Origin of the sequence: Anaerocolumna sp. (genome assembly GCF_032079385.1) — a bacterium.
In the GTDB taxonomy this organism is placed as follows: domain Bacteria; phylum Bacillota; class Clostridia; order Lachnospirales; family Lachnospiraceae; genus Anaerocolumna.
The window spans coordinates 1-57,671 of sequence record NZ_DAMAUC010000005.1 but is presented as its reverse complement, the minus strand read 5'-3'; the positions used below and the strand labels follow the sequence as shown (position 1 = coordinate 57,671).

The 57,671-nt window shown below is 33.0% G+C and carries 50 protein-coding genes and 1 pseudogene (1 of these 51 running past the window's edge); 43 read left to right on the top strand and 8 right to left on the bottom strand.

What is annotated here, in order from left to right:
- The 24 genes from RT261_RS05930 to RT261_RS05820 all read left to right on the top strand — a co-directional run.
- Window positions 1–347, top strand: the final stretch of a protein-coding gene (locus RT261_RS05930) for a LytR/AlgR family response regulator transcription factor (RefSeq protein WP_313130609.1). Its footprint begins 352 nt before the window's first position; the window shows 347 of its 699 coding nt (coding positions 353–699); its start codon lies off the left edge, out of view; the stop codon is at window positions 345–347.
- 92 nt (window positions 348–439) lie between these two features.
- Window positions 440–1,759, top strand: coding sequence for a sensor histidine kinase (locus RT261_RS05925; protein WP_313130607.1), 1,320 nt, complete (start codon window positions 440–442; stop codon window positions 1,757–1,759).
- A gap of 427 nt (window positions 1,760–2,186) precedes the next feature.
- Window positions 2,187–2,426, top strand: coding sequence for a Blp family class II bacteriocin (locus RT261_RS05920; RefSeq protein WP_313130605.1), 240 nt, complete (start codon window positions 2,187–2,189; stop codon window positions 2,424–2,426).
- A gap of 19 nt (window positions 2,427–2,445) precedes the next feature.
- Window positions 2,446–2,667 carry a hypothetical protein gene (locus RT261_RS05915; RefSeq protein WP_313130603.1) on the top strand — a complete coding sequence of 74 codons (222 nt, stop codon included), beginning with the start codon at window positions 2,446–2,448 and terminating at the stop codon, window positions 2,665–2,667.
- 82 nt (window positions 2,668–2,749) lie between these two features.
- Window positions 2,750–3,001 carry a hypothetical protein gene (locus RT261_RS05910; RefSeq protein ID WP_313130601.1) on the top strand — a complete coding sequence of 84 codons (252 nt, stop codon included), beginning with the start codon at window positions 2,750–2,752 and terminating at the stop codon, window positions 2,999–3,001.
- The gene (locus tag RT261_RS05905; RefSeq protein WP_313130600.1) at window positions 2,998–5,181 is read left to right on the top strand and encodes a peptidase domain-containing ABC transporter; all 2,184 of its coding nucleotides are present in this window, start codon (window positions 2,998–3,000) and stop codon (window positions 5,179–5,181) included. Before RT261_RS05910 ends, RT261_RS05905 begins: the two co-directional genes overlap by 4 nt.
- A 548-nt stretch (window positions 5,182–5,729) precedes the next feature.
- Window positions 5,730–6,008, top strand: a complete 279-nt coding sequence (locus RT261_RS05900) for a hypothetical protein (RefSeq protein WP_313130598.1) — start codon at window positions 5,730–5,732, stop codon at window positions 6,006–6,008.
- A gap of 457 nt (window positions 6,009–6,465) precedes the next feature.
- Window positions 6,466–7,311 carry a CPBP family intramembrane glutamic endopeptidase gene (locus RT261_RS05895; RefSeq protein ID WP_313130596.1) on the top strand — a complete coding sequence of 282 codons (846 nt, stop codon included), beginning with the start codon at window positions 6,466–6,468 and terminating at the stop codon, window positions 7,309–7,311.
- 147 nt (window positions 7,312–7,458) lie between these two features.
- The gene (locus RT261_RS05890) at window positions 7,459–9,336 is read left to right on the top strand and encodes an HlyD family efflux transporter periplasmic adaptor subunit (RefSeq protein ID WP_313130594.1); all 1,878 of its coding nucleotides are present in this window, start codon (window positions 7,459–7,461) and stop codon (window positions 9,334–9,336) included.
- A gap of 10 nt (window positions 9,337–9,346) precedes the next feature.
- Window positions 9,347–10,690, top strand: a complete 1,344-nt coding sequence (locus tag RT261_RS05885) for a hypothetical protein (RefSeq protein ID WP_313130590.1) — start codon at window positions 9,347–9,349, stop codon at window positions 10,688–10,690.
- 669 nt (window positions 10,691–11,359) lie between these two features.
- Window positions 11,360–12,223: a hypothetical protein gene (locus RT261_RS05880; protein WP_313130587.1), complete on the top strand. Its 864-nt coding sequence runs from the start codon at window positions 11,360–11,362 to the stop codon at window positions 12,221–12,223.
- Between the two features lie 33 nt (window positions 12,224–12,256).
- Complete coding sequence (locus RT261_RS05875; RefSeq protein ID WP_313130899.1) at window positions 12,257–12,724, top strand: M48 family metalloprotease; 468 nt, start codon at window positions 12,257–12,259, stop codon at window positions 12,722–12,724.
- Window positions 12,721–13,395, top strand: a complete 675-nt coding sequence (locus tag RT261_RS05870; protein ID WP_313130585.1) for a hypothetical protein — start codon at window positions 12,721–12,723, stop codon at window positions 13,393–13,395. Before RT261_RS05875 ends, RT261_RS05870 begins: the two co-directional genes overlap by 4 nt.
- A gap of 339 nt (window positions 13,396–13,734) precedes the next feature.
- Window positions 13,735–14,250, top strand: a complete 516-nt coding sequence (locus RT261_RS21115; RefSeq protein ID WP_442871763.1) for a lysostaphin resistance A-like protein — start codon at window positions 13,735–13,737, stop codon at window positions 14,248–14,250.
- 261 nt (window positions 14,251–14,511) lie between these two features.
- The gene (locus RT261_RS05865) at window positions 14,512–14,658 is read left to right on the top strand and encodes a hypothetical protein (RefSeq protein ID WP_313130583.1); all 147 of its coding nucleotides are present in this window, start codon (window positions 14,512–14,514) and stop codon (window positions 14,656–14,658) included.
- A 244-nt stretch (window positions 14,659–14,902) separates the two neighbouring features.
- Entirely contained in the window at window positions 14,903–15,169 is a 267-nt protein-coding gene (locus RT261_RS05860; protein WP_313130581.1) for a hypothetical protein, read from the top strand.
- Between the two features lie 54 nt (window positions 15,170–15,223).
- Entirely contained in the window at window positions 15,224–15,805 is a 582-nt protein-coding gene (locus tag RT261_RS05855) for a hypothetical protein (RefSeq protein ID WP_313130579.1), read from the top strand.
- 130 nt (window positions 15,806–15,935) lie between these two features.
- The gene (locus tag RT261_RS05850; RefSeq protein ID WP_313130575.1) at window positions 15,936–16,691 is read left to right on the top strand and encodes an ABC transporter ATP-binding protein; all 756 of its coding nucleotides are present in this window, start codon (window positions 15,936–15,938) and stop codon (window positions 16,689–16,691) included.
- 101 nt (window positions 16,692–16,792) lie between these two features.
- Window positions 16,793–19,111, top strand: a complete 2,319-nt coding sequence (locus RT261_RS05845) for an FtsX-like permease family protein (RefSeq protein WP_313130572.1) — start codon at window positions 16,793–16,795, stop codon at window positions 19,109–19,111.
- Between the two features lie 465 nt (window positions 19,112–19,576).
- A complete protein-coding gene (locus RT261_RS05840; protein WP_313130569.1) occupies window positions 19,577–20,710 on the top strand; it encodes an extracellular solute-binding protein in 1,134 nt (377 codons plus the stop codon).
- A 74-nt stretch (window positions 20,711–20,784) separates the two neighbouring features.
- Window positions 20,785–21,882, top strand: a complete 1,098-nt coding sequence (locus RT261_RS05835; RefSeq protein WP_313130567.1) for an ABC transporter ATP-binding protein — start codon at window positions 20,785–20,787, stop codon at window positions 21,880–21,882.
- Entirely contained in the window at window positions 21,869–23,590 is a 1,722-nt protein-coding gene (locus RT261_RS05830; RefSeq protein ID WP_313130564.1) for an ABC transporter permease, read from the top strand. Before RT261_RS05835 ends, RT261_RS05830 begins: the two co-directional genes overlap by 14 nt.
- 106 nt (window positions 23,591–23,696) lie before the next feature.
- The gene (gene argH / locus RT261_RS05825; RefSeq protein WP_313130562.1) at window positions 23,697–25,223 is read left to right on the top strand and encodes an argininosuccinate lyase; all 1,527 of its coding nucleotides are present in this window, start codon (window positions 23,697–23,699) and stop codon (window positions 25,221–25,223) included.
- Between the two features lie 68 nt (window positions 25,224–25,291).
- Window positions 25,292–26,215 carry a BadF/BadG/BcrA/BcrD ATPase family protein gene (locus tag RT261_RS05820; RefSeq protein ID WP_313130560.1) on the top strand — a complete coding sequence of 308 codons (924 nt, stop codon included), beginning with the start codon at window positions 25,292–25,294 and terminating at the stop codon, window positions 26,213–26,215.
- A 183-nt stretch (window positions 26,216–26,398) separates the two neighbouring features.
- Here the strand turns inward: RT261_RS05820 and RT261_RS05815 are convergent, their stop codons facing one another.
- The 4 genes from RT261_RS05815 to aroF form a co-directional block, all read right to left on the bottom strand.
- Complete coding sequence (locus RT261_RS05815) at window positions 26,399–27,577, bottom strand: ROK family protein (RefSeq protein WP_313130558.1); 1,179 nt, start codon at window positions 27,575–27,577, stop codon at window positions 26,399–26,401.
- A 127-nt stretch (window positions 27,578–27,704) separates the two neighbouring features.
- On the bottom strand, window positions 27,705–28,994 hold the full coding sequence (aroA, locus tag RT261_RS05810) for a 3-phosphoshikimate 1-carboxyvinyltransferase (protein ID WP_313130555.1): 1,290 nt from the start codon (window positions 28,992–28,994) through the stop codon (window positions 27,705–27,707).
- 30 nt (window positions 28,995–29,024) lie between these two features.
- Entirely contained in the window at window positions 29,025–30,134 is a 1,110-nt protein-coding gene (locus tag RT261_RS05805; protein ID WP_313130897.1) for a prephenate dehydrogenase, read from the bottom strand.
- A gap of 286 nt (window positions 30,135–30,420) precedes the next feature.
- Entirely contained in the window at window positions 30,421–31,434 is a 1,014-nt protein-coding gene (gene aroF, locus RT261_RS05800; RefSeq protein ID WP_313130553.1) for a 3-deoxy-7-phosphoheptulonate synthase, read from the bottom strand.
- A gap of 373 nt (window positions 31,435–31,807) precedes the next feature.
- Between aroF and RT261_RS05795 the strand changes: the two genes are divergently transcribed.
- Window positions 31,808–33,898: an elongation factor G gene (locus RT261_RS05795; RefSeq protein WP_313130550.1), complete on the top strand. Its 2,091-nt coding sequence runs from the start codon at window positions 31,808–31,810 to the stop codon at window positions 33,896–33,898.
- A 93-nt stretch (window positions 33,899–33,991) separates the two neighbouring features.
- On the opposite strand, the gene RT261_RS05790 is transcribed toward RT261_RS05795, so the two are convergent.
- Complete coding sequence (locus tag RT261_RS05790) at window positions 33,992–35,011, bottom strand: D-alanine--D-alanine ligase family protein (RefSeq protein WP_313130549.1); 1,020 nt, start codon at window positions 35,009–35,011, stop codon at window positions 33,992–33,994.
- A gap of 322 nt (window positions 35,012–35,333) precedes the next feature.
- Between RT261_RS05790 and RT261_RS05785 the strand changes: the two genes are divergently transcribed.
- The 6 genes and pseudogenes from RT261_RS05785 (at window position 35,334) to RT261_RS05760 (ending at window position 41,128) form a co-directional block, all read left to right on the top strand.
- Window positions 35,334–36,221 carry a tocopherol cyclase family protein gene (locus RT261_RS05785; RefSeq protein ID WP_313130547.1) on the top strand — a complete coding sequence of 296 codons (888 nt, stop codon included), beginning with the start codon at window positions 35,334–35,336 and terminating at the stop codon, window positions 36,219–36,221.
- Window positions 36,222–36,242: 21 nt separating this feature from the next.
- A pseudogene (locus RT261_RS05780) lies at window positions 36,243–36,611 on the top strand (methylated DNA-protein cysteine methyltransferase); the annotation flags it as partial.
- A 212-nt stretch (window positions 36,612–36,823) separates the two neighbouring features.
- A complete protein-coding gene (locus RT261_RS05775) occupies window positions 36,824–37,033 on the top strand; it encodes a hypothetical protein (RefSeq protein WP_313130546.1) in 210 nt (69 codons plus the stop codon).
- A gap of 111 nt (window positions 37,034–37,144) precedes the next feature.
- Window positions 37,145–37,678 carry a GNAT family N-acetyltransferase gene (locus RT261_RS05770; protein ID WP_313130544.1) on the top strand — a complete coding sequence of 178 codons (534 nt, stop codon included), beginning with the start codon at window positions 37,145–37,147 and terminating at the stop codon, window positions 37,676–37,678.
- A 203-nt stretch (window positions 37,679–37,881) separates the two neighbouring features.
- Window positions 37,882–39,918, top strand: coding sequence for a YgiQ family radical SAM protein (locus tag RT261_RS05765; RefSeq protein ID WP_313130543.1), 2,037 nt, complete (start codon window positions 37,882–37,884; stop codon window positions 39,916–39,918).
- A gap of 136 nt (window positions 39,919–40,054) precedes the next feature.
- On the top strand, window positions 40,055–41,128 hold the full coding sequence (locus tag RT261_RS05760) for an aldose epimerase family protein (protein WP_313130542.1): 1,074 nt from the start codon (window positions 40,055–40,057) through the stop codon (window positions 41,126–41,128).
- 249 nt (window positions 41,129–41,377) lie between these two features.
- Here the strand turns inward: RT261_RS05760 and RT261_RS05755 are convergent, their stop codons facing one another.
- A complete protein-coding gene (locus tag RT261_RS05755; protein WP_313130539.1) occupies window positions 41,378–42,088 on the bottom strand; it encodes a gamma-glutamyl-gamma-aminobutyrate hydrolase family protein in 711 nt (236 codons plus the stop codon).
- A gap of 510 nt (window positions 42,089–42,598) precedes the next feature.
- Here RT261_RS05755 and RT261_RS05750 point away from each other — a divergent pair.
- From RT261_RS05750 to RT261_RS05695, 12 genes are all read left to right on the top strand, one after another.
- A complete protein-coding gene (locus RT261_RS05750) occupies window positions 42,599–43,126 on the top strand; it encodes a hypothetical protein (protein ID WP_313130537.1) in 528 nt (175 codons plus the stop codon).
- A complete protein-coding gene (locus tag RT261_RS05745; RefSeq protein ID WP_313130534.1) occupies window positions 43,123–43,707 on the top strand; it encodes a DUF2087 domain-containing protein in 585 nt (194 codons plus the stop codon). Before RT261_RS05750 ends, RT261_RS05745 begins: the two co-directional genes overlap by 4 nt.
- 294 nt (window positions 43,708–44,001) lie before the next feature.
- On the top strand, window positions 44,002–44,511 hold the full coding sequence (locus RT261_RS05740) for a YqeG family HAD IIIA-type phosphatase (protein WP_313130532.1): 510 nt from the start codon (window positions 44,002–44,004) through the stop codon (window positions 44,509–44,511).
- A gap of 40 nt (window positions 44,512–44,551) precedes the next feature.
- Window positions 44,552–45,061: a shikimate kinase gene (locus RT261_RS05735; protein WP_313130529.1), complete on the top strand. Its 510-nt coding sequence runs from the start codon at window positions 44,552–44,554 to the stop codon at window positions 45,059–45,061.
- Between the two features lie 121 nt (window positions 45,062–45,182).
- Window positions 45,183–45,623, top strand: a complete 441-nt coding sequence (gene aroQ / locus RT261_RS05730; RefSeq protein ID WP_313130527.1) for a type II 3-dehydroquinate dehydratase — start codon at window positions 45,183–45,185, stop codon at window positions 45,621–45,623.
- A gap of 212 nt (window positions 45,624–45,835) precedes the next feature.
- The gene (gene efp / locus RT261_RS05725; RefSeq protein WP_313130525.1) at window positions 45,836–46,393 is read left to right on the top strand and encodes an elongation factor P; all 558 of its coding nucleotides are present in this window, start codon (window positions 45,836–45,838) and stop codon (window positions 46,391–46,393) included.
- 139 nt (window positions 46,394–46,532) lie between these two features.
- Window positions 46,533–47,756, top strand: coding sequence for a peptidase T (pepT, locus tag RT261_RS05720; protein ID WP_313130523.1), 1,224 nt, complete (start codon window positions 46,533–46,535; stop codon window positions 47,754–47,756).
- A 668-nt stretch (window positions 47,757–48,424) separates the two neighbouring features.
- Entirely contained in the window at window positions 48,425–50,098 is a 1,674-nt protein-coding gene (gene ilvD, locus RT261_RS05715) for a dihydroxy-acid dehydratase (RefSeq protein ID WP_313130520.1), read from the top strand.
- A gap of 107 nt (window positions 50,099–50,205) precedes the next feature.
- Window positions 50,206–51,906, top strand: a complete 1,701-nt coding sequence (ilvB, locus tag RT261_RS05710) for a biosynthetic-type acetolactate synthase large subunit (RefSeq protein WP_313130518.1) — start codon at window positions 50,206–50,208, stop codon at window positions 51,904–51,906.
- A 472-nt stretch (window positions 51,907–52,378) separates the two neighbouring features.
- Window positions 52,379–53,464, top strand: coding sequence for a 3-phosphoserine/phosphohydroxythreonine transaminase (serC, locus tag RT261_RS05705; protein WP_313130515.1), 1,086 nt, complete (start codon window positions 52,379–52,381; stop codon window positions 53,462–53,464).
- A gap of 64 nt (window positions 53,465–53,528) precedes the next feature.
- Complete coding sequence (locus RT261_RS05700; RefSeq protein WP_313130513.1) at window positions 53,529–54,689, top strand: phosphoglycerate dehydrogenase; 1,161 nt, start codon at window positions 53,529–53,531, stop codon at window positions 54,687–54,689.
- 207 nt (window positions 54,690–54,896) lie between these two features.
- Window positions 54,897–56,132, top strand: a complete 1,236-nt coding sequence (locus RT261_RS05695) for a DUF1015 domain-containing protein (protein WP_313130511.1) — start codon at window positions 54,897–54,899, stop codon at window positions 56,130–56,132.
- A gap of 164 nt (window positions 56,133–56,296) precedes the next feature.
- Here RT261_RS05695 and RT261_RS05690 read toward each other — a convergent pair whose 3' ends face one another.
- On the bottom strand, window positions 56,297–56,632 hold the full coding sequence (locus RT261_RS05690; protein WP_313130508.1) for a branched-chain amino acid transporter permease: 336 nt from the start codon (window positions 56,630–56,632) through the stop codon (window positions 56,297–56,299).
- Window positions 56,629–57,327, bottom strand: a complete 699-nt coding sequence (locus RT261_RS05685; RefSeq protein ID WP_313130507.1) for an AzlC family ABC transporter permease — start codon at window positions 57,325–57,327, stop codon at window positions 56,629–56,631. Before RT261_RS05685 ends, RT261_RS05690 begins: the two co-directional genes overlap by 4 nt.
- Window positions 57,328–57,671 lie beyond the last annotated feature (344 nt).

Below are 57,671 nucleotides of genomic sequence, written 5' to 3'. Positions count from 1 at the left end.
TAAAAGAATTGTCTAGTAAGACTAAAATAATATTAGAACATAAAAATGGACAAGCAATTGTGGACATAAAAGATTTTATATATATTGAATCTCTTGGAGATAATACAGCTATACATATGGCAAATGAATATTACATAAGTAATAAGCCTCTTAAATATTGGGCAAATCAATTCAAGAACTTATTTTATCAAACACATAAATCATATTTAGTAAACTTATCTCATGTGAAAAAAATTGAAGATAATTTTGCTTTTCTAAAAAATAATATAAAAATCCCAATATCCTATCGAAAAAGTACTAATTTTAAAGTAGCAGTGAAAGATTACATAATAAAAAAAGCAATATAACAGTAAAGAGTTTCATGAAAAATAACAATCGGGTAATTGTAAAAAAATTATATTGTTATTAAAGGCACTAAAATGTCAGAATCGAGGTTAGAATGAATTTTGCAGTTTATTGGATTGCGCTTTATTTTTTAGAACTTATAAAAATGGGGTTAATTACAATTAAAATATTAGATTACAAATCAAATAAAAAGTATTATATATATTTTATAGGATTAATCAGTACGTTTTTATTACTTAATATTACATATATAGGTTTAATAAATGAAACTGTATTAAGTTTTTTATTTATGTTTATTATGCTTTTTGTTTTTTATCAAGTACTTTCAGGACAAAGAAAATTTTGGGGTGTTCTTCTTTCTCATATTTTACTTAGTGTAATTGATATTATATTAGCCGGTGGTTTAGTTTTTCTCTTAAAAGCTAATACAGATACAGTAATGAATAATTATTCTTTAAGGTTTGTTAGTAATTCATTGAGCGTACCTCTTCTGATTATAATTATCCTGTTTAAACACAAGAAAGAGTTGCATATGGAAAGAATCAGATTATATTTAAAATCCCGGCATATATTTTTGATGATTTTAGGAATAGTTGCATGTGGACTTTATATAGCACCTATTCAGATATATGGATTAACAAAGAGGGGATCATATGTAAGAAACTTAGTCACCTTTGGTTTTACAACAAGCGGAATCGTATTTATATTATTATGTACACTTTTTTTTATTGGCAATGCAGATAAAATACAATATAGGCATATGGTGGAAGCGAAAGAAAAGCTATTATTACAGCAACAACAATATTATAAAGCACTAATAGCAAAAGATGAAAAAACTAAAAAATTTAGGCATGATATTAGTAATCACATATATTGTTTATCATATTTATGCAACTTGGGAAGATATGATGAATTAAAAAAATATCTTACTGACTTGGAGAATACCATACAAGACTTAAGACTTAAAGTTTATACAGGTAATGAAGTAATCAATATTATAGTAAATGATTTACTAGAAAGATATAAGGAATATCATATACAATTTATATGGACTGGAATGTTGCCTGAAAATCTACGAATTTCATCTATGGATTTATGTACTATATTTTCTAATTTACTTATAAATGCCATAGAAGCTGTTGCAAAAATAGGGGATTATAATAAAAGAATAGTAAATATAAAAATTAAACTATTAGATAATAATATTATTGTGTATATTAGTAACCCAGTTTCTAAAAAGGTAAATATTATAAATAATAAATTATTAACAACAAAAAAAGACAAAGGTCAGCATGGCTATGGAAGTCTTAATGTAGAAGAGTGTGTAGAAAGATATAATGGAAATATAAGTTATTCGTGTAATGGTGATTATTTTACTGTTGAAATATTGTTTTATGACATAACAATTGAATAAATATGACGTTTATCGGGAAAACATTAACGTTCATCGGGGAAATATTGAAAACAATCTAAGTATAAAATAAAATATACTTAGATTTTTTTACGAAAGAGAGGTGTTTAAGATGCATGGTTTTATTGATGTATTTTGGAAAATACTTGATGGTGTAAAACATTCTGTGTAAAGTTCATTAATACCGTTTTAGTATAGTAAAAAAACAACACGTTGCAGTAGTGGTAAAAAATGAAGAACAGAAAGCAACCTGATGTAAAACGAAAGAATTAAGAGATGGTAAAATGTTGCTTAACAATTAACAAGCAAGAAAGGATGTTTATGTCGGTTTAAATCTTAGTATTTTATAACGTATGATGTTTATCAGTTTCTTATATATTTATCGCGCGCGAAACTGTTATACATAAAATAATTATAGGAGGTTAAAACTATGGAAATGGTTTTAAATAATGGATTTTGTATGTTATCACAACAGGAAATGGACTTGGTAGATGGTGGTGGGTTCTTTGAAGATGCATGGAATGGTGCGTGTAAGGCAGTCACTGCGGCTGCATCAGGAGCAGTAGTAGGAGCAAAAGTTGGAGCAGTTACAAGTAATCCTGTAGGAATACTTGCTGGTGCAGCAGTAGGCGGAGTCGTAAATGTTGCTTGGGATTATTTTATGAAGTAGTGAGATAGGGAGGATGATTATGGGTTATTTTGAAGAGATAAGTACAGTAGAAGAACAGGAAAACATTAACGGTGGTGGCGTAATATCCGGTATTGCAGGAGGAATGGCTGGCGCTATGATAGGAACATTTGTAGGATTAATTCCTGCTGCTGTAACAGGGGATACCAAGTATATCAAGCAGAGTGTGGTAGCATGCTCAACAGCTGTGGCTGCTGTTAGTGTATTGGCTCCTGTGCCATAATTTCTCAGATGTATAATTGAAGGTGATGCATGTGACTATTATAAAAATAGTATTCACATGTATTCTAAGGAGGATAAATTATATGAATAAGAAATTGAAAGAAGAGAATAGAGAATGCTGGGAAAGTATTCGTAAAAAAGGTTTTCGTTATTATTTTCGTACCAAAATGGCATCGTTTGGAGTAATGATGTTGCTGATATATATAATTAATTTTTTTCTAAGTATAGATGAAAATTATATAATGACTGCCATCGTATATATTGTGATAACAATAATTACACCTATTCTATCTTGGAGAATCAATGAATCTCACTATAGAAGGAGTAAACGGTGAAATACTATTGTATAAAACAACATGATATCACTGACTGTGGCGCTGCTTGCCTTGCAACAATCACAAAGCAGTATGGTTATAAAACATCCATAACAAGAATACGTGAAGTAGCAGGTACTGATAAACAAGGGACTAATGCCCATGGAGTCATTAAAGCAGCGGAACAGTTGGGATTTACTGCAAAAGGGGTAAAAGGAGATAAGAATGCGTTCTTTTCTGAATTTCCACTTCCTTGTATTGCGCATGTAGTAGTTGATGGAGGATTACTTCACTACGTGGTAATACACAAAATTACAAAGAAGCAGGTTATTATTGCAGATCCGGGGAAAGGTATTATTAAATTTTCTCCAGAAGAATTATTTGGTGAGAAAATTGAAAAAGGGAAGCCTCCATCTTATCAGTGGACGGGTGTACTAATACTCGTAGTGCCTAACCAAACTTTTAAAAAAGGTGATGATACAAAAGGAATATTTCAAAGATTCTTTCATTTATTACTTCCACAAAAAAGGTTAATCTTACATGTTTTTGTAGCATCTATATTAATTACGATTTTTGGAATACTGGGATCTTTTTATTATAAAGTATTAATTGATGATATTTTATCATCAGGATTAGAAAAGACACTACATGTCTTATCTATAGGAGTTATATTCTTACATTTATTCAAAGTAATCTTATCTGCATTTCGTTCACATTTACTTTTATATTTAAGTCAAAGATTAGATATAGCATTATTGCTAGGATATTATAGACATGTAATCGAATTGCCTATGAATTTTTTTGGTACACGTAAAGTTGGTGAAATAATATCAAGATTTAACGATGCGTCAAAAGTAAGAGATGCTATTTCAGGGGCTACCCTGACTATTATGATTGATACGGTTATGGTTGTTGCAGGTGGAATCATTCTATATTTTCAAAATCCATATATGTTTGGTGTTACAATTATAATTGTAATTCTATATTTTATAATAGTAGTTAGTTTTAATAAGTGGTATAAGAAGTTAAATCAAACTCAGATGGAGAATAATGCGCAATTAACCTCCTATATGGTGGAATCCTTAAATGGTATTCAAACGGTAAAAGCATATAATGCAGAAAGAAAAGTTAATCTGGAAACAGAAACTAAATTTATAAGATTATTAAGAAGTGTGTTTAATTTAAGTTGGGTCAGTAATTTACAGGGTTCGCTAGTAGCTTTTGTGGAACTGACAGGTGGAATTGTTATTTTATGGGTTGGTGCTTATAACGTGATAAAAGGGGAATTATCAATTGGTCAATTAATTACATTTAATTCACTTTTGGCATATTTTCTGGAACCTGTAAAGAATTTAATTAATTTACAGCCACAAATGCAAACTGCCATAGTTGCGGCAGATAGATTAGGTGAAATTCTTGATTTAGAACCCGAAAGATTATCTAATGAGGAAAAGAAGTTAGCACCTGATAGTTTAAGAGGAAATATTATAATAAAAGATGTTAATTTTAGATATGGTACAAGGAAACCGGTTCTTGAACATATAAATATGAATATAAAGCAAGGGGAAAGAATTGCTCTTGTTGGAGAGAGTGGTTCAGGGAAAACAACGTTATCTAAATTGCTGTTAAATCTCTACAGCCCTGAAAATGGAGATATATTAATTAATAATAATAACATAAAGGATATTAAATTAGAGACTCTACGTGAAAAGATTGCATACATACCACAGGAGACATTTCTTTTTAGTGGAAGTATTATGGAAAATTTAACACTTGGTTTAGATGATGTAACCATAGAAGAGGTGATTGAAGCATCAAAAAAAGCCCAAGCCCATGAATTTATTAATGAACTTCCACTACGGTATGAAACTAGATTGGAAGAAAATGGAACAAATCTATCAGGAGGTCAAAGGCAAAGACTTGCAATAGCAAGAGCTATTCTTAAGAAACCGGATATTTTAATTCTGGATGAGGCTACAAGTAATCTGGATTCTATTACAGAAAAAGCAATTGAGGATACTATTGAGAAATTTAGTAAGGGAATGACTACAATTATTATTGCACATAGGTTAAGTACCATAAGGAGATGTGATATGATTTATGTTTTGGAAAAAGGGAGAATTATTGAAGCGGGTAACCATGAGGAGTTGATTAACATTAATGGACAATATTCGAAGCTTTGGAAGCAACAGGTGGAATAGAACTATATGAATTTACTGTATATGAAAAATATTATAATACAAATCGGATTGCAATCTGCAAGCTAAAGAGTGCGATGGTGATTATTTTGTTGTCAAAGTTTTGTTTTATGACATATCAGTAATTGAATACATATGACGTTTATCGGGAAAATCTTAACGTTCATCGGGGAAATATTGAAAACAATCTAAGTATAAAATAAAATATACATAGGTTGTTTTTTATGAAAGAGGAAAATATTATAATCTTTGGATAAGACAGGTTGAAACAAAAGTATATACAAAAGAAGACTAATTGAAAAAGGTACTATAAACATAAGCTTAGAGATTCTGAGAAAAGAATTAGTAAATAAGGAGAATTATATGAAAAAAATAAATAATAAAAACTATTTAATATTAGGTATCATTATTGGAATAATAATTTATTTTATAATATCAAGTATATTAAACATATTTTCATAAATTCCAAAGATATTAACGAGTTTCTTAGGTACCTTACTTCAAAGTAGAAGCTTGTTTCTATAATATATTAAGATAAGGAGATTTTAAAAATGGAACAATTAGAATTTGATGTTATGACTCAAGACCAGATTATGAATGTTGAAGGTGGGGTGGGTTTTGCAGTTGGTGTTGGCATTGGTATTGTTGCAGGGTGGGTTGCAGATGGAATCTTAGATGCAACTACAGGCAAAACTGGTTCAGAATACGTTAGTGACGCAATAAGTGCCGGTGCTAAAAATGTATTTAATAACTTTTTTAGTAGAAGTAGTGGTGCAGGTGACATATCTAGTAGTGGATATTCCCATAGTGGTGGGACAAGAGCATTTTAAAGTAATATGATCCTCTATAAAAATTTAGTGCAATTTAAAATGAGAAAGTTATTAAATTTCTAAATGATTTAATTTTTTAGTTTAGTTTTTCAAAATCATCAGATTACATGTTTTTACAATTAATAAGTATGCTGATCGTATTATAAAAGGCATTGTATGTTTAAAAAGGTTCAATGCGTGTGTTATCCCAAGAAAAGACTTTCTTGGGATCGCTAAGCGGGTATTTTAACCGTTAGTAAAGAAAGCTATATTTGAAAGCCTTGAAGCACTTGTCAGAGTAATAAGATTATAAAGAAAGCATTGGACTATCCTGATAAAATACGGTTGGTAAATCCTCAGGCGCTTCCGAACAGGAAAAGCTCCTTATAGGGGTAGAGCAAGCCACCGCTTAGCTGGTGGTCTTGACTCTTTTATAAAATAATTAATATAGGATAACAACAAAAAGAGGAAAACAGCAATGCGCAAGTTTCATAAATACTTATCAATTATAGTGCCTTTCTTCCTTGCTATTGGTATACAAATTGGAACTGGTATAATATGCGGTCTTATATATAGTATAGTTTATTTAATATTTTTACTATTATCAAGGTGGGAGTTTATAAAAGGTGGAAGTGTTGATTTTAATATAATCTTGGATAAAATGACCATAATAGAAAATTTATATTTAATTAAAATATTAAGTATATTATCTGCAATTATATGCATAATAGTCTTTTATCAATGGATACGAAAATATTATCCCCAAAATGTAAATAGTAAAATATTCAGTATATTATCTTTAAAGAATATTAGTTTATTGTTAATTTTGAGCTTTGGGTACGGATTACTTGAAATAGGTGCCTTAAATTTAGTTATATACGGATTTCATAATGCATCACAAAATTATATTAATATGATGAATAAATTATATAGCGGGAATCAGATTGTTACTTTGCTATATTTAACATTGATTGCTCCAATTTCAGAAGAATTAATTTTTAGAGGAGTAATATTAAAAAAAGCTTGTAATGAGCTTACATTTATAGGAGCTAATATTTTACAATCTATATTGTTTGGAATATATCATATGAATATTATACAAGGAACTTGTGCATTTATAGCTGGACTATTATTAGGATACATTGCTTTTAAATATAAAACAGTTATGGCATCAATTGTTTTGCATAGCTTTCTTAATTTCAATTTAAGTGGTTTCCTTTTAAGGGGTCTTTATCCTTCTACTACAAAGTATATTATTTCTTGTGTAATTGGATTAGTCTTGTTGCTAATTGTGATGAGAATAATAAAAAAGCAAGAGATATGATGATGGTAAATTTTACTCTTCCGTTCTTGAGGGAGAGTTTTTGTCTATTTTACCATGAGTGAGGGAAAAATTATATAGAAAAATCCTTTAAAATCAATGAGCTAAGTATTTGCCAGAAGTCTATAATATATCATCAAGGAGAATACAATGAAACCAATTCTTATAGATATTAACGAATTATCAGATAGCAGAGAGTTTTATGAGTCAAAACCAAATGTTTTTATAACGATGTTTATTTATTTAATTTTATTGTTTATAATAGTAGCATTTATCTGGATGTACTTTGGACATATTGATATTGTTGTGAAATCAGAAGGAATGATACGGCCAAATGATAAGGTTGCATCAATATCGGGTACATTTGGAGGAACTATAGAATCGGTTCATTATGAAGATGGTACATACGTAAAAGAGAATGAGTTACTTTTTACTATTGAGCATGAAAACGTTAAAAAAGAATTAGAATTTTATGAAAATCAGCATACTGATGCAGAAAATTCGTTAAAATTGCTTCATATATATAAAAATTCTGTAGAAGATGGAATTAATTATTTTACTAATAGTATTGATGAAGAAGAATATTATTTAAAGTTTGAAGGCTATTATATCAATTATCAAATGTTAAAAAATGAGTATGAATATGGAAGTAAAGAAATGAATTTAAATTTACAATCTACTTCAGAACAATTGTTAACTCTAAATAATAGTCTAAGACTTTCAAAGAAATTAAAAAACTCAATTGAGCAAAATAAGAATCTTTTTACAAAAGTAGAAGGAGAGCGAGATTATTTAAATCGTTACTTAAAATACGTAAGTGACTATCAAACTCTTGAAAATCAATATAATTCAACAAAATCAGAGATTGATTTATCTACAGCAGAAGAAGGATTAGTCAACTCATATGAGCATTATGAGAGATTATTAAAAGGGCTTAATTTATTATATTCTAGTATAGAGGCAGATAAGAATTTATTTACATCGACCAGTAGTTATAGCCTGCAATATGAAGAATATGACAGTAAACGTAATGAGCTTATTATAGCTTATGAGCAAGCAAAAGAAAATCATTCCATTAACAAGGCCTTAGAAGGTTTAGCTGTAACAGAATGGGAAGTTCAGCAATCTATGACTGCAATGGAAGAGGCAGAGAGGGCAATCAAGGAGTACAAGATAAGTTATCTTTCAAGTATTGCTACTAATATTACTGATGTAAAAAAGAATGTTAATGAAATTAAATTGGCAAAAGATAATACACAAAGTAAGGAAGAATTATTAGAAGAAAATGAAAAGAATAAAAAAGCGGCTTTAGATAATTTTAAATTGCAATATATTGTAGAATTAGAAGCTGCAATATTAGCTCTTAATGATAATATAACTTCACTACAGTTTAATAAAGACAAGCTTGAACTTCAAGAAGATAAAAATCGAAACTTACAGTTAGATAAAGATCAACCCATGAATATTATTGAGTATCGGAATAATGAACTTAGAACCACCATTAATAGTATTAATTCTTTAGTTGATAAAAAAGCAGAAATTGAAGCTAATATAGATAAACTTAATACACAGATAGATAATGCAATAGTTAAGGCCACTAAATCTGGTATTGTTAATACAGCAGTGGAATTAGTTGAAGGGGATTTTTTACCTGCTGGAACAGAGGTTTTAACAATTATTCCGGATGATAGCAGTGAATATAAAGTGAATATTTATGTAAGTAATGCTGACATAGGTAAACTAAAAGAAGGTATGAAAATCAAATTCAATATTTATGCTTTGCCAAATAGTGAATATGGATATCTTACTGGCGATATAGCAAAAATATCAAAAGATATAAAAGTAGATTCTGCAAATTCTGTAGGATATTACTTAGTGGAAGCAAAACTAGATAATAATACTTTATATAATTCTAAAGGTGAAAAGGCACAACTTAAGGCAGGAATGTCCTGTCAGGCCCAGATAATTACTGAGAATAAAAGGATTCTATTCTATCTACTTGAAAAAATTGACTTATGGTTTGATTAGTGGGGGCAACATGACCAAGAAAAAATACATATATGATAAAACAAGAAGAGTTGTAATTAGTATAGTGATAAGTATTTTATTTAGCTTAAATCATTTTGAATATATTAATGCTGAACAAATTACTTATATAATAGGAGGCACCAATAATAAATATACTTATGATGAATTAAAAAATTACTATGAAATAAATAGTATCTCTTACCTAAGAAGTACTATTACGTATCAAATTGAGGCTTTAAAAGCTAATCTCATAACTGATAATTATAATAACCTAAATAACCAGTACCTTTACTCTCTTCAAAGAATATCCGAATTAAATGCAGTTAAAACCGAATTGAATGAATATAAAAACAAATTAGTGTCATCAAAAAATGTTGAAAATGGACAAGATAATAATTTAATGAATTCATATAGTGAAATAGAAGATATAACAATTATTTTAGGTGAAATTGATAAGCAAATAGCAGCAATAGATGAAGAACTAATTCAATTTGAAAAAAATATTAATACTCTTCAAAGCAGTGTAGCAGATGCAAAATTGCAAGAAGACATTTCTTCTTTTTATCAAACATATCAGACTGCTCTTGTTAATCAATCTCAAAACTTACTAAAACATGAGTTCTTAAAAAAATGTATTAATATGATTTTATCAAATGAGCAAATTCATTATTATAATTCATACCAAACATATTTAGATTTACAATATAAAACAGAACTTATAAAAAATGAATATGGTTTATCTACAGGGGTAAAAATTAATGAAATAAAGTTAGAAAGTTTAAAAAATAGAAATTTATTAAAAAAGCAAGAAAACAATTTTTATATGATTAAGAAATATATTGAAAATGAAGCAAAGATTAGTAAGTATGCTACATTAATCTTTGAACTTCCTATATATGAGAAAAATTATAATATAGATCAGATTTTCTATAATTTTCTCGAAAAAAACACTAATTACATGCAATTGATAAATTTCGAGAATAGTTATCGAAATTATTTAACGAATAATTTAAATTTAGCGTCAGATGTATATCGACAAATTGAGCTTCAAATAAAAGATTATAGTCTGCAAGCCCAAGAATTGAAGAATAGCATAAGTGCTTATGTTGAAGAAGCTATATTATCATACCATAATGCATTTGATGTAATGGAAGCAGCAAAATTAGAATTGCAAAATAAAAATGATAAATATAATATTGTTAAAATAAAAAAGAATTACAAAAAAGCTACAGAGTTAGAACTGCAACAAGCAGCGTATGAAAAAGATAAAGCGAAGGTGGATTATTACCAAAGCTACTTAGAAATAGTGATGTGGGAGAATATTATTGAATGTGGAATTTATAAAAGTATATAATACAAACTTCGCATATAGATTTTAGCTATGCACCTTGAAATAAACTGGATGAGGATTGATACAATCGTAGTTGTTGATTTCAATACCATTATTTGCAGCATAGTTGAGATAGAGAAAGTTAATAAGCTGAAGCCTTAGTTAATGATTATGTATAAATTGCCAAAAGTACAATAATGCGGTATACTTATTTTGACAAATAAACAGAGGGGGTTTGGTTATTATGCGTATAGCAATTTGTGATTATGAGGAGCTTCCCTTATAATTTAAAGATAAGTTAGGCGATTGGTTAGTATGTTTAGGATACCGGAGTAGAGGAGCTATCTAAGAAATATATTGAAATGGAAAAATTAAAATATCGGAACTGCCAGATAATGTATTGGGTAGAATAATTCCGGAAAGTAATACAACATATAAGTTCGCAGAGTGGATTGAAGAGATTAGAAAACATATATCATATCTATACGTTAGGACCAGTGTATATGATTGGCGCTAACAAATCAACCTTATAAATACTTTGTAAATATCTATGTAGTTTAAAGAAAGAAAATATTTTGGTATACTAACCATTTGATGAATAGTATTAATAAACAATTGAATAAAAAGAATTAAGACAGTTATTTTATGGTTAATATTTGAGCTGCAGGATTAGAAAGAAAATGGAGGATTACGATGAAGAGAGGTAAAGTATTTATTGGGATATGTGCTGGAGCGATAATTGTACTTCTTGTGATAGTGTTTTACTTTGTTGTGAATTCTAATGCCAATTTAGATGTAGGAGACATAGAAGTGGGAGATGTAGATGTAGGAGATAAAAACCCTATGAGAGGAAAATCTAATAATAGAAGACAATCACAAAGTATAACAAAGAATTACTCTTTTGATAATATAAGTGATTTTTCTTCATTTGTAGTGAATCACAATGTTGGCGATGTTATTGTGGGGTATAATAAAGGTGAGAATATTGAGGTTGAAGCAACATGTTTTATAGAATTTTATAATCAAGATGATGTAGATAAGATTGAAAAAAATGTAGATGTCATTATCACGACTAAAGATAATGAATGTCTAGTTGCAGCGGTTAGTAAAGAGGATAATAATACAGATTTGTGGGATTGGGTTAGTGAAAATGTAGAAAATGTAAATTTCAGCATTAGTTTAGCAATTTTTCTCCCACGAAGTTTTGTATTTTACATTGTTGAGACGGACTGTGGAGGAATAAAATTATTAGGATTAGAGGGAAATATTAAGGCGAAAACAGATACTGGAAGTATTGAGGTAAAAGATTGTATTTTTGAAGGTGATTGTTCTGTTAGTACTGATACGGGAGCAATATCTTTAGAAATTAGAAAAGGTCTAGAAGTAAAAGCAGATATATTTGTTAAGACAGATACAGGGAGTATCACCTTGGACTTAAGCGGAAATAATGTTGAATATAAAGAAAAAGATAAAAAAAGTATTAAATGTGTCGTAAATGGCATTTGTAATTTAAATGCAACAGTCAATGCAGCAGGGAAAATAAGTGTGTATGAATAGTTATAATTAATATATAGAAATGATGTGAAAAATATGAGGTATATCATTTTACCACAAAACGCTAATGAACTAAAAAAGATTGGTGAAACAAAGGGAGTAGGTATATATGCTATTAAATATGAGGAAATGGGAAGCCATAATGTGGCATTAATTCAAGGAAAAGAAACTTGCATAATAATAGAAGAAAGAGTAATGCAAGAATTAAGTGATAAAGAAAAAGAAGCAGTTTATTACCATGAATTAGGACATTTACATAGTATATCGCAACAAGGTATTCTTTTTATTCAATGTTTTGGAGTATTGTTTTCAGCAATGGGACTACATTTTGTTTTGTATGGTAATAGGCACCATTATATTATCGTAATTGGTGTTATTATATTTTTATGTGTTGGATGGATAAAAAAATACGTGGAATTTAATGCTGACAAATATGCGGTTTCAGCAGGATGTAATAGAGAAGATTTAGTATCTGCATTAAGTTATTTAGGAGTCATAATATGATGAAATTTAATTTAAAAGTATCAAAAAATGGATTTATATATTTATTTGCGCCTATTTTTGCATCTAATATAACAACATTTATTATCAATAGACAATATTGGAGCATGCGATTAGCAGCATTTACATTTACAGTTTATTTTCTATTAATGTTTGCATTTATTAGGACAAGTGGTTTTAGTATTTATCAAGAGAAAATACATTTTAAGGTTTTTGGCATTACTTTTCAAACATTACCGTTTAATGAAATAGAGTGTATTAAGTTAACTGAAAATGGAATGGGATTAACAACTTTATCAAAGAATAAAATTAAAATTATACCTTATAAATCAGATGGCAAAGGATTTATTTATTCAATACATAATGAGGAAAAATTTATTGAAACACTAAGTAATAAAAATATAAAAATATTCTATGATGATAATTTAACGGAAGAAAAATCAGACGAACAGACTAAAAGAGTAAAACGAAATAGAGTATTACAAATATTGTTAATTGTGATATTAGTTGCTAGTCTAATATCAATTCTCATGTGGGATGTATTATATAATTTGATCGGCGTTTATTTGGTTTTTAGTATTTTAATTACAAATATAGTCGTTTCGATTATATTTGTTTTTGCCCTTAAAAAGAAAATCCCAAAGGCAAATAAAGATTATGGAGTTTATAAATAGTTTATAACATAATGAAAAAGTAGGTAAATGCAAAATAGCTTCGTAATTTTGAACCACAGGGAACTCATCCTGAAATAAGAAAAATTCGCATGAAAAGCGGTGATGGATAATAATAGATGAGACAATTATTTTGAAAGGATATGATTAAAAATAAAAACTATACGGAAATCTTTTTTTATCTATTTTTATTGTCAGGTTATAGCAACAATACTTATTAAATATTTTTATTCCAATATTATAAGTATTGTTGTTTTTGCAATATATTTGTTGCAAATTATATTTCTATTTAGATTATATTATAAATACAATTTGCCAAAAAACTCGATCTCGATAAAAAGAATGCTTGTAATGGGGCTAACTTCGTTTCTAATTTTTATAAGTTATAATATAGCAGAGACAGGATTTATAATGTATTTTATCCCAAACTATGAGCAAGTTTTTGAACTAAAATCAATAGACTATTTTAGCATTGCTATTGTTGCCCCAATTTCAGAAGAAATAATATTTAGAGGGTTTATAATGAAGAAGTTAAGTGATAAATATTCTTTCATTATAGCGAACTTTATACAATCATTAATCTTTTCTATTTTACATATGAACATTGATTTATTTCTATTCTTCCTTATGTTTGGAATGATAATGGTTATGGTAAAAAGAAATTTGAATATTTACTGTTGTATTTTAATACATGTGCTATGCAATACATTTGGATTGCTAGGAATAAGTTTAGATATAAAAATGTTTGAATTACCAAGAATACTATATCTTTTTATGGGGTTATTATTTATATCTTTTACTTTTATGATAATATGGAAGACGAAGGATACGAAAGAGATTGAATTAAATGAGCATTAACCTTAAGTGGTTACTCTAGTAGAAGCGATATAAGCCAGTTCAAAAGTCTGGTGAACGGTTCTGTACAAATTGTGTACAGGATTTTTAAAGCCATAAGGGCGGATTACAGATATGATTATTTTGTCATTCAACAAGCTGAACTGCCCGCTTACCTTTACGTTATTTGTAGTATACTGAGCTCCTATAACTAAGTATAAAAGATATCACTCAGCAGCCAACAAAGTTTTTCGTTACATTTCATACCTGAGTGAAAGGAAAGGAATGGATATAATTATGAAATTAATCAAGAAAGGAATAGCTTTAATAATCTACGCTTTCTTAATTGCAACAGGTTACTGGTCAGGAGGTACTGGTGTAAAAGATGAATGGGACAATCTAATGAAATGGGCAAATAAGGGAAAAAAATAAGCCGTTTCCCTGTAGCCGCAGGTGTTTGGCAGGTGGAATCATTGGAACTTATGCAGGTTTAGTACCAGCTAATGAGACGGTGTATTATAGGAAATAGTGTAGGCACAGCGGGTGTCTAGGTGAGAGCAGGTTTTCCAGCACGAGAATATTAGTTGTTAAAAATTGAAGATAAATTATAGAAAAAATAACGCATACCAACAAACGGTTCATTTTCCTGTCTATGAATTAATAAGAGGTGGTTTAAATGAAAATAAGAGAAAAATTTATATTAGAGAATAAAGAATTCATTGCTGAATGGGAAATAAAAAGAAAGGTCGGAAAAATAAGATATATTACAGTAGGAATAATTAGATTTGCATTATTCACTACTGCGATATTATTAGGAAATGGTTTAGTAAATAATAAAATAGAATTAAATAGTTCAGATCTAATTACAATTGTTTTAATTTCTATACTGGCACCTATTATTAGCTGGTTTGCTAATGAATACAGATATAAAAATAATGGTTAGATTTTTTATATTATTAATTATCAACTAATAATTAATATCAGGGAGATAAAATATATGAAAAAACTATGGTTTGGTATAAGTTTATTTTTATTCTGTATTAGCATGGCGAATTTTTTTCAAATATTTAATGATAAAAAGTATAGCGAATTTTCACTTGCTATTATAGTATTAGGCGAAATTTTGATAGATATTTTTTTGGCTCTGTATATCACTCTTATCTTTAATGAATTTATTATTAAGAAAGTATATAAATGTAAATTACTATATTCTTATAAATTCACAAAGTATACAAAAATTATCGCAATGGTAGTTCTTATAATTTTATATACCGGCAAGAACATTTCTTTAATATATCATATCCCAGAATATTTTATTATGTTGCTTTATCTATTGACATTAGCGTATTCTTTTATAGCTATAAGTACGAAGATAAATAATTTATATATGAATGACAGTAAGATTTTTATTATGAAATTTGATAAGTATATTGAATTCAGTAAAATTATTAACTACAAATTGAATATGTTACCTTTAAATATATACCAATTGGAAATTAAAACAACGGAAGATGAATTCAAATTTAATTTATCTAAAAACACATATCAAGCTTTTGCTGCCCAAATGAGGACTATTTAGTAAACCTAGGAAAAATATCATATGAACAATGAGTTAATAAGTGAATTTGAAGCTGCTTTTAAAATGGAATATACATACTGCTCTCCTCAGTGATTATGCGGGAAGCATCAGCGAAGGAAAGGGGATTTCTATGGAAAACATTCTAAGCGTAGAAAATATTAGCAAAGTTTATAAAAATGGTGAAGAAAGAGTAGCAGCCTTAAAAGATGTCTCTTTCCAACTGAAAAAGGGAGAAATGCTAGCCATAATGGGAAGCAGCGGCTCAGGTAAAAGTACCATGTTACATATCCTGGGAGCACTTGATAAACCAGATAGAGGCAGTATATACCTCAATAATAAATATGAGAAGCAATTCAGTGTGGAACCTTATGCCACAAAGATACGAAGTCAATACATAGGATTTGTTTTTCAACAATATAACTTACTAAATGATCTAACTGTGAAAGAAAATATTGCACTTCCTTTAATACTATCAGACCATAGTGAATCCGAAATCAATGAATTTGTAAATGAGAAGATTGCTTTAACAGGGCTGAAAGGAAGAGAGAATCATCGTCCTTTTGAATTATCAGGAGGACAGCAGCAAAGAGTTGCTATAGCAAGAGCTATTATTACAAAACCTAAAATATTATTAGCAGATGAACCAACAGGTAATCTGGATTATAACACTGCCATGGACATTATGGAACTATTAAAAAAGATGAATCAGGAATTAGGACAAAGTACTATAATTGTAACCCATGATCCTATGGTGGCTTCTTATACAGACCGTGTCATTTTCTTTCATGATGGAAGGCTAAGAGATGAACATATTAATAAAAGAAAAGAAGAAGATGTAGATGAAATTCTTTATATATTTCGAAATCTCATTAAAATGAAAGATTAAAGGCTATTGGGAAGTTTTATTTGGAAAGGCTGCCACGAAGGAATTCCTTTATCGTATTTATGTAATATCACATCGGTGAGTATGACAGGCAGGGGGTATACATGAAAAAATTATATCAAGTAAGTCTGGCATTTATGAAAAGGAGTAAAACACTGACATTTTCTTGCTTCATTAGTGTGTTTATCGCAGTTGTATTTATTATTAGTATGTACAACTTTTCTTATAATGCTAAATATTCTTATAAAAAATCTTTAAGCGAAGCATATGGCGATTATGATATGATAGTAAATTATGAGAACTATGGTGACATTGATAAGCAGACAGTTGAAAACATTGCTAAAGCTAAGGGAGTATCTAAAATTGCTTCTGGAAGATTTGAAGATTCAGTAAATATTGAGAACAATAATGTTTATGTTATTGGAGCTGTAGATAGCGATATGATGAAAAGCAGATATAATTATACCGTTGACTTAAATAATGAAGAAATAGTAATTAACCAGGTATTAGCAAAAAGTTTGAATAAAAAAGCCGGGGAAACCACTAATATCGGTAATTATACGTTAACAATAAGTGAGGTTTTTGAGGATAAAATTAATTCCGCAAATAGCGTTCCTATGGCAATTTTAACACAAGATACCTTAGTAAAAGTTGCTGGCACAGTGAATAAAGCCAATTTCATAATGGTGAAAATGAAAGAAAATTCATCTGCTTCCACTGCCATTAGTGTCATAAAACTCATTGATAGAAAGTTAGAAACATTAATGGTAGAAGATGATCCTGTGTATAAAGATGTTGTAGAGTCATTCTCAATATATTTAAATATATTGTCGGTAATCGTATTACTAATATCCGGACTGTTTGTAACAAGTATATTCCAAAATTTTATGTATAAATATAATAACGACATGCTAATTATCCGAGCAATAGGTGGGACCACTTCTCAAATTAAATATATCTTCTTCATTTTAATTATAGTTATCAATGGTATAGCATGTGGTACAGGTTATATAGCCACCATATTTTTAAATAGAATTGTATTGCAAAAATTAAATCAATTTTTAAGTCTAATAAAGGGTGAAATTACATTTTTATTTTTAAAATCATTTTTTATAACATTGATCATTTTTATTGTGTTATTATCATTTCTCTTTTTCTCTTTATTAAAGAATCAAAAGTCATTGCCTTTACAAGCCCTTGTAAAGAATGAAGTAAGTAAGAATGGAAGAAAAAGAAAAGATAAAAAAATTAAATTACCATTATATAAACTGTTAGGTAAAAACTTGTTTTTAGCAATTAAATTTATAGTTCCTAAGATGAAAGAAAATCTGTATTTAACATTAACAATAATGATGATTGTTTTATTTTCAATGGTCGGAGCTAGTTTAAATAGCATTATTCAGAATAATAACAGCAAATATATTGATAGTCAGTACTTAACAGATATAGTTGTAACCGGCAACTATCAATTACAATTAGAAGATACATTAAATATTTATGGGAGATTAAAGCAGATAGATGGAATAAATACTTCATTATTATTGACAAATGGACCTGATACGGAAATTATCTTAGATAATAATACGAAACAATCTATTGATTATTCTATTGCCGATATAGAGCAAATGAAAGTGCAGAGCATCCTTCCAAATGAAATAACACAAGAAAATCAAATTGTATTAAATACTGAATGTGCCACTACTTTCAATAAGTATGTAGGTGATACAATTATCATAAACACACCTGTTATTTACAAATATGATAAGCTTGGTAATAAAGTAGCAGTATTAAAGGAACCAACTCCCCAAAAATTTGTAGTCTGCGCGGTATTGCAAAAATCTGAAATGGGGGGTTCTGATGTATTTATAGATATAAAAAATGAAGATTTTATTTTACCTCATATGGGCATGAGAAACATATATATAGATGGTGATTGGAATAAAGCGGAAAGTGAACTATCAAAATTAAAAGCTGTATATCCGGCATTAAAATGGTCAAATTATCAAGAAGCAAAAGAAATGAGTACCAAGACACTAAATGATAGGTTTTACTTATTTGAAATAGTTATTGGTGTTTTAATAATAATTGCGGGAATAGGATGGTTTAATTCCATGCGAAATATTATTTATTCGAGAAAACAGGAATATTCGATTCTAAGAGTTCAAGGGGTATCCGTAATACGGTTGCAAATTATTATTAGCATCCAGGTATTAATCTACCTTTTTGTAGGAGTTGTATTAGGTATATTAGTAGGTACATTGATTGTGAGCGGCATGCTTTACGCAGATTATAATCAATTTCTAATCATTATAGATGCAAGTACAACTTTGAGAATTACTCTATTTATGTTTGGGTTAAGTATATTACTTTATCCAAGTATAAGAAAAGTAAGTAAGTATTCAATCATGAAACCATTAGAATAGAGAATGTAAAGGCCTATCAGGAAGTGTATAGATAGGCTTTTCATTTCCTCATAATTTATTAAAATACATCCTTCGCATACTTTCAATTAAGACAGTAACTTATAATCAGCATCTTTGAAAGTAAGATTAATTTTTAGTATTGACATTGTGCAAAAATGCTATTATAATAAGGATAATTTAAAGGTTGTTATTTAGTTTATTTATAAAAAGTTATTATATAGTTGCAAATAAGTTCATAGTGCATAAACAAGAAATTAAAATATTGAATTTATTTGTGCATATTTGTTTTGCAAGTTATACCACTTAAGCTGTTTTCATTACATAGTACATACTACACAAGAAGATCCCAACATTACAATGACGTACTTTTTATTTTCCCAAGTTATTTGCATTTCGCATGTAATTAATTATTTAAGTTAGATCTTAAACAATTAATACAATATATAATCATTAAGGAGGATAAGTATGAAGAAAATGTGGAACAAGATAGTAATGATCTTATTTACTATGACATTACTAGCAATTTTTACCGTAGGGTGCAGTAAAAAGGAAGACGGGACAAAATCTACGGATGCAAATTCAAACCAGACCAATGAAAAGAAGGAAGAAACTGGGGCAGGAGAAGAAGTAAAAGAAAAGGCAACGAAGGAAAAAACAATAGTTACTGTTTACACAGGCCGTGATAGTGCAGTTCTTGAGTATATTGAACCATTATTTGAGGAAGCACATCCGGAATATGATGTAGAATTCTTGAATATGGGTGCTCAAGAGATTTTAGAACGTGTTCGTGGTGAAAAAGAAAATCCACAGGGTGATTTCTGGTGGGGTGGCACACAGGCAGCATTTGAAATTGCCACAGCAGAAGATTTACTGGAAGTATATCGTCCAAGTTTTGCAGACAGTTTCCCGGAAGAATATAAAGATGCACAGGATCGCTGGTATGGTGAAATTCTTCTTCCAGAAGTAATTATGTACAATACGGATATGTTAACCGGTGAGGATGTACCAAAAGACTGGGAGGATTTATTGGATGCAAAATATAAGGATCAGATATTGATTCGAAATGTTTTACCTTCCGGAACTATGAGAACTATCTATAGCTGTATGATTGTAAAAGAAGATGCAGCCAATCCTGAAAAAGGTTATGAATGGCTTAGAAAGTTGGATGCCAATACCAAAGAATACACCCAGGATCCTACCAATCTTTATTTAAAGATGACTCGTCAGGAAGGCTCTTTATCCTTATGGAACCTACAGGATATTATGATTCAGAAGATGACCAATAATCAACCTTTTGGTTATGTAATGCCGGAAAGTGGTGCACCAATACTGGTAGATGCTGTTGCAATTGTAAAAGGTGCTAAGAACCTGGAAGGCGCAAAAGCTTTTTATGAATTTATCTTCAATGATAAGATTCGCTTAGATTTAGCAGAGAATATGTTCCAGATTCCAGCTCAGGCTAATATACCCAAAGAACAGCTTCCTCAATGGATACAAGATTTAGATTTAAAAGCCATGGAAGTGAATTGGCAGGTTATTGCTGAAAAAGAAATGGAATGGATGACTTACTGGGATGAAAATATAAAAGGTAAAAATTAATACTGATACATATTGGAGAAGGGCACTTGGGTTAATGAGTCCCACCCTTCTCCTTTTTATAAGGAGAGGACACCATGGCTGATGTAATATTAGAACATGTGAACAAAAAATTTGGTAAGTTTACAGCGGTACAGGATGCAGATTTTCATATAAAAAGCGGAGAATTCTTTACATTTCTTGGACCAAGTGGTTGCGGAAAGACTACTACATTGCGAATGATAGCAGGATTTAGCTATCCAAGTGAAGGAAAGATTCTATTTGATCAAAGAGATGTAACCACCCTGGCACCAAACAAAAGGGATATTGGTATGGTTTTTCAGAATTATGCGTTGTTTCCTCATATGACCATTGGTGAAAACGTTGCTTTCGGTTTAAAGATCCGTAAATTAAATAAGCAGGATATTAAGAAACGTGTTGCGAGAGCGTTGGATTTAGTTCATTTATCCGGTTATGAAAATCGAAAAGTTCATGAAATATCAGGTGGGCAACAGCAAAGAGTGGCATTAGCCAGAGCCTTGGTTATAGAACCTAAAATTCTGCTATTAGATGAACCTCTCTCTAATTTAGATGCGAAATTAAGAGATGATACAAGAAGTGAAATTAAAAGATTACAAATGGAACTGGGGATTACAACCATTTATGTAACCCATGACCAGTCAGAAGCAATGGCAATTTCTGACCGTATATTAATAATGAAAAATGGTATTATGCAACAAATTGGTACACCTTATGAAGTGTATGCAAAACCCAAAAACAGTTTTGTTGCAGAGTTTATTGGGAAATATTCTATTTTTGTAGCTCATATAGAGAAGATTGAAAATGATAAGATCTTTATCAAATTAAAAGATGGAACGAGTTTAGTAGGGTTAAAAGAAAATGCAGTTTCGGATATTCAATTAGAACCAACAAAAGAAGTTTTGGTAGCTGTACGTCCGGAGTGTGTTGCGCTTTATCACAATCAGGATATAAATAGAGTGGATACGAAAGTAATCCATTCCGAATTTACGGGAATGAGTGCTAACTACCAGCTTGATTTAGCAGGAAATACTCTTAAGGCAGCGATTGTAAATCAAGGGGAAGTACTTAAGAAGAAAGGTGAAAGCCTGTCTGTACATATACCGGTAAATAGTTTGTACTTCTTAAATAAGGAGGTCAGCTATGAAGAAAGTTAACAATAGTTCTTCTGTTACGAAGCTTCCCATTAGTGAAAAACCTTGGTTTATATATATTATTTTGGCCCCTATCTTTTTTATCTTATTAGGTTACGTTGTGTATCCATTATACCGTGTATTTATCGATAGTTTTTATGTGAATGGAAAGTTCAGCCTGGAGCTTTATAAAAGATTCTTTAGCTTGTCCAGTATGACGAATATACAAGCTACTTGGAATAGTTTATACATATCTGTTTTAAGTGTAATCAGCTGTGGTATTGTTGGCACCGGTTTGGCTTTTCTTTTAGAAAGTTATGAGTTTCCCGGAAGAAAAGTATTAAAGGCTTTTGCAGTGATTCCCATGGCACTGCCCTCCTTAATCGGAGCTATTTCCTTTGATTTCTTATATGGAAGTACCGGGATTATTCCAAGAGGATTAAAAGTAATATTCGGGCTTGAAAAAGTTCCTTTTTATCTGAATGGAATAGCAGGAGTAATTGTAGTACATACCTTTACTATGTATACCTATTTTTATTTGCCAATATCAGCGGCTTTACGTAACAGAGACAGTTCCCTGGAAGAAGCAGCTTTGAATTTAGGCGCTTCCAAAGGGCAGGTTTTCCGAAGAGTAACGTTACCCATGTTAACGCCTTCCTTAATAGCTGCCTCATTATTGGTTTTTATGATTTCTATGGCTTCTTACACAGCCCCGTTAATATATGGAATCGATAGAACTTTGACTATGCAGATTGTATTATCCAGAACCAATGGAGATTTGAGAATGGCATCTACCCAATCCACTATACTAACTGTTATTTCGGTAGCCTTTTTAATCATTATGCGGTTGTATGAAGGAAAACGAAATTATGCCAGTGTAAGTAAAGGCGCAGCAGTACATAGAAAAGAAGTAAAAAGTCAATTTAAAAAGGCATTGGCTATTATAGCATCTATTGTAGTGGTAATTATCTTGTTATTACCTATTTTAACAATTATACTAATTTCTTTTTCTAAAGATGGTACTTGGACCCATCAAGTTTTACCGCCCAAATATACAATAAGCCATTACGTTGAATTATTTACTAATGCTAAGACCTGGAAACCTATTAAGAATAGTTTGATTATGAGTTTTATTGCTACTGCAGGTAATGTAATCTTTGGTGTTATGGTTGCATATGCAGTAAACAGAGTAAAATTTAAAGGAAAAGGAATTATTGATAAATTAATTATGGTTCCTTGGGCACTTCCTGGAACCGTAGTGGGTATTAGTTTGATTGCTGCATTTAATGTTCCCTCATTATTTAGCTTTGGCAAAGTTATTGTAGCAACCTTTTGGATTATACCATTAGCCTATTTTGTAAGACATTTGCCATTGATTTACCGGTCCACCTATGCTGCATTCTCCCAAACAGATTCTTCCTGTGAGGAAGCAGCCAGAGGCCTTGGGGCAAACTGGTGGTATAGTTTTTGCAAGGTGGTTCTTCCAATGGTAGCAGGCGGTATTGCATCTGGAGCCATCTTGGGATTCGTACAAGGAATTGGAGAATTTGTAGCCTCCATATTATTGTATACGCCCAGAAGTGTTCCTATATCGGTGGCTATTTATCAAAAAATGTACTCTTTTGATTTTGGAACAGCCTGTGCATATGGTGTATTACAAATTGTATTAGTTACAGTTTTATTACTTATTTCTGAAAAACTGAAAGGCGATTCGAAAATCTCTGCAATCTAACCTTTTCGGAGAAGTCCTCCGGTTCTATAAGGGGAGGTTAAGATCTGCTGTTTCAGCAGGAGTTAGGGCTCCTGTATAATTGAATTTGATAGAAAGAAGGTATTTTATGAAAACTAATTCTTATGAAGAAATGAAGAAAAGAGTAGAACTAGAAGACGGTGATAAGTTTCCGGCAAAGTCTTTTACAGAACTGGTTTTAAAACCTGCATATGACAATGCAAAAGACAAATTGTTAGATCCCATGATGGAAGTAAACTATGCACATCTAATTATGCTATATGAACAAAAACTATTAGATAAGGGAGAAGCGAAAAAGATTGCCAAAACCTTAGAAGAACTGGAATTAGACCGATTTCGGAACGGAAATTATACCGGAGAATACGAAGACTTGTTTTTTGAAGTTGAAGATGCTTTACTAAAATCTACCGGTGATATTGCGGGAAATTTACATCTTGCCCGCAGCAGAAATGATATGGGAGTTACCATGTATCGAATGGTAATGAGAAAATATTTGCTGGAGACGATGAAATCTTTACATAAGCTGATAGAGACCTTTGCTTGTCTGGCAGAAGAGCATAAGGATACCATTATGGTAGCCCATACACATACCCAACAGGCACAGATTACAACGTTAGGGCACTATATACTTGCAGTCTGCCAGATACTTGGCCGCGATATGGATAGGCTAAAACATGCATTTAAGACTGTAAATAGAAGTAGTATGGGAGCCTGTGCTATTACAACAACAGGATTTTCAATTGATAGACAGATAATGGTTGAGCTGCTTGGATTCGATGAAATGGTTGTAAACAGTTATGATGCCATTGGTGGCGGAGATTACTTAGGAGAAACAGCAACTGCTGTTATGTTGGCCGCTATTGATGCAGGAAAAGTAGTTCAGGACTTTCTTTTGTGGGCAACACAGGAATTTAATGTTCTACGGGCCGGGGACCCTTATGTACAGGTAAGTTCTATTATGCCTCAGAAACGAAATCCGGTTTCCATTGAGCATTTAAGATCCCTGCTGTCTACTTCCATAGGTAATTGTCAAACTTTATTGACCATGTTACATAATACACCTTATGGAGATATTGTTGATACGGAAGATGATGCACAGCCATATGGTTGGATGGCCTGTGAGATTTTATCAAAATCGTATATTTTATTCTCCAATGTTATGTCAACTATTGAGGTTAACAAAGAAGTATTGTTACAGCGTGCCTACAATGGCTTTGCTACTATTACGGAGTTAGCAGATACTTTGGTAAGAGAAACCGGTGTACCATTCCGGAAAGCTCATAGTGTGGCAAGTAAATTAGCAACGGAGTATGTGGCGAAAGGTATGTCCATTCAGGATATGGATGAAGAGCACGTTAAATCCGTATTTGAACAGGTGACAGGTTTAGGTTGGGAAATGGATTATACAAAAATAAAAGAAAGTATTGATCCGAAACACTTCGTAAATGTTCGTAATATAAAAGGGGGCTGTGGCCCTGAAGCTATGGAAGACATGCTGGTGGAAGCAAATCAAATCAATGCTTCACATAAGGAGTGGGTATCCAAAAAGCAAGAATTAATAGTAAATGCACATAATGATTTAAGAAATCGTATTCACAGCTTATTAGAAGAATAAGCGAATAAGAAGTTATGAAATAACAAGTTGTTTTATAGCTGGAAAATTATACTTTGGCAGGTGTTATAATGAAATATATAATGGGAGTCGATGGCGGAGGTACACACTCCAGGTTACTGGTAACAGATTTGCATGGCAATGAAATATATCAGGGAATAGGTAAAAGTACGAATATAGAGAGTAATTCTTTAGAAATCGTACAGAAAAACTTTGTGGATTTGTTTCAGGAATTTCATAACAGAACCAATTATTCCAAAGAAGAATGTATATCCATATGTATAGGTACGGCAGGAGTAGATACTCCGGAAGCAGTGGATTTGGTCACCGATATGATTGATCAATTAGGTTATCCATGTTTCATAGAAGTTATGAACGATGCAGAAATCGCTTTAGCTGCAGAAACAAAGGGTAAACCGGGAATTATCATTATATCCGGTACCGGATCCATTGGGTTCGGTGTAAATGAATGCGGTAAAAAATGGAGAGTTGGTGGTTTTGGATACTTAGTAGGTGATGAAGGCTCCGGATATTGGGTGGCACGAAAAGGGATTGGAGCTGCTTTGCAAGATTATGATCATTCAGGAGAAAAAACTTTATTAACAGAAATGTTAACAAAACATTTAGAATTAGAACGTTTTGATAAAATTCTTGATTTTATCTATAATGCTAATAAAAGTGAAATTGCTAAATTGGCAACCCTTGTTATACAAGGATGTGAGCAAGGAGACATGGTATCGAAAGAGATAATGAATAAGACAGCTGCTTATCTTGCCAGAATGGTAATTACATTGGTAAAGGAATTGCAGATGACAGAGCAATCCTATCCGGTTATCTATGGTGGTGGTTTTCTAACCAATTCACCTGGTTTATGTTCTTCCATAAGTGATAGGATTCTTAACCAGTATCCATTCTTAACCCCTTTTCTACTAAAGAGAGAAGCGCAATGGGGTGCCATTTATCTGGCAGCAAAAAATGCAGGAATAAAGATTTAAAAGTCTTTATTCCTGCATTTTAAAATATTTTAAGAACATTTCCAACAAGTATTTCCAACAAGTGTTTTAAATAAGCATCTTCAATAAGTCTTTTAAGCAAATATTTTTCACAAGTCTTTCAAGAGAATATTTTTCACAAGTCTTTTAGTGAGTATTTTCAACAAGTCTCTTAGCAAGTATCTTTTACAAAGTCTCTTTTACCACACAATACTTTAATATTCTCTGTTGAATGCCCGCACAACCGCCTAAAATTACCGGCTCTTCTAATCCGGAACTTTTTATATAAATAGGGTTAGGTGTTTTATCTGTGACTTTATTTAAGATTTGTTCCATATAATTGTTACCACTTTTCATAACACCGCCGCCAAGAACAATTAAATCAGGATCAAACAGAGTATTCACATTAACTAATGCCATAGATAATTTATCTATAAATTCCTCTATCATATTCACTGCCCAGGAAACCTTTAACTCAGCATAACGAAATACATCCTGTGCTGTTATAGCGGCCAGCTCTTCTGTATTAAGACCGCTTTTTAATATTTCTTTTGCTCTTTCTCCTAATCCATAACCTCCAATGGTAGATTCCAAAGCACCAAAACCCGGATATCTATGTAATAAATCGTTTCTATCAAACATCCCATAACCTAACTCCCCGGCTCCATTGTGAGCACCCCGCAAAATACAACGATCCAGAATGATTCCCATACCAATGCCGGTTCCTATGTGAATGTAGATTAAGTTATCACTTTGGCGGCCATGACCAAACCAAAGTTCTCCAAGTGCCTCTAAATTAACATCGTTTTCCACAAGAACCGGATATGGGTATCTATCTTGAAGATATATACCAAGGGGAAGATTGTCCCATCCTAAACTAGGGGCAGCTAAAATCTTACTGTCTCGTACAACACCGGGAACACCTACAGATATTCCACGTAATATTCGATTTTTCACAAAAGGTAACATGTCATCAATTAAGGATTCCACCAGTTTAATACAATTATTACCTTTGCATTGATGATTATTAATGGTCTTAATTTCTAAAATGTTTCCTAATATATCGCAAAGAGCAACGGATGCCTTGGTACCACCGATGTCTACGGATATAATAACATTGTGAGTATTATCAATTTCAATTAACGGTCTTCTTCGTCCACCGCTAAATTCAAATTCTCCGGACATGCGCAAAAGTTTATCTTCCATTAGTTCATCAATGATACGAACAATGGTAGATAAATTAAGATTTAAATCAGAAGCTATGGCAGAACGGGATACTACGCCATTTTGCCGTACATATTCTAATATAGCTGTTCTATTAATATCTCGCATTTCTTTTGGAACGATGGATTTAAGTACAGACATAAAGTTCTCCTCATCAAGATTTCTGCATATTTTCTGCAATCAAAAACAGGAATATATCTTACAAATATTCATAGTTTATTAATAAAAATTATAATATAACTCTATTTAGAAGTCAAAGAAGAATCTTTTATTCCATTAACCCTTCCAAATCCTTATAAAAAGTAGGGTAGGATATATTCACACATTCAGCCCCTAGAATTTCAACGGGTCCCTCTGAAACAAGTCCGGCAATGGTAAAGGACATGGCAATTCGATGATCTAATTTACTATCAACAGCAGCTCCACGAAGAGGTAAGCCGCCATTAATGATCATACCATCTTCCGTTGCCATAATGTCTGCACCCATACGAGATAAATTATTTACCATAACGTCGATACGATTGGATTCTTTTACTTTTAGTTCTCCCGCATCTTTGATTATGGTCTGTCCTTTTGCGAAACATGCCATAATTGCAATAATGGGAATTTCATCGATTAAAGTAGGGATAATGGAACCGCCTATTTCAGTTCCTTTTAATTCGCTGTAACTTACTATAATGTCTCCAACAGCTTCTGTATCTGTGTTACGAATATTTTCAATCCTAATATCAGCACCCATTTGTTTGCACACACGAAGAATACCATCACGAGTAGGATTAATGCCCACGTTTTTTATTGTCAACTGAGAACCGGGCACGATTAATCCCGCTGCAATAAAGTATGCAGCAGAGGAGATGTCACCTGGTACTTCTATCTTCCCGGCTGTCAATTTGGGGTTTGGGCAAATCGTGGCAGTAGTATTACTGGCTTTTATGTCTGCACCAAGCATTTTTAACATAAGCTCCGTATGGTTTCTGGACACATTAGGTTCTGTGACGGAAGTAGGCCCGTCGGCATATAAGCCTGCTAACAGAACGGAGGATTTCACCTGGGCTGAGGCTACCGGTGAATTATAGTGGATCCCATGTAAAAGAGTATCCTTTCTTCCTAAAACATGAAGAGGAGCTAGACCTCCTCCAGGTATACTTTCTATGGTGGCGCCCATCTGAGATAAAGGAGTGATAATTCTTCCCATAGGACGTTTTTGTATGGAAGCATCTCCGGTAATTATAGTATCAAAGGTCTGACCGCTTAAGATACCGGACATAAGACGCATGGTAGTTCCGCTATTACCTACATCTAAGGTTTCTAAGGGCTGTCTTAAACCATGTAATCCTTTCCCACGTACAGTAACTTTATTCTCTTCAGGATCATTCTCTATGGTAATTCCCATTTGACGAAAGCAATGAATAGTGGATAAACAATCTCCTCCTTGCAGGAAATGAGTAATTTCTGTGGTACCTTCTGCTAAAGCACCAAGCATAACTGCTCTATGAGAAATGGATTTATCCCCTGGGACTATAATTTCACCCCGTAAGCTCTTTATTTTATTGGTCATATTAACTCCTATCTGCCATAAAAGGGCGGGCTATCTTTCATATATAGTATAACGATATTTCTTTAGCAATTCAACTGCCTTTATAAGTGCTATTTCTTCATAGAACTCAATACGGAGAACACCTTGCTGGAATTCTCGATTATGAATAATACCGATATTCTTTATACTGATTTGGTTAGAGGCTAATAAAGTGGCAACAGTAGCAATGGAACCGGCCTCGTCATAAATATCAATATAGATTTCATAGACATTTGACAATATACCCGAGGATTTATTGGGAATGGAGTCCCGGTATTCTCCGGCAGTATCAAATAAATTATAGATATACTTTTCGTTCTTCTTTTCCAAGGCATAATATATATCCTTTAAAGAAGTGATGTATTTATCTAGGAAATATTGAATGCTTCTTGTATTTGTTAAACAGATATCCTGCCACATAGTAGGAGAGGAGGAAGCAATACGGGTTATATCTTTAAAACCGCCTGCGGCCAGTGTCCTCATATTCTCCTCAGAATCGTCAGATTCTTTTACTAGATTTACAAGGCTTGTGGCTATTAAGTGGGGCAAATGACTAATGGCAGCAGTTATATTATCATGTTCCTTATAATCTAATATTAAAGGAATGGCACCTATGGATTGCACCAATTGATATAGAGTCTCTGTAGTGGCAGATGGTGTTTCATCGGTTGGTGTCAAGATATAGTAAGCATTTTCCAGTAATTTGCTGTGAGAGTTCTCATAACCTGTTTTTTCAGAACCGGCCATAGGATGTCCGCCTATGAAATTCTGCTTTAATCCTATGTCCTCAACTGCTTCATGAATATTGCTTTTAACACTGCCTACATCTGTAATGATACAGCTTGGTTTAATAATATCTTTTAATTGCTCTAAATATGTAATGTTGGATAGTACCGGAGCACATAAAAAGATAATATCACAGGAAGAGAAACCTTCCTTTAAATCCTTATAAACAAAATCCAATACATGATCCGCTAGAGCATCCTCCAACCCTTTTCCCATCCCGCCATTGGAATAATCATAGGATAGTAAAGTAAAAGTTGGATAAGTTTCTTTTATAGTCCGTGCAATTGACCCGCCAATTAATCCAAAGCCGATAAATCCAATTGTTAAATCATTCATCTTTTTCACCCATTGCATATCATAATGTTTTAGATATGTTACTTTGTCTGCATATGATATTACCATAAATATCGTTGAAAGAATCAGTTTAAAATATTCTATATATATATGTTCTTTCAACTTTGAAAGAATCAACTTAAAATATTCTTTCTATATGTTCTTTCAACTTTGAAAGAATCAACTTAAAATATTCTTTCTACATATATTCTTTCAACATATTAAAAATCAGTTTATGGCACTCTTTCTATACAATATTTTCTTTCAGCCTTGAAAGAATCATTAGATTTTAAAACTTCTTACCCATTAATTTTGCTAATGGTCTGATTTCTTCACATAACTCCTCAAATTGAGGGAAGGTAAGAGACTGTGGTCCATCAGATAAGGCACATGCCGGATTGGGGTGGGTTTCTATCATAAGCCCGTCTGCACCTGCTGCTATAGCACTCATGGTAAGGGGTTTTACATACTTTCTAACACCGGTAGCATGACTGGGATCTACAATAATGGGCAAATGGCTCTTATGCTTTATAACCGGAACAGCACTAATGTCTAAGGTGTTTCGTGTAGCTGTTTCAAAGGTACGGATTCCCCGCTCACATAATACAACATTAGGATTACCTTCCGCTATGATATATTCGGAGGCATTTAACCATTCATCAATGGTAGCAGAAAGCCCCCGTTTTAATAATACAGGAAGCCCTGTTTTTCCTGCTTCTTTTAATAAATAGAAGTTTTGCATGTTCCGGGCTCCAATTTGAAGCATATCTACATACTTTACTGCGGCTTCAATAGCTGCCAGACTGGTTACTTCACAAACAATAGCCAGCCCTGTTTCATCTTTGGCTTCTTTCATAAGCTTTAGTCCATCTTCTTCCAGTCCCTGAAAAGCATATGGAGAAGTTCTTGGCTTGTATGCGCCCCCTCTTAATATCTGGGCTCCGGCTTTTTGAATGGCTTTGGCAGTTTCCATTACCTGATCTTCGTTTTCCACAGCACAAGGCCCGGACATAATGATTAATTCATCTCCACCAATGGATGCATTTCCGACTTTGATAATAGAAGGCTCCGGATGAAATTTCTTATTAGCTAATTTATAACTTTCTGTAACGGGAACAACTTTATCCACATCTTCTGCAATTTCTAAGTTTTGATTCTGAAGTTTAGTTTTATCACCCACAACTCCAATGATTGTAACTTCTTTACCATCAGAAAGGTGAGCGGTCAGTCCATTTTCTTCAATGATACGAACAATATTTTGAACGGATTCCTTTTTTGCTCCCGGTTTCATAACAATAATCATAGTAACCTCGATTCTGGCGTTTTAACGCCTTAAAAATAAGCCAGTGGCTTTAAACAAAATTATTGTACAATGAAATTTTATATATGTCAACACTGTATTACTTTAAAGCGTTACGGTTTAAAGCGCTGATAAGCAGGAGTATTATAATAATTCGACAATATTATTAATATTATTAAAAAATTACTGATATTTTCTATGAGAATACATTAGTATTACAAAATAAAATGAAAATTATTTGTTAATCTCTTATATAACTATTGTAAAATCAGACATTTTTTAGTAAAATATAAACATGGATATTATATTTGGCGTGCAATCCATAATATTCAGTTAATAAGCAAGACAAAAATATTAAGTAATGGAGGAAAAAAGAATGAATGTTTACACTTCAGAAAAGATTCGAAATGTTGTATTGTTAGGCCACGGTGGCTGTGGCAAGACTACTTTAGTCGAAGCCATGGCCTACACAACCGGAATTACAAAGCGTCAAGGTAGAATTGAAGAGGGTAATACCATTAGTGATTATGATAAGGAAGAAGTAAAACGTCTTTTTTCAATTAGTACTACAGTAGTACCCATTATATGGGAAGATATTAAGATTAACATACTTGATACACCAGGATATTTTGACTTCGTTGGAGAAGTAGAAGAGGCAATGACAGCAGCAGATGCAGCAATAATCGTGGTATCTGCCAAATCAGGAGTAGAAGTTGGTACCAGAAAAGCCTGGGAGTGTTGTGAGAAACATAATATGCCAAGAATACTTTTTGTTACTGATATGGACGACGATAATGCAAGTTATCGAAAAGTTGTTGAAGAATTAACTGAACTTTATGGAAAGAAGATTGCACCATTTCACATACCAATTCGTGAAAATGAAAAATTTGTTGGATTTGTTAATGTAGTTAAGATGGGCGGCAGAAGATTTACTACCTTAGGACAATATGAAGAATGCCCGATTCCTGATTATTCTATGGAAAATCTGAATAAATTCCGTGAAACTTTGTTAGAAGCAGTTGCTGAAACAAGCGAAGAATTAATGGATAAATATTTTAATGGAGAGGAATTTACACAGGATGAAATTTCTCTTGCACTTAGAAATAATGTTATAGATGGCAGTGTAGTACCGGTTCTTATGGGATCCGGACTGAATGCACAAGGCCCTGTTATGCTGCTTCAAGCAATTGAAAAATATTTCCCGGCTCCAAATAAAAATGAAATTAAAGGATTAAATACGAAAACTAATCAGCCTTTTGAAGCAAATTATGATGAAAGTCTTCCTATGACTGCTCGAGTTTTTAAAACTATTGCAGATCCTTTCATTGGAAAGTTCTCGCTTATAAAGGTTTGTTCCGGAATCTTAAAATCAGATTCCAATATATATAATACAGAGAAGGATACGGAAGAAAAACTTTCTCGTCTTTATGTATTAAGAGGAAAAGAGCAAATTGAAGTAAATGAGCTTCATGCCGGTGATATAGGCGCTATTGGTAAATTATCCAACACGGTAACTGGTGATACCTTATCTACAAAGGCTGTACCTGTTGAATATGATAAATATGAGATGCCAAAACCATATACTTATCAACGTTTTATGACAAAGAATAAAGGGGATGATGATAAAGTTTCACAGGCATTGTCTAAGTTAATGGATGAAGACTTAACCTTAAAGATTGTAAATGATAAAGAAAACAGACAAACCTTACTTTACGGTATCGGCGATCAACAATTAGAAGTTACGGTAAGTAAATTACTATCCAAATATAAAGTAGAAATTGAAACTATGAAGCCTAAGGTTCCATTTAGAGAGACCCTTAGAAAGAAAGTCAGAATACAAGGTAAATATAAAAAGCAATCCGGCGGACATGGACAATATGGTGATGTTCACATTGAATTTGAACCATCCGGAGATTTAGAAAAGCCTTATGTATTCGAGGAGAAGGTATTTGGCGGTGCGGTTCCAAGGAACTATTTCCCGGCAGTTGAAAAAGGAATAGCTGAATGTGTTTTAAAAGGACCTGTTGCAGGATATCCGGTTGTTGGAGTAAAGGCAACCCTGGTAGATGGTTCCTACCATCCCGTAGACTCCTCCGAAATGGCATTTAAAATGGCAACCATTCAGGCATTCAAACAAGGCTTTATGGAGGCTTCACCAGTATTATTAGAGCCCATCGTTTCCTTAAAAGTAGTTGTGCCGGATAAATTTACCGGTGATGTAATGGGTGATTTGAATAAACGCCGTGGCAGGGTATTAGGTATGAACCCGCTTCATCACGGTGGTAAACAAGAAATTGTTGCGGACATTCCTTTATCTGAGATGTATGGATATTCAACAGATCTTCGCTCTATGACAGGCGGAGCCGGTGACTTCTCCTATGAATTCAACCGCTATGAGCAGGCACCATCTGATGTTCAGCAGAGAGCTATTGAAGAAAGTGCTAAGAATGGAGAGAATGGAGACTAATCAATCTCTTCATAATATAATTATAATAAATAAAAGCTGTTACAATTATATCACTATTGTAACAGCTTTTACATGTAACTAACCTTAATCATCTTATCTTTCTAATACGATTCTTTCGCAAAGATCATGATAGGATATTCCAATCGCTTTTGCTTCTTGTGGTAACAAGCTGGTTGGCGTCATTCCTGGCAATGTATTCGCCTCTAAGCAAAATGCATTGTTATGCTTATCTACAATAAAATCAATTCTTGAATAAAATCCTAACCTTAATGCATTGTGAACAGCTAGTGCTTTTTCTTTTAGTAAATTTGATATATCTTCTGAAATATTTGCAGGGCAAATTTCTTGTGTTAAGCCAACTTGATATTTGTTTTTATAATCATAAAAGCCAGACAAAGGCTTAATCTCAATTACTGGCAAAGCTATATTATTAAGAATGCCAACTGAGAACTCTCTTCCCTCAACTTTATCTTCAATAAGGATAAAGTCTTCATACTTTTTAGTCAATTCAATCGCACTATTTAATTGATTCGAATTTTCTACAATAGTAACACCCACACTAGAACCACAACTACAGGGTTTTACAACACAAGGATATTTTATATCATCAAGAGTATATTCTTTATTTAAACATATGTATTTCCAATCCGGCGTTAAAATATTATTTGCTCTTATTATCTTCTTAGACAAATCCTTATCCATTGCAAGAAGACTTCCAATATAATTCGTACCTGTATATCGAATTCCGTACACATCTAGTACTGCTTGTAACTGCCCGTTTTCACCAATTGAACCATGAAGTGCAAGAAAAACAATATCTGCTTTCTTACATATTTCAAGGACACCTTCGCCGATTAAACTACTTTTATTATTTACACTATTTTTGATTGATTCTAAATCCGGTTCATGTTCTGGCACGGAGTAAGAAAATCTATAATCTGATTTGTTATTTACATATACTGGAGAGAATGTCTTGTTATGTATTCCTAAATATAAATCAAGTAATTGAACATCGTGTCCTTTCTCAATTAAAGCATTTGATATTAACGTTCCCGAAGCAATCGAAACATCCCTCTCCGGACTAAGGCCTCCTACTAATACGACTATCTTCATACTACCTCCCATTGCACACCGCGTCTTCTTGCAGATGCGGCACTGCTACAAATCAGGGTGTGGATTATACATTTCAATAATTCAAACTATCCCCCTGGATTAATATAATTATGACAAAATCTATATATTAATAACCAATTTATGTTTTAAAATCATCATATTACTTTTTTACAAAAATATCAATACTAATCAAGCCCAATAAAACAGCCCATACCTTGTAAGGTGATACATTGAAGGAAGCTTTTTCAATACAGCATAAAGTAAGTGATTTTGTATCAAACTTAAAAGAGTAAAATAAAACAAACTTTTGAAAGGGAAAGACATGACTGAATTTTATGGCAAATATAAAAAGCGTTCCTATTTTGAGGGCTGGTATTTTAAGAATCAAAATGAAAGGGATACTATCTCGTTTATTCCGGCATTTCATGTTGATCAGAATCAAAATAAATCGGCATCTATTCAGGTGATTACAAATAATTCCTCCTATTATCTTACGTATCCAATCGATGAATTTTCAGTATCGGATAAAAGATTTGGTATACGAATAGGAAAGAATATGTTTACTGACAGAGGGCTCATTCTCGATATTAAAAGAAAAAATCTCACAATAAAAGGTAAGCTAAGCTATACTGCTTTTACACCGTTAAAATATGATATTATGGGACCATTTCGATATGTTCCCTTTATGCAATGCCGTCACAGCGTTTTCAGCCTTACACATAATGTAAATGGCATGATTGAAATGAATGGCAGAAGCATGAGTTTTTATCAAGGTATGGGGTATGTAGAGGGAGATCGGGGCACGGGTTTTCCAAGTGACTATCTTTGGACACAATGTAATTGGTATGATAGAGGGAATAATATAGTTATGGTATCCATAGCGAATATTCCCATAGCAAAATTCTCTTTTACAGGGTGTATCAGTGTTATATATTATGGCGGAAAAGAGTATCGACTTGCTACTTATTTAGGAGTAAAAATAAAAAAATATAATAAAAAAGAACTGTGGATACAGCAAGGCAAATATGATTTGTATGTACAATTGCTTGAAGAGAATGCTTATGGCTTAATGGCACCAGAGAAAGGGAAGATGATTCGTACTGTCCATGAAAGTATCAATTGTAAAATACGGTATCGTTTTATGATACAAGGTAATGTAGTTTTTGATTATACAGGCATTGGCAGCTTTGAAAATGGAGCTAGGAGGTAATAACTCAAACAAATAATTTTTATAAAATACGACCGGGTAATGAAGACAGTGCCGTTGGGCAAAGTCATTACGGTGGGAGGGATTAGAGATTATTTTGCAAAGGCGAATAATGCGGATTTTACGGATCCCATTACCGCAGGAATTTTTGTTTCTATTGCTGCATGGGCAAGTGTACAAAGAAACAATGATAAAACACCATATTGGAGAACACTTAAAGGGGACGGTGAGCTAAATCCCAAATATCCAGGCGGTGTTGAGGACCAAAAGGAAAAGCTTGAGGCAGAAGGACATAACATTATTCAGCGAGGAAGAAGCAACATCAGATATTATGTGAAGGATTATCAAGAGAGCTTATACGATCTAAACAATCCGGTAGAATCCAAGTTATAGGTGTGTAATGTACAGAATAGGAAGCATTGACTCAATGCTTCCTAAAATTTTTAAATTGTTTTTTCTATTATGAAAATACTAAAAATTTTAATTATATAACCAACATACATTAGTTTACTTTTTATTATTTTAGTGATATGATTCCAAGAAAAAGATAGTAGATTTATGTTATCGTCTGAAAATATCAAATCATTCGGAACATGGAGGTAAACATGATAATACCGGAACATGATAGGTTATTACAAGGAATAGAGTTAGTTAAAAACCAAAAAGGCTGCCTGAAAATATATTTTGGTTATGCAGCAGGAGTAGGTAAGACCTATGCAATGTTAGATGATGCAAGAGAACTGCAAAAGTATGGTGTAGATGTGGTAGCAGGTTATATAGAAGCCCATACCTGCCCGGAAACATTGCAGTATTAAAGTAAAGAAGAACAAGCTGATAAAATTACGCAATGCATGCACCCTGGGTTACTGTATACATAGATAAGGAAGAGAGTATTTTTTTAATACTTGATATTTAGGAGAGAGACTATGAATAGATTAAAATTAATATTACCAACACTGGAGTATAAAGAAAAGCTTTTGGATTATAAAAGAGAATTTATTGAGAATGGAGATAGCATGGATGGTACTGGTGGTTTAGGACGTACTAAATCATTTGAAGAGTGGTATCAGGCATTTCTTGATAATCTAAAAGAAGAAACGGTACAAGCCGGCATGGTTCCTGCAACTACCTATATGGCCATTTCTGCAGATGATGGCAGACTAATTGGTATGATAGATATTAGGCATCGATTAAACGACTATTTGTTTCACTATGGAGGCCATATAGGTTATAGTATTAGAAAATCAGAAAGGCAGCAGGGATATGCAACGGAAATGTTAGCATTAGCCTTAAAAGAATGTGCTAAATTAAATATGAATAAAGTTTTAATTACTTGCGATAAAGAAAATACAGCCTCTGCTAAGACCATGATAAATAATGGAGCCATATTGGAAAATGAAATACCGGAGGGAAATGGAATTACACAAAGATATTGGATTATTTTAAATAAAGATAATTAAAAAATATTCAATTATACCATATTTCTCTATACTCTTCCTATTAAAAAATAGTGACTATTAAGGAAAAGTAGGTTATACTTAGTTGCATGTATTTAAACCAGATAATCAGTATATATAATCTATATGCTAAGTCTAACAAAGAAAATTATCTTGATAAAGGTAGTTACTATAGATGGGATTTTTCTCCCAAAGGAGCTTAGGAAATGATAAAAGACTTTTTGCCAATTAGTAGAGAAGATATGGACATACGGGGATGGGAACAGTGTGATTTTGTGTTTATTTCGGGAGATGCTTATGTTGATCACCATTCTTTTGGACCTGCTATTATCAGCAGGGTGCTGGAAAGCTATGGATACAAAGTGGGAATTATTGCACAACCAGATTGGAAGAATAGCAAAAGTATAACTGTGCTGGGTACACCTAGGTTGGGATTTTTAGTAAGTGGTGGTAATATGGACACCATGGTAAACCATTATACCGTTGCTAAGAAACGAAGACATAAGGATTATTATTCACCAGGCGGAGAAATGGGCAAGAGACCGGACAGGGCTACTATTGTATATTGTAATTTGATTCGAAAAGTATATAAAGATATCCCTATTATTGTGGGGGGAATTGAAGGCAGTTTACGAAGACTGGGTCATTACGATTATTGGAGCGATAAAGTGAAACGGTCTATATTGCTGGATTCACAGGCTGATATTATCTCCTATGGCATGGGTGAACGTTCCATTGTTGAAATTGCGGAAGCGTTAGACAGCGGTATTGCAATTGGAGATATTACTTTTATAAATGGTACTGTTTATAAAGCCAAAGACCTATCTTCTGTATATGATGCCATTACCCTGCCATCTTTTCAAGAGATAACAGATAATAAAGAGAAATTTGCAAAAAGTTTTTATACACAATACTGTAATACGGATCCATATTCAGGACAACGATTAGTGGAGCAGTATAAAGAACATGAATATGTAGTGCAGAATCCGCCTGCAAAGCCTTTATCACAGGGGGAAATGGACCGGATTTATTCCCTGCCTTTTATGAGAGATTATCATCCTTCTTATGAAGAAAAAGGCGGCATTCCTGCAATTGAAGAACTAAAATTCAGCCTGGTTCATAATCGCGGATGTTTCGGCGGTTGTAATTTCTGTGCACTAACCTTTCATCAGGGTAGAATTATTCAAACCAGAAGTCATGAATCCATATTAGCAGAAGCAAACCAATTAATATGGGACAAGGACTTTAAAGGCTATATTAATGATGTTGGAGGCCCAACGGCAAATTTTAGATTCAAGGCATGTGAGAAACAAAATACCAAGGGAGCATGTATTAACAAACAGTGTTTGTTCCCGGCTCCATGTAAAAATCTAAAGATAAATCATGAAGATTATTTATCTTTATTAAAAAAGTTAAGGGAATTGCCAAAGGTGAAGAAAGTATTTATTCGCTCCGGGATTCGCTTTGATTATTTAATTAATGATAATGATGATACCTTCATTAATGAACTTTGTGAGAATCATATTAGCGGTCAGTTGAAAGTAGCTCCGGAACATATTAGTGATAGAGTGTTGGATTTAATGGGAAAACCAACGAATTCTGTGTACAAACGGTTTATTACCAAATACAAAAAGATTAATCAGGATATTGGAAAAAATCAATTTGTTGTACCTTATCTCATGTCTTCCCATCCCGGTTCAACTTTAAAAGAAGCTATTGAATTGGCAGAGTATATTAGAGATATTGGGTATATGCCGGAACAGGTGCAGGATTTTTACCCGACTCCATCCACTATTTCTACCTGCATGTATTATACCGGATTAGATCCTAGAACCATGAAGCAGGTATATGTGCCTAAAACACCTCACGAAAAAGCGATGCAAAGAGCATTGATTCAGTATCGTAACCCTAAAAATTATGATTTGGTTGTGGAGGCTCTTACTTTAGCTAATCGGACGGACTTAATCGGATTTGATAAAAAATGTTTAATCAGACCAAAGAATAATGGAAAATATGCATACGGGAATAAATCCGATAGCAAACACAATGGTGGTAATAAGCGGGGAAGTGAACATTCCGATAAAGGCAGCTCAAATAAAAAAGGTAAAGAAAGTAAATTTTCATCGGAGAGAAATATAAATAAGAATACTGACAAATACAAAAACAATAAGAGCAATGATGGGATGAAAAAGACAGGAAGAACAGCACAAAGGAAGAGTAAAGCTAAGACTATAACAAGGTAATCAGAATAAAAAATGAGAGAAGATGTTTTTCAAAATATTATCTCTCGTTTTTTATATACATAATCATTTAATTAATATATGAATAATGGCCCAACAGTATTTGTTATTTTATGGATAATATAAAAAGGAGGACTATATGAAAGTAGAAAAACAATCATTTGGTAAGACGGCGTCAGGAGAAGAAGCACTATTATATACTATTACAAATAAGAATGGCATGTCTGTTAATTTCACTGATTTTGGAGCAATTATTGTTAAAATTATAGTGCCGGACAGATGGGGTAAGTTAGAGGATGTAGTTCTGGGCTACGATGATTTAGCTTCTTATGAACACAACGAGCCGGGATATGGTTCCCTTATTGGCCGAAATGCCAACCGTATTAAAAACGCTGTAATCCACATAAATAATAAAACATATAATCTGGAAAAAAATGATGGACAGAATAACTTGCATGGTGGTTCTATCAGTTATAATAAATACATGTACAAAACGAAAGTATTATGTGAAGATAACTTAGCATCCATTGAATTTTTCAGAGTAAGCCCAGATATGGAGCAGGGTTTCCCGGGAGAACTTAAAGTAAGTATGACCTATACTTTAACGGATGATAATGAACTTATTCTTAAATATCATGCTGTTTCTAATCAGGATACAGTGGTTAATTTAACGAACCATTCTTATTTTAACTTATCCGGACACGGTTCTGGAACAGTATTAAATCAAAAAGTGAAGATTTTGGCAAATGAATTTACGCCTACAGACGATGAATTGATTCCTACCGGAGAAATAAGAGAGGTATCAGGCACTCCAATGGACTTTCAGACATTAAAATCAATAGGTCAGGATATATTTAAAGATTATATACCTTTAAAACAAGCAGGGGGTTACGATCATAATTATATACTTAATAATTATAAAAACAATCAGGGTAATACAGTAGAAAAAGCGGCTGAATTAATGGATGATAAAAGCGGCCGTGTTATGGAAGTATATACGGATATGCCGGGTATGCAACTTTATACTGGTAACTTTATTACGGGGACAGAAACCGGTAAAGAAGGTTTCGTTTATGAGAAACAAGGCGGAGTCTGCTTTGAAACTCAATATTATCCAAATTCCTGCAATACACCGAATTTTCCCTCCAGCATACGAAAGGCTGGGGAAACATATGACCATTGTACCATATTTAAGTTCTCAGTAAGTAAGTAAAAGAGTTATTGCGTTTATCATCACTATGCAGTATCTGTTCTGTAATAACAAAATTAGTCAATAAATTAATCAACGAAAATATAAATGCACCTCAAATCTTAGATAAATATATCTTAGTTTCAGGTGCATTTTTAAAGTGAAAAATCTCATATGAAAAGGAACCAGGCTGCTTAAAAGACTAATAAAAATAGTATGTCACAATGGGGCAGCCAACCTTTAAAACTGATATTAAAGTAATTAAAAACTGGATTACTTACATGCTTGGATAAATTCTTTAAAAAGGTTATCCGCATCTTCATTAATCTTAAATAAATGTTCCGGATGCCATTGAACACCTAAAAAGAACTTCTTTCGGGGATGATAAATTGCTTCGATTAAGGAATCAGTTGATTTACCGGCAGTCTTTAAACTAGGAGCTAAATCTTTAATTGCCTGATGATGAAAGCTATTTACCTGAATACAATCTTTTGGATTAATATTATGAAGTAAACTGCCTTTTTCTACGATAACATTATGTGATACCACTGAGTTACCGGAGGTTTGTGAGTGAGCAAGCTGTACAGGGGTTGAAAGCTGTGCTGAAATATCCTGATATAGAGTTCCTCCCAAGAATACATTCATAATTTGCATTCCCCGGCAGATACCAAGAACAGGCTTATTAGTGTCAATAAGGCTTGAAAATAAATCTTCCTCCATCTTATCCCGTTCCGGTACTACAACACCACATTGTGCCATGGTCTCTTCCTCATATCGGAAAGGACTAATGTCAGGTCCTCCCGTAAATAAAAATCCATCACAAATAGTTGCTGCTGTTTCTAAAGATTCTTTGTCTGTATGCAAAGGTAACATAATTGGAATGCCTCCGGATACATAAATAGCTTCCAAATAATTTGGACCAACCCAAATTCTGTTTTTTTCATAATCATACTGCGGTGTAAGACCGATAATAGGTTTCTTCATAATAGCCTCACTTTCTGCCATCTCTAATATTTAACCTCATCAGGGAAGCGGACTTGCCTGCTTTAGCAGGTGTTCAAGCTCCTGCTGAAATGCCACGTAATGGCAATGAGGTTATGAGCAAGTAGCGTAAGCGGATAAACTTGCCTGTGGGTAAGGGAATATCCGCTTTGACTTTCATAATGGAGTATGTCTCACTAAAGAACTACTTTATCCATATCTTTTCCCTTTTTAACGTACATTAACATATCTTTATCCAGCATGAGAAGTTGCATTTATGCTGCCAGTCTAATAAATGTTAAGGTATACACATTTTACCACGTTATTTTTCTATTTACTATATGTAGTTGAAAAAATATGTAACATATTGTTATACATTTTCACAGATAATTCCTAGTATCAATTTAAAAGTGATAAATCTATTTCGATAAATATAAAAACATATTGACATAAACTATTTGCATGTATATAATTAAGTTGAATTAATAAAGAACTATAAGAATGGGGGATATTATGTCAACTAATAAATATCAAATGTTTTCAGATGAAATGATACAAAAGCTTTTAAATGAAGCTATAGGAATTCAAAAAGGAGAAGGTGAAAAAATGAAGACAATAGTAGAAATTAAAAAAGAATATCTGGAATATTCTGCAGAACAGGCTGAAAAGTGTAAAAAGCAAATCCAAGTACTAAAACTGGATGATAAAGAAGACGAAGCTAATTTAGAAAAGGTAAAATTGAATATTTACGGTATTTTTGAAAGTTTAATAAATGCCAGTGCCAATAAGTTCTTATATCAGAAGAATATGGGGGCAGAAGATAAAACAGTTGGATTTTGCCAAGATTTTTTGGATTACTTTGATAAGATTCCTGAAAGCTGGAGAATAAATTATGAAAAAGCAAAAGAGTATAATGATGTAACTCAATGTGTTATTGAAGAAAATAAACTTTCTGTGGCAGAACATTTAAAAAATCACTTTACAGATATAATGAAGCAATTATACCAAGGCGCTAAAGTGCCAGAATCGAGGTTATTATGAATGTGGAAAATGTAAAGCTATTTAAGTGCCTGGGTGATAAATCAAGATTATCTATATTATCTAATTTGATTAACGAGCCTATGTACGTCGAATTGTTAGCGGAAAGATTGAATCTGACCCCTTCCACCGTTTCTTTTCACTTAAAGAAATTGGAGGAGGCCGGCTTAGTGCATTCTAAAAAAGAGCAATATTACATGATATATGAAATTGATGAACAGTTGTTGAATATGTCATTAATGGATTTTGTCCATCAGGAGAATTCGGAGGAGAAAAAACAACGGGAGAGAGAAGAAGAGTATAGGAACAAAGTAATCAACAGTTTCTTCCAATATGGAAAACTAAAGTCCATACCGGTTCAAAGAAAAAAAGCAAGAATTGTTTATGAAGAGATTTTAAAAGCCTTTGAACCAAATAGAAAATATACGGAACGAGAAGTAAATATTATCATTGCCGATTACCACGATGATTTTTGTACCATTCGAAGAGATATGATATCTGAGAATTTACTGGAGAGGGAAAGTAATATATATTGGGTAAAAGGCAATAATAATAAGAGTCCTCTTCAATATTATTTACTCTGACTGTATTCGAATTAACATTTATAAACATGTCATTCTGAGCCTAAAGGGCAAAGAATCTTTTAATGTGAGATTCTTTGCCCTTTAGGCTCAGAATTGCATATTATAATATAAATGCTGCAAAAGCTCTTTGTCTACTTGTCAATCTATAAAAGGTTCTGCTATAATAAAGAACAGAATTGGGAAATTTATCTGGAGGTTTAGGTTGAAAGAACAATTTTTCAACCGGCAATTTGTGCCGGTGCACAAAATTGCTTCGTTATTAAACGGTGCTAAAGCACAGGAATCGAGGTTGTAATGTTACAAAAATTTTATCCTAGCGAAATTGCAGATTCTGCATATGCCATTGATTATAAAAGTTTATACCAACAAGGTTATCGTGGTTTACTATTTGATATAGATAATACGTTAGTAGAACACGGTGCACCTGCTAACAAAAGAGCTATTGAACTGATTAGTAAGTTGAAAGAAATCGGCTTTCGAATTTGTTTGATATCCAATAATCAGGAAGAAAGGGTGTCCAGTTTTAACAAAGACATTAAAGTACATTATGTTTATGATGCTCACAAACCTTCCAGAAAAAATTATTATAAAGCAATGAAGTTAATGGGTACGAAACCTAGAAATACTGTATTTGTCGGAGATCAATTATTTACTGATGTGTACGGGGCAAACCGTGCCGGTATTAAAAGTTATTTTGTAAAGCCAATCGGCCCCAAAGAAGAGATACAAATTGTTTTAAAACGTTATTTAGAAAGAATCGTACTTTATTTCTATAGACGTCAAAAAAGATTAGAGGCAAATTAATTTGGTAAGAAACCAAGGATAGGAAAGTTAGGAAACATATATGAACAATATTATATTAATTGGTTTCATGGGCAGTGGTAAAACCAGTGTGGGAAGGCAGCTGGCCAAAAAGCTGCAATATACTTTCTGCGATACAGATGAGTTAATTGAGAAGGAAAATAAAAATAGTATACGAAATATATTTGCAGCATATGGGGAAGAATATTTTCGTAAATTAGAAACTGCCGCAATCAATGAATTATACGGAAACATGACAAGAACCGTTTTATCTACAGGAGGAGGTTTACCAATTACAGAAGGTAATGACCGCCTGTTAAGACGTTTAGGACATGTTATCTATTTAAAAGCTTCTCAAGAAACTTTAATGAAGCGATTACAAGGAGATACATCCAGGCCATTGCTTGGGGGAGAAAAAGCAGAAGAAAGGGTCTATAATCTTTTACAACAACGGACACCGATTTATGAAAAGACTGCACATTATTCAGTTACAACGGACCATAGAAAATTCTATGAAATTATTGATGAAATAATAGATTTATGCAATATTTAAATTAGATATTACTTTTAGTTATTAAGATATACATGAAGAAATATTGAATGCATAAAATATTATTACTTACTGATACATTACTGTATAAGAAATATAATATTTATATGCGGAAAGGGAAGATATGAAATTATTGGTAATTAACGGCCCTAATATTAATTTCCTGGGAATTAGAGAAAAAGAAGTTTACGGGAAGGAAAATTTTAATTATCTTTTAAAACTGTTAAAAGATAAAGGAGAAAAAGAATCTATTCTTATTGATACTTATCAAAGTAATTGTGAAGGGAAAATTATCAACAGAATTCAGGAAGCTTACTTTGATGGTACGGAAGGGATTATTATCAACCCGGGAGCATATACCCATTACAGTTACGCAATCCGTGATGCATTGGCTTCTATAGAGCTGCCCAAAATCGAAGTACATATCTCCAATGTGCATACGAGAGAAGAATTCAGACATGTTTCAGTAACCGCACCGGTATGTACAGGGCAGATAGTAGGACTAGGATTACAAGGATATATATTGGCAATTGATGCAATTAAGAATATTCTTAATGATAAGTAAATATAAGTAATTAATTTGATCTTTTAATTGTTTTTAGAGGTTTTATAATCGAGATAAGTATGAGATAATTCAAGTGAAAAGTCTTGTATTAATTTAAATAAAAAGTTATACACTTTTTAACATATTTTTTATGTTCTTATAAAAAAATAGTTGAAAAAAATTGTCGGATAATATAAACTATAGGTTAGTGAATTTAAGGAGGAATATCAAGTATGATATCAGCAGGCGATTTTAGAAATGGCTTAACAATTGAATTGGAGAATAACGTTTATCAGGTTATAGAGTTCCAACATGTAAAACCAGGTAAAGGTGCAGCCTTTGTTAGAACTAAATTAAGAAATATAAAGAATGGTGGAGTAATAGAAAAAACTTTTAGACCAACTGAAAAATGTCCGCAAGCTCATATTGAGCGTTCTGATATGCAATATTTATATTCAGATGGTGATTTATTTTACTTTATGGATACTACTACATTTGATCAAATAGCATTAAATGGAGATGCAGTTGGAGATACTTTAAAGTTTGTAAAAGAGAATGATATGGTTAAGATGCTTTCTCATAATAAACAAGTTTTTGCAATTGAGCCACCATTATTCGTAGAATTGGTTATTACTGAAACAGAGCCTGGCTTTAAAGGTGATACAGCAACAGGTGCTTCAAAACCAGCTATAGTTGAAACCGGCGCAACTGTTTATGTACCTTTATTTGTAGAACAAGGTGACAAGATCAGTATTGATACAAGAACTGGTGATTATTTAAAGAGAGTATAAGAAAAAGCATAATTTTGATTGTATGATAATGATACAAGCATAGTATGTGGTATGTTATAAAGAATTTATGAAACCCTTGAGCTATCAAGGGTTTTTCTGCAATATTAAAAAGCGTTAAAGCGCTAGAATCGAGGTTAGTATGAAGCATGTAACAGAGAGATTTATCAAATATGCAAAAATAGATACCCAATCTGTAGATGAAATGGACTCAGTTCCAAGCAGTGAAAAACAAAAGAATTTAGCAAAGGTCTTAGTAGAAGAATTGAAGGAGTTAGGTGCTTCTAATGTTCGTACAGATGAACATGGGTATGTATACGCCACGATACCTTCTAATACAGATAAAAAACTTCCCGTAATCGGCTTTATTGCTCATATGGATACGTCACCTGCCATTAGCGGCAAAGATGTGAATCCACAAATAATAAAGAACTATGACGGAGAAGACATTATATTAAATAAGGAACTTAAGATTACTTTAGAAACTTCTCAATATCCTGCAATCAAGCAATATGCCGGACAGGATGTAATTGTTACAGACGGCAACACCTTATTAGGTGCAGATGACAAAGCAGGGGTTGCTGAAATCATGGTTATGGTTGAAACTTTGCTCTCTAATCCTGATATTAAGCATGGAACGATTCAAATCGGTTTTACTCCCGATGAAGAAGTGGGAAGAGGTGTTGATTTCTTTGATGTAGAAGGTTTTGGAGCAGATTTTGCCTATACCGTAGACGGCGGGGAAATCGGAGAACTGGAATATGAGAACTTTAACGCAGCCGGTGCCAAGCTATTCATACAAGGAACCAGTATTCATCCCGGTTCTGCGAAGGACAAAATGATCAATGCCTTGTTACTTGCTATGGAGTTTCAAGGAATGCTTCCGGTGCAGGAAAATCCTATGTATACAGAAAAATACGAAGGATTCTATCTGCTGGAATCCTTAGAAGGCGGAATTGATTCTGCGAAGGCCTCTTACATTATCCGTGACCACGATAAAGTGAAATTCCAGCAGAAGAAAGATAATTTCTTAAAAATCGTAAATTATCTTAATGATAAATACGGAGAAGGAACTTTTAAAGCTATTATAAAAGACTCCTACTATAACATGAAAGAAAAAATTGAGCCACATTTTCATTTGATAGAGAATGCAAAAAAGGCAATGGAAGATGCAGGAGTTACACCAATTATTACACCAATTCGCGGTGGTACCGATGGTGCAAGATTATCTTATATGGGATTACCGTGTCCTAATATATGTACCGGCGGTCATAATTTTCACGGAAGATACGAGTATATACCTGTTCAGTCCATGGAGAAGGTAGTAGAAATATTACTTAATATTGTTGGTATATATGCTGAATAATTATTGAAATAGTGAATATTTATTAATAAATATACAATATTGTAAAAGAGCAAAGAAGCATTCATCTTTGCTCTTTTTGTAAATTTTCAAGAAGAAATAATATCCATATTTAAACCAAATTTAACAATGTCTTTGGAAAAGAAACATATGTCAACCTATACCAAACGAATGTCATTATTAAAAATACAAATGTCATTGGTGGTAAAACATATTTTTTATTTAGCAAATAAAAAGTTGTTAGAGAATGCTAATAAAAATCAAAAATACAATAGAATTTATAATGAAGTTCTATTTATAAGAAAATAAGAAAGTCAAGCAAAATAGAGGCATATAGAAGCTATATTAAAGAAATTTCTCGAAATATTACTATGGAAAATAAATTAAGCAGTCCCTTTTATTACTAAAAACTAAGTGGGTACACACAAATAATAGGAAATAATTATAATCAAATATAAATTAATTTCTAAAAATTCATTGATTTTTATTTTAAAGTGATATATTATAGACAACAACACGAAAAAATATACATTTCAATGGGAGAAAAACCATATTAACTGAAATGAAAAAAGTATATAGGAATAAGGATAAAAATAATAATTTATGAAATCTGTAAAAAGGATTTTATTTTAATAACAGCAATCCAGTAAATTGCGGAAAAGAGGTAGTCTATGAATAGTGATGCGGTAAAAACAGGGATGCAGCAAGCTCCACACAGATCTTTATTTAATGCGTTGGGATTAACCAAAGAAGAATTACAAAAACCGCTTATTGGTATTGTAAGTTCCTATAATGAAATCGTTCCTGGTCATATGAATCTTGATAAAATTGTGGAAGCCGTGAAATTAGGAGTGGCTATGGCTGGCGGTACACCAATTGTATTCCCTGCCATTGCAGTTTGTGATGGTATTGCCATGGGACATATTGGAATGAAATATTCTCTGGTTACCAGGGATTTAATAGCGGATTCTACGGAAGCAATGGCAATGGCACATGGATTTGATGCATTGGTTATGGTTCCAAACTGTGATAAAAATGTACCGGGGCTTTTAATGGCAGCTGCAAGAATTAATATTCCCACTATATTTGTAAGCGGAGGACCAATGTTAGCAGGACGTGTAAAAGGAGAGAAAACAAGCTTATCCAGTATGTTCGAAGCAGTTGGTGCCTATAGTGCAGGAAAGTTATCAGAAGAAGAAGTGGAAGAATATACTTGCAAAACATGTCCAACAGCAGGTTCTTGTTCCGGTATGTATACAGCAAATAGCATGAATTGCCTGACGGAGGCGTTAGGTATGGGGCTAAAAGGAAATGGAACCATTCCGGCAGTGTATTCCGAAAGAATCAGACTTGCAAAACATGCAGGTATGAAGATTATGGAGCTTTATGAAAGAAATATAAGGCCAAAAGACATTTTAACAAGAGATGCCTTCCTGAATGCTTTAACTGTTGACATGGCACTTGGATGTTCTACCAATAGTATGCTACATTTACCAGCAATTGCACATGAAGCTGGTGTTGATTTAAATGTAGATATTGCAAATGAAATCAGTGCTAAAACTCCAAACCTTTGCCATCTGGCGCCGGCAGGACATACCTATATGGAAGACTTAAATGAAGCCGGTGGTGTATATGCTGTTATGAATGAATTGAATAAGAAGCATTTATTACATACAGATTTAATTACGGCTACCGGTAAAACAGTAGGGGAGAATATAGATGGTTGCATTAATAAGGACACAGAAGTCATTCGTTCTATTGATAATCCATATAGCCAAACAGGTGGTATTGCGGTATTGAAAGGTAATCTGGCACCTGATTCCGGAGTGGTAAAACGTTCTGCAGTAGCTCCTGAGATGATGAAGCATGAAGGCCCTGCCAGAGTGTTTGATTGTGAAGAAGATGCAATACAGGCTATAAAAGGCGGTAAGATTGTTCCAGGGGATGTAGTGGTGATTCGTTATGAAGGTCCTAAAGGCGGCCCTGGTATGAGAGAAATGTTAAATCCTACTTCCGCTATTATTGGAATGGGATTGGGTTCTACCGTGGCATTAATCACCGACGGGCGTTTCTCCGGTGCCTCCCGTGGAGCAGCAATCGGTCATGTATCACCGGAAGCAGCAGTAGGAGGTCCAATTGCTTTAGTAGAAGAGGGAGATATCATTGAAATTGATATTAATGCCAATTCTTTGAATATGAAAGTTTCTGAAGAAGAATTAAAAGAACGAAGAGTAAAGTGGCAGCCAAGAGAACCAAAGATAAAAACCGGTTATTTAGCACGTTATGCCGCCATGGTTACCTCAGGCAATCGGGGAGCAATATTAGAAATTCCTACAATGAAATAAAAGATATATTTATATGGCAGGCCAGCTTCTATCAAGTAGAAGCCAGGATGCCATAGATTTTATGAAGATGAAATAAGAGGCGCTAAAGCGCTAGAATCGAGGTTAGAATGCAGTTAACAGGTTCTCAGATATTAGTGGAATGTTTAAAAGAACAGGGCGTCGATACAATCTTTGGCTATCCGGGAGGCTCTGTTTTAAACATATATGACGAATTATACAGACATCAAGATGAAATCAGACATATTTTAACTTCCCATGAGCAAGGTGCTTCTCATGCAGCAGATGGGTATGCCCGTTCTACCGGTAAAGTTGGTGTGTGTTTAGCCACCAGCGGACCAGGCGCTACCAATTTAGTGACTGGCATAGCAACAGCATATATGGATTCTGTTCCGATGGTTGCCATAACAGGTAATGTTTCTGTTAATTTATTGGGAAAAGACAGTTTTCAGGAAGTTGATATTGCAGGCATTACCATGCCTGTTACAAAACATAACTTTATTGTAAAAGATGTAAAGGAATTGGCAGTCACACTCCGAAGAGCCTTCAAGATTGCACAATCAGGAAGGCCGGGACCGGTTTTAGTGGATATCGCAAAAGATGTAACTGCCAATAAAACTGAATATACAAAGGTTCAGATTCAAAAGGTCGAGAAAAAAGCAGATACCATATTAGAAGAAGATATTCAAGCCGGATTAGAGATGATTGGGAATGCCAAAAGACCGGTTATCTTCCTAGGAGGTGGAGCTGTTATTTCCGATGCCGGAAATGAAGTAAAAGAATTCGTATCAAAAGTTCATGCTCCGGTTACAGATACCCTAATGGGTAAAGGTGCATTTGATGGAGAAGATCCTCTATACACAGGTATGTTAGGCATGCATGGAACGAAAGCGGCTAATTTAAGTGTAACTAAGTGTGATTTACTAATTACCATAGGTTCCAGATTCAGTGATAGAGTGACCGGAAATATATCAAAGTTCGCCAGAAATGCTAAAATACTTCAAATTGATGTAGATCCTGCAGAAATTAATAAAAATGTAAATATACATCAAAGCATCATTGGAGATGTGGGAGAAGTTCTGAAAAGATTAAATGAAAGATTAGAACAGCAAGACCATAAATCCTGGGTAAATCAGGTCTTGGAATTGAAAGAACAATTTCCGTTAATATATAATCCTGAAATCTTAACAGGACCTTATATTCTCGAAAAAATTTATGAACTGACGGGTGGAGATGCAATTATTACAACAGAAGTCGGTCAGCATCAGATGTGGGCAGCACAATTTATAAAATATAAGAAACCAAGAACCTTTATTACCTCAGGAGGTCTTGGAACAATGGGTTATGGCTTAGGAGCCTGTATTGGAGCTAAAGTCGGCAATCCGGATAAAACGGTTATTAATATAGCGGGAGACGGCTGCTTTAGAATGAATATGAATGAGATTGCAACTGCTACCCGTTACGATATACCTATTATTCAGATTGTATTTAACAATCATGTTTTAGGAATGGTAAGACAGTGGCAGACATTATTCTATGGTAAACGATATTCCCAGACTACCTTAAATGATAAAGTGGATTTTGTAAAGTTGGCAGAAGCTATGGGAGCAAAAGCCTATCGTATAACAAAAAAAGAAGAGGTAGAGGAGGTTTTAAAAGAAGCCATTTCTTTAAATACTCCCGTAGTGATTGAATGTCAAATAGAAAGTGACGATAAAGTTTGGCCTATGGTTGCACCGGGAGCGCCAATTGATGAAGTTCTTACGGAAGAAGATATGAAAGAAAAAAACACTGAAAGAAAAAAGGAATAATGAAATAGAAAAAGAAACATGAAATAAAAAGCACTGAAAGAAAAAAGGAACAATAAAATAAAAAAGAAACAATAAAATAAAAAAGAAAGAATGAAATAGAAAAGTAAAGAAACAGAAAGAATAAATATTAAAAGAGAAAAAAATAAATATAGAAATAAATATAAAACATAGAAAATAGAAATATAAATAGTACCAACATAGCATAGAATCAGTTAAAGATAAGCAAGATGAATTTGATTTGATAATTATGAAAATAAAATATATCAATAAATTTATACTTTTCTAATTCTACATAATACATGTTAAAGCGGTAATGATAAGAATTTTATACAAAAATTTATTAAATTTAATAATAAATGATAATCATCACCATATTGACTAAAATTTAACCAAGTACTATAATGGATTAAAGTGTTCAAGTGGTAAATAGGTAATGTAAAAAGCTTATAGATATAAAAGGAGGATATTCAAAATGGGAAGAGTTTATAATTTTTCAGCAGGTCCTGCAGTATTACCTGAGGAAGTACTGAGAGAAGCGGCAGAAGAAATGCTTGATTATAAGGGAACCGGCATGTCTGTTATGGAGATGAGCCATAGATCCAAAGCATTTGAAACTATTATTGAAGAGGCAGAACAAGATTTAAGAGACTTAATGAACATACCGGATAATTATAAGGTATTATTTTTACAAGGCGGTGCTTCGCAGCAATTTGCTATGATTCCTATGAACCTAATGAAGAATAAAGTAGCAGATTATATTATAACCGGCCAATGGGCAAAAAAAGCTTATGAGGAAGCTAAAAAGTATGGTAAAGCCAATGCAATTGCATCCTCAGCGGATGAAACTTTCTCCTATATTCCGGATTGTTCAGACCTTCCCATAAGTGAAGATGCAGATTATGTATACATATGTGAAAACAATACTATATATGGAACCAAATATAAAACCTTACCTAATACCAAGGGTAAAACTCTTATAGCCGACGTATCCTCCTGCTTCTTGTCAGAACCGGTTGATGTAACAAGGTACGGTATTATCTATGGTGGAGTTCAGAAAAATGTAGGTCCTGCCGGAGTTGTAATTGTTATTATCAGAGAAGACTTAATTACAGAAGATACTCTCCCTGGTACACCAACTATGTTACAGTACAAAATACACGCAGATAATAAATCATTATATAATACTCCTCCTGCATACGGAATCTATATCTGCGGCAAGGTATTTAAGTGGCTTAAGAGAAAAGGCGGTTTAACTGCTATGAAGGAATATAATGAAAAGAAAGCAGCTGTTCTTTATGACTACTTGGATCAAAGTAAATTATTTAAGGGAACTGTTAGAAAAGAAGACCGTTCCTTAATGAATGTACCTTTTGTTACCGGTAATGAAGAACTGGATGCTAAATTTGTAAAAGAAGCAAAGGCCGTAGGATTTGAGAACTTGAAAGGCCACAGAACCGTTGGTGGTATGCGTGCAAGTATCTACAATGCAATGCCAATAGAAGGTGTTGAAAAATTAGTGGAATTTATGAAGAATTTTGAAGCTGAAAATCTAAAATAAGATAGTGATGGAAAGGTACTAGAGCTATTAACAAAGGCGCCGATGCGCCGGAAAGAGGTTTGTTATGGTAAATTATAAATGCTTAAATCCTATAGCTGCTGTAGGTGTGGATTTATTCACCGATAATTATAAACAGGTAGATTCTGTAGAAGAAGCAGAAGCGGTTCTTCTTAGAAGTGCCTCCATGCATGAGATGGAACTTCCTGCTAATCTAAAAGCAATTGCCAGAGCCGGTGCGGGAGTAAATAATATTCCTCTTGATAAATGTGCGGAAAAGGGCATTGTTGTATTTAATACTCCTGGCGCCAATGCCAATGGTGTAAAAGAATTAGTGGTTGCTGGATTAATGCTGGCTTCCCGTGATGTGGTAGGAGGTATTAACTGGGTTCGTTCTGTTAAAGATGAACCGGATGTGGCAAAATTAGTGGAAAAAGGTAAATCTCAATTTGCAGGAAAAGAAATACTTGGGAAGAAACTTGGCGTTATCGGACTTGGTGCTATCGGTGTTTTAGTTGCTAATGCAGCAAATCGATTAGGTATGGAGGTATATGGATGTGACCCTTATCTTTCATTAGAACATGCATGGAATTTATCCAGGGACATTAAATATGTGAAAACAAGAGAAGAGATCTATCATAACTGTGATTATATTACTGTTCACGTTCCTTTATTACCGGATACCAAAGAAATGATTAATAAAGATACCATAGCCCTGATGAAAGATGGAGTTATTATTTTAAACTTTGCCAGAGATTTATTAGTAAATGATAATGATATAGAAACTGCCCTTAAGACTGGTAAAGTAAAATGCTATGTAACAGACTTTCCTAATGAAAAAACAGCAGGAATGGAAGGGGTTATAGCGATTCCCCACTTAGGTGCTTCAACAGAAGAATCCGAAGATAACTGCGCTGTTATGGCTGTAAAGCAGCTGAAAGAATATATGGAAACCGGAACTATCAGAAACTCTGTGAATTATCCTAATTGTGAAGCCGGACCATTGCCATCAGGCAAACGTATTACCATAAATCATAAAAACATACCTAATATGTTAACGCAGTTTACCGGTGTATTATCTTCTGAAAATATCAATATTTCTAATTTAATTAATAAGAGCAAAGGTGATTATGCTTATACTGTTATTGATCTTGAAGAAGAACTGTCGGATACCATTGAAGGAAAAATTAATGATATAAAGGGAGTTCTAAAGGTCAGAGTAATTTAACTTTATTCATGAATTAATACATAATTAAGGGGCTGTTGTAAAATGAATGCTTCATACCGAAAATGGATTGTAAAATCAGTCTGACTACTTATATCGGTATTTTTATTCTATTTTACACAGTCCCTTTCGTAAAGATTTGTATCTACTACCGTAACTTGCATTTTTCTAAATTTAGATAAAACAATATAAAAATAAGGAGAATATACCATGGCAAATATTAGACCTTTTCAATGTATAAGACCTAACGAAACAGTTGCAGGCAGGGTGGCTGCTTTACCTTATGATGTATATAATCGTGAGGAGGCAAAAGCAGAAGTAGAGAAGGAACCCCTATCCTTTCTTAAGATTGACAGGGCAGAAACACAGTTTGATGATAGTGTCGACATATATGATAATCGGGTGTACCAAAAAGCAAAAGATTTATTAGAGGAAAACATTGCAGAGGGTATTTTTATAGATGATACACAGGTGTGTTACTTTATATATGAATTAATAATGAAGGGAAGATCACAAACCGGTCTTGTAGCCTGTGCTTCCATAGATGATTACTTAAATAAGGTTATTAAGGAGCATGAGAAGACAAGGGAAGATAAAGAACTGGATAGAATTCGTCACGTAGATACCTGTAATGCCCAGACAGGACCAATTTTCCTGGCTTACCGTTCCAATAGTAAAATAAACGCTGTCATTGATGAAGTTAAAAAAACAAAGCCTTTATATAGTTTTACAGCCTTGGATGGAATTGTACATAATGTATGGAGAGTAGCTGATTTAGATAAGATTGGTGTCATTCAAAAAGAATTTTCTGCCATAAACAACATTTATATTGCAGATGGACATCATAGAGCAGCATCTGCGGTAAAGGTAGGGTTAAAAAGAAGAGATGCCTGTAAGGGGTATAATGGTACAGAAGAATTCAACTATTTTTTATCCGTGTTATTTCCGGAAGACCAGTTAATGATCTTACCTTATAACCGTGTTGTGAAAGACCTGAATGGACTTAACTCTAAAGAGTTTCTGGATAAAGTATCTGAAAACTTCCTTGTAGAAGAACCTGGTAATGAAGCCTGGGGTCCAGAGAATAAAGGCAGCTTTGGAATGTACCTTAAGGACAAATGGTATAAGTTAACAATGAAAAAAGTAATTAGTAATAATGATCCGGTAGAATCCCTGGATGTTTCTATATTGCAAAATTATCTTTTGACACCTATTTTAGGAATAGGCGATCCCCGGACGGATAAGAGAATTGATTTTATTGGGGGCATTCGTGGATTAGAAGAGCTGGAGAAAAGAGTAAAGGAAGATATGGCGGTTGCATTCTCTATGTATCCTACCGAAATTAATGAATTATTTGCCGTATCAGATGCAGGTAAATTAATGCCGCCAAAATCCACATGGTTTGAACCCAAATTAAGAAGTGGTTTATTTATACACAGAATATAATGAAGAACCTAATGATAAAATATTATGCAAGTTAACATAATTAGTAAAATGATTATGAGATTACCTGACTTGTCTACTTCTTCACCAAGCATGGAACGAATACAATATTACCATGCTTGGTAAAGAAGTTTTGCTATAAATTAAACTTAGAAAACAATATTATCTTATATAAATACATACTGTACCAGTGCCATATATAATGCTGTTCCCGCACCTATGCTTAAAAGAGTATTCTTTTTCCACAAATGTAAAAGGATAATTACTCCTACGGATATTATTTCCGGAAGACCAAAGGGAACAGCTGCAACGGATATATCTTTCAAACAGTAAACAACCAGCATTCCAATAGTAGCATATGGGAAGACTTTGCCAAGATAGGTTATGTACTTGGGTGTTTCTTTATGATCTGGAAATATAAGAAAAGGTAATATTCTAATAAAAATAGTGGTAATACTAATAATTCCAAAGAATAAAATAGATTGTTTAGTTGTAAATGTCATGCTAAATCCCTCCCTTCTATTTTCTTTTGTAATATGGTAACCAATAAAACGATTAGTATCATGGAGGGGATGATGAAGTTACCTGCTCCAAACAGTAATCTGCAAAGTATTGAAGAACCAACGCCGATAAGAACCGGTATGTGATTCTTTGCAGACCTCCATTGATCTACAAATATTACTACAAATAAAGCGGTAAGTACAAAGTCAATTCCTTTTGTATTAAAAGTAATGAAACCTCCTACAATACTACCTATTAAGGACCCTGTTACCCAGTATATGTGGTCTAATAAAGTTATAAAAAACATAAACCAACCTCTGTCTACTCCTTCCGGAGGCTGGGCAGAACATAGAATGGAAAAGGTTTCATCCGTCAACCCAAACATAAGATATGGTTTCTTTTTTTCCATCCCTTTAAACTTAGTTAACATGGCGATTCCATAAAACAAATGTCTTGCATTTACCATTAAGGTCATAAGACAAGTATATAAAGGATTAAAACCGGAGGCAATCAAGCTAATTGCAACAAATTGCATGGAACCGGCATAAATGAATAAACTTACTAAAACAACCCAAATACTTGAATATCCTTTATCATTCATCAGAATTCCAAAAGCTGTTCCCAGTACAAGATAACCCGTAAGAACAGGTATAGTATAAGGAAATGCTGATTTAAGTGCTTTCCATTTTGTGTTCATAAATATTGTCTCCTTTGTATATTCATTCATTAATAATAGTATAAATTAAACTATTCCGCAATATTAATTTAAGAAATAAAAATTTAGTTTATTAACGTACGTACGCTTTGCCTAATATAGGTTATTCAGACCATAGAGAGTAGGGGATGTTATATATTGCTTGTTCCATATAGAAATTCGATGGTTCTAATACGATAGTAATCGCTTAAAACATATTTAAAAATTGAGAACTCCTCGGCTTCGCCTCGTCAAACATCTCAATTTTTAAATATTGGCGCGATTTCTATCGTATAAGAACCATTAGCGAATTTCTCAAAGTCACTAGCAATATATAACATCCCCTA

Bases quoted from the DNA above. Each gene is read 5' to 3' on its own strand.
- aroQ (WP_313130527.1), top strand. From the start codon at position 45,183: ATGAAATTATTGGTAATTAACGGCCCTAATATTAATTTCCTGGGAATT.
- RT261_RS05880 (WP_313130587.1), top strand. From the start codon at position 11,360: ATGAAGAGAGGTAAAGTATTTATTGGGATATGTGCTGGAGCGATAATT.
- RT261_RS05805 (WP_313130897.1), bottom strand. From the start codon at position 30,134: ATGAATGATTTAACAATTGGATTTATCGGCTTTGGATTAATTGGCGGG.
- RT261_RS05850 (WP_313130575.1), top strand. From the start codon at position 15,936: ATGGAAAACATTCTAAGCGTAGAAAATATTAGCAAAGTTTATAAAAAT.
- RT261_RS05760 (WP_313130542.1), top strand. From the start codon at position 40,055: ATGAAAGTAGAAAAACAATCATTTGGTAAGACGGCGTCAGGAGAAGAA.
- RT261_RS05925 (WP_313130607.1), top strand. From the start codon at position 440: ATGAATTTTGCAGTTTATTGGATTGCGCTTTATTTTTTAGAACTTATA.
- RT261_RS05755 (WP_313130539.1), bottom strand. From the start codon at position 42,088: ATGAAGAAACCTATTATCGGTCTTACACCGCAGTATGATTATGAAAAA.
- RT261_RS05785 (WP_313130547.1), top strand. From the start codon at position 35,334: ATGACTGAATTTTATGGCAAATATAAAAAGCGTTCCTATTTTGAGGGC.
- RT261_RS05915 (WP_313130603.1), top strand. From the start codon at position 2,446: ATGGGTTATTTTGAAGAGATAAGTACAGTAGAAGAACAGGAAAACATT.
- RT261_RS05770 (WP_313130544.1), top strand. From the start codon at position 37,145: ATGAATAGATTAAAATTAATATTACCAACACTGGAGTATAAAGAAAAG.
- RT261_RS05895 (WP_313130596.1), top strand. From the start codon at position 6,466: ATGCGCAAGTTTCATAAATACTTATCAATTATAGTGCCTTTCTTCCTT.
- RT261_RS05745 (WP_313130534.1), top strand. From the start codon at position 43,123: ATGAATGTGGAAAATGTAAAGCTATTTAAGTGCCTGGGTGATAAATCA.
- pepT (WP_313130523.1), top strand. From the start codon at position 46,533: ATGAAGCATGTAACAGAGAGATTTATCAAATATGCAAAAATAGATACC.
- RT261_RS05820 (WP_313130560.1), top strand. From the start codon at position 25,292: ATGAAATATATAATGGGAGTCGATGGCGGAGGTACACACTCCAGGTTA.
- RT261_RS05870 (WP_313130585.1), top strand. From the start codon at position 12,721: ATGATGAAATTTAATTTAAAAGTATCAAAAAATGGATTTATATATTTA.
- RT261_RS05695 (WP_313130511.1), top strand. From the start codon at position 54,897: ATGGCAAATATTAGACCTTTTCAATGTATAAGACCTAACGAAACAGTT.
- RT261_RS05910 (WP_313130601.1), top strand. From the start codon at position 2,750: ATGAATAAGAAATTGAAAGAAGAGAATAGAGAATGCTGGGAAAGTATT.
- serC (WP_313130515.1), top strand. From the start codon at position 52,379: ATGGGAAGAGTTTATAATTTTTCAGCAGGTCCTGCAGTATTACCTGAG.
- RT261_RS05735 (WP_313130529.1), top strand. From the start codon at position 44,552: ATGAACAATATTATATTAATTGGTTTCATGGGCAGTGGTAAAACCAGT.
- RT261_RS05890 (WP_313130594.1), top strand. From the start codon at position 7,459: ATGAAACCAATTCTTATAGATATTAACGAATTATCAGATAGCAGAGAG.
- RT261_RS05830 (WP_313130564.1), top strand. From the start codon at position 21,869: ATGAAGAAAGTTAACAATAGTTCTTCTGTTACGAAGCTTCCCATTAGT.
- RT261_RS05835 (WP_313130567.1), top strand. From the start codon at position 20,785: ATGGCTGATGTAATATTAGAACATGTGAACAAAAAATTTGGTAAGTTT.
- efp (WP_313130525.1), top strand. From the start codon at position 45,836: ATGATATCAGCAGGCGATTTTAGAAATGGCTTAACAATTGAATTGGAG.
- RT261_RS05775 (WP_313130546.1), top strand. From the start codon at position 36,824: ATGATAATACCGGAACATGATAGGTTATTACAAGGAATAGAGTTAGTT.
- RT261_RS05790 (WP_313130549.1), bottom strand. From the start codon at position 35,011: ATGAAGATAGTCGTATTAGTAGGAGGCCTTAGTCCGGAGAGGGATGTT.
- RT261_RS05685 (WP_313130507.1), bottom strand. From the start codon at position 57,327: ATGAACACAAAATGGAAAGCACTTAAATCAGCATTTCCTTATACTATA.
- RT261_RS05900 (WP_313130598.1), top strand. From the start codon at position 5,730: ATGGAACAATTAGAATTTGATGTTATGACTCAAGACCAGATTATGAAT.
- RT261_RS05815 (WP_313130558.1), bottom strand. From the start codon at position 27,577: ATGTCTGTACTTAAATCCATCGTTCCAAAAGAAATGCGAGATATTAAT.
- argH (WP_313130562.1), top strand. From the start codon at position 23,697: ATGAAAACTAATTCTTATGAAGAAATGAAGAAAAGAGTAGAACTAGAA.
- RT261_RS05860 (WP_313130581.1), top strand. From the start codon at position 14,903: ATGAAAATAAGAGAAAAATTTATATTAGAGAATAAAGAATTCATTGCT.
- RT261_RS21115 (WP_442871763.1), top strand. From the start codon at position 13,735: ATGCTTGTAATGGGGCTAACTTCGTTTCTAATTTTTATAAGTTATAAT.
- RT261_RS05840 (WP_313130569.1), top strand. From the start codon at position 19,577: ATGAAGAAAATGTGGAACAAGATAGTAATGATCTTATTTACTATGACA.
- ilvD (WP_313130520.1), top strand. From the start codon at position 48,425: ATGAATAGTGATGCGGTAAAAACAGGGATGCAGCAAGCTCCACACAGA.
- RT261_RS05885 (WP_313130590.1), top strand. From the start codon at position 9,347: ATGACCAAGAAAAAATACATATATGATAAAACAAGAAGAGTTGTAATT.
- RT261_RS05920 (WP_313130605.1), top strand. From the start codon at position 2,187: ATGGAAATGGTTTTAAATAATGGATTTTGTATGTTATCACAACAGGAA.
- RT261_RS05795 (WP_313130550.1), top strand. From the start codon at position 31,808: ATGAATGTTTACACTTCAGAAAAGATTCGAAATGTTGTATTGTTAGGC.
- RT261_RS05855 (WP_313130579.1), top strand. From the start codon at position 15,224: ATGAAAAAACTATGGTTTGGTATAAGTTTATTTTTATTCTGTATTAGC.
- ilvB (WP_313130518.1), top strand. From the start codon at position 50,206: ATGCAGTTAACAGGTTCTCAGATATTAGTGGAATGTTTAAAAGAACAG.
- RT261_RS05690 (WP_313130508.1), bottom strand. From the start codon at position 56,632: ATGACATTTACAACTAAACAATCTATTTTATTCTTTGGAATTATTAGT.
- RT261_RS05700 (WP_313130513.1), top strand. From the start codon at position 53,529: ATGGTAAATTATAAATGCTTAAATCCTATAGCTGCTGTAGGTGTGGAT.
- RT261_RS05740 (WP_313130532.1), top strand. From the start codon at position 44,002: ATGTTACAAAAATTTTATCCTAGCGAAATTGCAGATTCTGCATATGCC.
- RT261_RS05750 (WP_313130537.1), top strand. From the start codon at position 42,599: ATGTCAACTAATAAATATCAAATGTTTTCAGATGAAATGATACAAAAG.
- RT261_RS05765 (WP_313130543.1), top strand. From the start codon at position 37,882: ATGATAAAAGACTTTTTGCCAATTAGTAGAGAAGATATGGACATACGG.
- RT261_RS05845 (WP_313130572.1), top strand. From the start codon at position 16,793: ATGAAAAAATTATATCAAGTAAGTCTGGCATTTATGAAAAGGAGTAAA.
- RT261_RS05865 (WP_313130583.1), top strand. From the start codon at position 14,512: ATGGATATAATTATGAAATTAATCAAGAAAGGAATAGCTTTAATAATC.
- RT261_RS05875 (WP_313130899.1), top strand. From the start codon at position 12,257: ATGAGGTATATCATTTTACCACAAAACGCTAATGAACTAAAAAAGATT.
- aroF (WP_313130553.1), bottom strand. From the start codon at position 31,434: ATGATTATTGTTATGAAACCGGGAGCAAAAAAGGAATCCGTTCAAAAT.
- aroA (WP_313130555.1), bottom strand. From the start codon at position 28,994: ATGACCAATAAAATAAAGAGCTTACGGGGTGAAATTATAGTCCCAGGG.